Origin of the sequence: Streptomyces albireticuli (assembly GCF_002192455.1) — a bacterium.
Classification (GTDB): domain Bacteria; phylum Actinomycetota; class Actinomycetes; order Streptomycetales; family Streptomycetaceae; genus Streptomyces; species Streptomyces albireticuli_B.
Genome location: NZ_CP021744.1, coordinates 4,807,501 through 4,865,171, shown reverse-complemented (window position 1 = coordinate 4,865,171; position 57,671 = coordinate 4,807,501). Strand labels below are relative to the sequence as shown.

Below are 57,671 nucleotides of genomic sequence, written 5' to 3'. Positions count from 1 at the left end.
TGTTGCAGAGGTAGATCGAGACGTTGACCTTGTCGTACCAGAAGCCCTTCATCGTGCTGACCTGCTCGCGCATGAGCAGCGACCCGCCGAAGAGCGCGAGCGACAGAGCCACGGAGACGATCACCGCGAAGGTCATCGTGAGATTACGGCGGAGACCGACGCCGATCTCCGACAGGACGAACTGGGCGCGCATGGCGTCCTTTCAGTGCTGGTAGCCGTAGACGCCGCGCGACTGGTCGCGTACGAGACGGCCCTGTTCCAATTCGATGACGCGCTTGCGCATCTGGTCCACGATCTGCTGGTCGTGGGTCGCCATGATGACGGTGGTCCCGGTCCTGTTGATCCGGTCCAGCAGCTTCATGATGCCGACGGAGGTCTGCGGGTCGAGGTTGCCGGTCGGCTCGTCGGCGATCAGCAGCATCGGGCGGTTGACGAAGGCGCGGGCGATGGCCACGCGCTGCTGCTCACCGCCCGAGAGCTCGCCGGGCATCCGGCTCTCCTTGCCGCCGAGGCCCACCAGCTCCAGGACCTGCGGGACGGCCTTGCGGATCTCGCCGCGGGGCTTGCCGATGACCTCCAGGGCGAAGGCCACGTTCTCGCTGACGGTCTTGTTGGGCAGGAGGCGGAAGTCCTGGAAGACCGTGCCCAGCTGGCGGCGCATCTGGGGCACCTTCCAGTTGGAGAGCCGGGCGAGGTCCTTGCCGAGCACGTGGACCTGGCCCGCGCTGGCCCGCTCCTCGCGCAGGAGCAGTCTCAGGAAGGTGGATTTACCGGACCCCGAGGAACCGACCAGGAAGACGAACTCGCCTTTCTCGATCTCCAGCGAGACCTCGCGGAGCGCAGGGCGGTTCTGCTTGGGATAGGACTTGGAGACATTGTCGAATCGGATCACGAGTGCACCAAGCGTCGACCTGGATAGGGGGCACGGAACACCGCGCGACCGCGGCTCCCGTCGGTGTCCGTGACCATACGCGACCGACCGGTGCACGCGCAGTCGGCATCGGGTGATGGCGCGTTTGCGGGCACCGCCCCGGGGGACAAAATCAGGACAATGGGAACAGGCGCCCCGGCCGTGGCACCCCGCCTCCGCCGACCGGTCGCGCCGAACGGCGGGGAAGCTGGCACAGTGGTAAGGGGAACCGCTCGGCTCTCCCACACGTTGGACGTACCGGAGGAGGAGATCGCATGACATGCGACCGACTGGTGTGCGCCAACTGCGCGGCCCCCGTCAGTGAGGGCCGCTGCCCCGTGTGCCGGGCCAGCAGGGAGCGCCTTCAGCACCAGGAAGGCATCTTCGCCGGGCTGACCCCGGCCACGCTGCTCGCGCTGCTGGTGGCGCTGATAGCCGTGGCCCTGGTCGCGCACAACTTCGCCGCGTAGCCGCCCGCTCACGCGGCACGCCCCCTTGAGAGGGCGCATTCGAGCGTACGAAGGGCCCGGAGCGTGGGAACGCTCCGGGCCCTTCGTCATGTCCGCGGTGGTGCCGTGTGCCCCCGGCCGGGGCGGCCGGGGCGCGTGCGTCAGGCCGCGGCGGCGTTGCCGCGCGTCATCAGACGCGGCAGCAGGCGGAAGCCGACGCCGCCGGCGATCATCGTCGCGGCGCCGACGACCAGGAAGGTCGTCTGGCCGGCGCCGGTCTCGGCGAGCTGCTCCTTGGGCTTGGCCTGCTGCACGGGCTTGGTGCCCGAGCCGTCGGTGTCCGTGCCGGAGCCGCAGTTGCTGGCGGTGTCGACGGGGCAGGTGCGGCCTTCGTCGCCCTTGTCGCCCTGGTCGCCCTTGTCGGAGCCGCCGCCGGTGGTGGCACCGGTGTGGTCGTCGCCGGAGCCGCCGGTGGAGCCGGTGCCGCCGGTGCTGCCGGTGCTCCCGGTCGAGCCGGTGGAGCCGGTGGACCCCGTGGAGCCGGACGAGCCGGAGGAAGAGCCGCCGGAGCCCGTGGAGCCGGTGCTGCCGGTGCTGCCGGTGCTGCCGGTGCTGCCGGTGCTGCCGGTGCTGCCGGTGCTGCCGGTGCTGCCGGTGCTGCCGGTGCTGCCGGTGCTGCCGGTGCTGCCGGTCGAGCCGGTGCTGCCGGTGCTGCCGGTGCTGCCGGTGGAGCCCGTGGAGCCGGTCGAACCGGTGCCACCGGTCTCGTTGCCGCCCGTACCCGTACCGCCGGTCTCGTTACCACCGGTGCCCGTGCCGCCGGTCTCGTTACCGCCCGTGCCGGTACCGCCGGTACCCGTACCGCCGGTCTCGTTACCACCGGTGCCGGTGCCACCGGTCTCGTTGCCACCGGTGCCCGTACCGCCGGAGGACGGACCGCCGGTCTCGTTGCCGCCCGTGCCGGTGCCACCCGAGGACGGACCGCCGGTCTCGGAGCCGCCCGTCTCGTTGCCACCGGTGCCGGTGCCACCCGAGGAGGGACCGCCGGTCTCGGAGCCGCCGGTCTCGTTACCGCCGGTGCCGGTGCCGCCCGAGGACGGGCCACCGGTCTCGGTACCGCCCGTGTTCGTACCGCCGGTCTCGTTGCCACCCGTGGTCGGCGGCTGCGGGATCTCGTTCGGGTCGCCGTCGACGGCGACGGAGCGGACCTTGACGTCCGCCTTCACACCGACCCCGGCGACGTGGACGCCCGCGGCGGAGGCCGCGCCGGCCGCCGTCAGCGAAGCACCGGCGGCGACGACCGCGCCGGCGGCTATGCGCGCGACGCGCAGCCGCGTCTTCTTGGTCATATGCCTGCTACCCCCAGTAGCCGATCTCGTCATTGGAGCAGCTATGCACGGGGCGGTGGCGTCTCGGAGGCCGGAAGATCGGCGTAGCCGGCCGCATCGGCCGGCCGCTCGCCCCCCGCCACACACGCCCCAGTGATACGCGTGCCACGCGCCAGCCTTCCCAGTTTTTGATGCAGCGTCAAGGAAGTTACGGGCGGGACTGTCCGGCTGTGCGGGGGTTTGGGGTTACTTCTCCTGCTGCTTGCGCCAGCGGATGCCGGCCTCCAGGAAGCCGTCGATGTCGCCGTCGAGGACGGCGGTGGGGTTGCCGACCTCGAACTCCGTACGGAGGTCCTTGACCATCTGGTAGGGGTGCAGGACGTAGGAGCGCATCTGGTTGCCCCAGGAGCCGCTGCTGTCGCCCTTGAGCGCGTCCATCTTGGCCTGCTCCTCCTGGCGGCGGCGCTCGAGGAGCTTGGCCTGGAGGACGTTCATGGCGGTCGCCTTGTTCTGGATCTGCGAGCGCTCGTTCTGGCAGGAGACGACGATGCCGGTCGGGATGTGGGTCAGGCGCACCGCGGAGTCGGTGGTGTTGACGCCCTGGCCGCCGGGGCCGGAGGAGCGGTACACGTCGACGCGGAGCTCGGACTCGTCGATCTCGACATGGTCGGTCTGCTCGACGACGGGGAGCACCTCGACGCCCGCGAAGGACGTCTGGCGGCGGCCCTGGTTGTCGAAGGGCGAGATGCGGACGAGGCGGTGGGTGCCCTGCTCGACGGAGAGCGTGCCGTAGGCGTACGGGACCTGGACGGCGAAGGTGGTCGACTTGATGCCGGCCTCTTCGGCGTAGGAGGTTTCGTAGACCTCCGTCTTGTAGCCGTGGCGCTCGGCCCAGCGGAGGTACATGCGCTGGAGGCGCTCGGCGAAGTCGGAGGCGTCGACGCCGCCGGCCTCGGCGCGGATGTTGACCAGCGCCTCGCGGGAGTCGTACTCGCCGGAGAGGAGGGTGCGGACCTCCATCTCGTCCAGCGCCTTGCGGACGGCGGTGAGCTCGGCCTCGGCCTCGGCGAGCGCGTCGGCGTCGTCCTCGGCCTCGGCGAGCTCGAAGAGCACGGAGAGGTCGTCGATCCGGCCACGCAGGGACTCCGCCTTGCGGAGCTCCGCCTGGAGGTGCGACAGCTGGCTGGTGATCTTCTGTGCCGCCTCCGGGTCGTCCCAGAGGGAGGGGGCGGCCGCCTGCTCCTCGAGCACGGCGATGTCAGCCCTCATCTTGTCGAGGTCCAGGACGGCCTCGATCGACCCCATGGTCGAGGAGAGGGACTTCAGCTCTTCGGATACATCAACGACTGCCACGCACCCAGCCTAACGGCTGCGCCGGGCTGCCTGCCCCGAAGAGGGTTGCCGCGGGGCGGAAGCCGCCGCATTTCGGGCGGGCGGGGCGCCTGCGGCGGGCTTGTTCCCCAGCCCCGCCCCTTCCCGAACCGGGGCTCCGCCCCGGACCCCGGTCCTCAATCTCCCCCAGCTACCGCTGGGAGGTGCCCCCAGACGGGCTGAAATTCAGCCCGTCCGGCGATTGAGGACACCGCGCGGAGCGCGGAAAGGGGGCCCGGGGGCTTGCCCCCGGTTACGGGAAGGGGCGGGGTGGGGAACAAGCCCGCCGCAGGCGCCCCCACAACCCGGCCCCGCTACGGCACCCGCGCCCCCGGCACATCCGTCCGCTCCACCGTCGGCGACTTCCGCGGCGCGTCCTGCCCGGACTGCCCCGACGTCGCGAACCACGTGCCCACACCCGCCGCCGCGGCCAGCGCCACCGCCGCCGCGCCCAGCTTGATGCGCCGCCGCCGGGTCTCCGCCGGGGACCGGTGCCGCGCGGAGCCCGCCCGGCGCTGGCCGGGGGCGCGGGGCGCGCGGGCCGTGCCGTGCGCCCCGCCCGCCAGCTCGGCCGGGGTCGGCACCCGCATGCTCGTGTGTGTGTCCCGGTTGGAGTCGGAGACGGCCCCCGGCACGAGCGGCACCGCGCCGCGCGGCCGCCGCGCGGCGGCCGGCCCGGGCGGGACGGCGGCGCCGTCCAGGGAGGTGCGCTCGGTGGCGACGCCGTCCTGCGGCTCCGGCTCCTCCTCGGGTTCGTCGATGTCCAGCGGCGGTATCCCGGCGAGGCCGGGCAGCAGTTCGCGCAGCCGGGCCGCCAGCTCCGGGGCGCGCAGCCGCGAGGCGGGCCCCTTCGCGAGGCACTGGACGATCAGCTGCCACAGCTCGTCGGGGATGCCGGGCAGCGGCGCCACGGTCTCCGTGACGTGCCGCCGCAGCACCGCGCCGGGGTGGCCGCCGCCGAAGGGCGTGAAGCCGGCCAGCAGCTCGTAGAGCACGGTGGCGAGGGCGTAGACGTCGACGGAGGCGCGCGGCGGCAGGCCCTCGATGATCTCGGGGGCCAGGTAGTCGGGCGTGCCGATGACGCTGCGGGGGCCGGGCCCACGGCCCTGCGCGCCCTGGCCGGGCGCGGCGGCGGGCCGCTCGCGCGTGGGGCGCGGGCTGTCCACGAGGCGGGCGATGCCGAAGTCGGTGAGCAGCGCGGGGTGCGCGCCGCCGGGTCCGAGCTCGCCCTGCATGTCGAGGAGGACGTTCTCGGGCTTGACGTCGCGGTGCACGATCCCGGCCGCGTGCGCGGCGGCGAGGCCGTCGGCGACGTCGGCCACGATGGCGACGGCGGCCTCGGGCGCGAGGCGCCGCTCCCGGTCGAGCCGGGTGCGCAGGTCCGTGCCCCGGATGAGGTCCATGACGAGGGCGAGGTCGGCCCCGTCCACGACGAGGTCGCGGACGCCCACCACATGCGGGTGGTCCAGGCCGAGCAAGGCCGCGCGCTCCTGCACGAACCGGCCGACGAGCTCCTGGTCCGAGGCGAGGTCCTCGCGCAGGAGCTTGATGGCGACCGGGCCCTCCGGCCCCTCGCCGAGCCACACCGTGCCCGCACTGCCGCGCCCCAGCACCTGGTGGGCGGTGTACCGGCTGCCGATCTTCCGTGCCAAGGCTGTTCCGGTTCCTTTCAGTCCTCCGACATCCGACGGGGGCGCCGGCGACCAAGCTACGCGGCCGAGGAGGCGTCAGGGACACCGATCCCGGAGCAACCGCCACTTCCGCGGCGGAAAACACCCGTCAGGTGTCGACAAATCCACACCGCTACTGACCCTTGGACGACCCGAGGCCGGAGATCCAGTCCTTCACATCCTTGATCCAGCCCCAGGTGGCGTCCCAGAAGCTCTTGCCGTCGGCGACCCAGTCCTTCAGCGGGGTGAACTCCCAGACGAGCCAGGAACCGACGATCAACAGGACAATCATGAAAAGGCAGCCCTTGAGGCAGCCGAGACCCGGGATCCGCATGGGGTTCGCGCTGCGCTGCCGCGGCGGTCTGGGCTCCCGGCGCGGGGCCGGGGGCTCCGGGGCGTACCGCTGCGGCTGGGGCTCCTGGTAGCGCTGCTGCGGCTCGGCGCCACGGCGGCGGCGCTCCGGCGGACGCGGCGGGGCGTACGGCTGCGGCTGGGCCTGCTGCGGCTGCGGGGGCCTCGGCGCGTACTGCTGGGGCTGCTGCGCGTACGGCTGCGGGGGCTGCTGCCCGTACGCGCGCTGCGGTGGCCGCTGGGGCTGCTGCGGCTGCTGGGGCGGCTGCTGCGGGGCGCGCCGCTGGGGGCGGCGGCGCAGCGGGTCCTCGCTCGGGTCGAGGTACTGCACCTGGGTCTGGTCGTTGCGGTCGCGGGCCGCGCGCATCTGCGTCTGCCACGGGTGCTCGCCGTCGCCACCGGGCGGCCCCGGCGGTACGGGCGGCATGGCGCGCGTCGGGTCGGGGGCGCCGCCGGAGCCGGCCGGCATGACCCGGGTCGGGTCGGCGTCGCCGCCGGGCGCGGGCGGGGTCGTGGGCAGGAAGCTGGTCGCGGCGTCCGGGTCGGCCCAGGGGGCGGGCGCGCCGCCGGTCGAGGGCAGCACCTGCGTGGGGTCGGCGTCACCGCCGCCGGCGGCCGGTGCCGAGCCCTGCCCCGTGCCGGGGACCAGCGCGGGCTCCGGGTCGGGGGCGAGCAGCGCGGCGACGCCGAGCGCGGCCTCCGCCTGGGCCGGGGAGGCGTGCACGCCGACGCCGGCGGCGACGACGCGCAGCGCGCGGGCCAGGTTCTCCGCGCCGGGCCGCTCCTCCGGCCGCTTGCTCAGGCAGCGCTCGATGACCTTCCACAGGGGCTCGGGCACGGTGCTGGGGCGGCGCGGCTCGGCGCTGAGGTGCTGGTGCAGGACCTCCAGGGCGGTGGCCCCGGCGAACGGCGGGCGGCCGGTGACCAGCTCGTACAGCAGGATGCCGGCGCCGTAGATGTCGACGGCGGAGGTCTGCGGGCGGCCCTCGGCGGACTCGGGCGCGACGTAGGCGGGCGTGCCCACGAACTCGTGGGTGCGGGTCAGGCCCGGGGAGTCGGCGAGGCGCGCGATGCCGAAGTCGGTGAGCATCGGGTGCAGCGTCGGACCGCCGGTGCCGGCCAGCAGGACGTTGGCCGGCTTGAGGTCGCGGTGGACGACGCCGTCCGCGTGGCTGGCGGCGAGGGCGTCCGCGATCTGGGCGGTGAGCAGCGCGGCGGCCACCGGGGTGAAGGGGCCGTTCTCGCGCAGGTAGCGGTGCAGGTCCGGGCCGTCGACGAGGTCCATGACGAGGGCGAGGAGATCGCCCTCGACGACGAGGTCGCGGGTGCGGACGATGTTGGGGTGGGTGAGCCGCAGCAGGACGGAGCGCTCCCGCAGGAAGCGCATCACGACGTCCGCGTCGTTGGCCAGCTCCTCCTTGAGCACCTTGATCGCGAGGGCCTCGCCGGGCTGCCCGGCCACCGCGGCCTCGGCGCCGGCCGCCTCCCGCTGGCGGGCTCGCCAGACGGTGCCCGTCGCGCCGCGTCCGAGCACCTCCTCGAGCAGGTACTTGCTACCTACCGGCCGCACGTCATGCGCTCCCTGATCGTGGTCCTTGCTTGTGATGGCCTCTGTCGTGCCCGGCCTTGCGCCCACTGTAGTGCCGTCGTACGGACCACCGGCTTGACGAAATCCGGGGGGCTCGGGGTAAAGACGCGCGTTCCGGACACTTGGTTGCCACCAGTGGGTGGTGTGGCGGTGCGGGCGACCTTACGGGCCGCGGCGCGACGCGCAGGAGCGCGCGAAAGAGCGCACGTCCGGGCGTCCGCAAAAAGACGGCAAGAGACGTCAAGGGACATCACTAAACAGGCGTCCGGCGAACCGATCACGAGACGGCGCCGACCCCACTCGCTCACCAACGGCGTTTTTCGCACACTCCGATCGTCGTTCAAGATCACGAATTGGCTCTCGTCGGGCGCGTCGTCGGTGGCAGGTGCGAGGATGCTCGCAAGCACGGATGCGGTGGGGAGGGAGCGGACTGCCCCGCGCGAACGTGGTGACCTGTACGTGCCGACGCGCCCGTGCCGGTGGGGGAAGGCCGCGCCCGGCCCCTGTCGCGCACCCAGGGGCAGGAAGGGACCGTTGACGGCGATGCAGATCAGGCTGACCGTCCTCGGGCCGCTCAGCGGCCACACCACGCACACCACTCGGGCCTGCGATGTGCTCGTGACCGCCCCCGCGGGCACCGCCCTCGCCAGTGTGACCAGCGGGCTCGCCACCGCCGTCGCGGCCGCCGGCTGCGACCTCGGCAGCGGCACCGCCGTCGTCTACGCCGGGGCCGAGCGGCTCGACGCCCAGCGCCGCGCCCTGGGCGAGCCCCCGCTGATCGACGGCGCCGTCCTGTCCCTGAACGCCCCCGCCGACCCCGAGCGGCACCCGGGCGCCCCGCTGCTGTCGGGCGACCCGGAGGCCGCCGTGCGGCTGCACGTGGTCTCCGGGCCGGACGCGGGCGGGGTCCACCTGCTGCACGGCGGCGAGGTCCACGTCGGCCGCTCCACGTCGGCGGACGTCCCCCTCGACGACCCCGACGTCTCCCGGCTGCACTGCGCGGTCACCCTCGCCGAGGACGGCACGGTCACCGTGCGGGACCTCGGCTCCACCAACGGCACGGCCCTCGGAGGCGAGGAGGTCACCGGGGAGCCGGTCGTCTTCCCCTCCGGCGGGCTGCTGCGGGTGGGCGAGTCGGTGCTGAGCCTGCACGGCACGCGGGACGCGAACCCGCCGGTGCTGCCCGCCGTCCCGGACGGCGAGGGGCACCTGCGGGTGGGCCCCGTCGTCACCCCGCCGACGGGCCCGCTGGCTCCCCCGGCGCGCGGCCCCTGGCTGGGCGCCCCGCCGCAGGCGCGGGAGCCGGGCCGGACGAGCAGCGCGGTCGGCACGGCCGGCTTCCCGGCCCCGGACCCGCTGTACGGCGAGGACCCCGTGACCCACGGCGGGCGCGGGGTGCGGCTGAGCCCCGAGGCACCTCCCGCGCAGCCGCCGGCCGCCCCGGCCGGGCCCGCCGAGGAGCCGGCCCGGCGGCGCAACCGCGGCATAGGGGCGTGGGCGCGGCGGCTGACCGGCGGCCGCGGCACGGCCGCCAGGCCGGCGGCGCCCGGCGAGTGGCCCGAGGACGGCGCGCTCTCCGCCGAGACCGCCCGCACCGAGGCGGCGGCGCTGCGCGAGCGCTGGCCGGACCCGGCGGGCGTGCTGCTGACGGCGCTCGGGCCGGGCCCGCGTCTGTGGGAGCGCGGCCCGGACCACACGGACCTGCTGACCGTCCGGCTGGGCACCGCCGACCGCTACGCCCCGGACGGCTCGGCCCTGGCGGCCGTGCCCGTGACGGTAGGGCTGCGGCAGGCGGGCTCCCTGGGGCTCGCCGGGCCCCGGGCGCGGCTGTCCGGGCTGGCCCGCTCGGTGCTCGCGCAGCTGGCCGCCCTGCACTCCCCCGCCACCCTGGAATTCGTCCTGATCAGCGCGGACCGCGCGCGCACGGCGGAGGAGCGGCTGGCGGAGTGGTCCTGGCTGGGCTGGCTGCCCCAGCTGCGTCCGGTGCGCGGCCAGGACTGCCGGCTGCTGACCGCCTACGACCGTGAGCAGGCCGTGGCCCGCACCTCCGAGCTCGTCCGCCGCCTGGAGGAGGGGCCGCTGGGCCCGCACTGGGCGGCGGCCCCGGCGGCGGCCGTCGCGCACGCCGCCGAGCGCCACACCGGCCCGCGCACCGTCGTGATCGTCGACGGCGACCCCGGCTCGGCCGATCTGCGCGAGACGGTCGCCCGGCTGGCGGCGGGCGGCCCGGCGGCGGGCATCCATCTGCTCTGTCTGGCCGAGGCCCCCGCCACGACGCCCGCCTCGCCGGTCTCCGCCACACTGGCCACGGCCCGAGCCGCGTCCCCGGCGTTCCCGCACTGCGGCGCCGTGGCGCTGCTGAGCGGCGACGTGGCCACGGTGATCCAGGTCATCCACCGGGCGCCGGTGGCGGCGGCCGGAGGGCCCGCGGCCGACCCGGGGCAGGCGTACGAGCGGCCACGGCCGGCCGACGCGTACGGCCAGGACGGCACGCCCCCCGGCGCCCCCGGTACGGCCCTCGACACGCGGTACGCGCCGCCCCCCGATCCGTACGGCACGCCCGGCGCCGGCTTCCCGGACCCGTACGGCCTGACGCACCCGGGCCCCGCGGAGGCCGTCGCCGCGGCCGGGCCGGGCTACCCGGCCGCGACGCACCCGCCGGCCGACGGTGCCGACGGCACGGCCGTGGTCGCGGCCGTGGACGCCGTGTCGGCGGCGTGGGCCGAGCGCTTCGCGCGGGCGCTGGCGCCCCTGCGGATGTCGGACGCGGCGGCCGGCGGCCCCGCCTCCCGGGTGGCGGCGGCCCTGCCGCGCAGCGCCCGGCTGCTGGACGAACTGGGGCTCGCCCGTGCCACGCCCGCCTCGCTGACCGCCCGCTGGGCGGCGGCCACGGACCGGGGCGCCCGGCCCGGCGGCCGCGCCGTCGCGGTGCTCGGGGCCGGGCCGCACGGCCCGCTCGCCGTGGACCTCGCGGCGGACGGACCGCACCTGCTCGTCGAGGGCGGCACCGGCAGCGGCAAGTCCGAGCTGCTGCGCTCCCTCGCGGCCTCGCTCGCGGCGGCGGACCGGCCCGACCGGCTCTCGCTCGTGCTGGTCGACGGGGCCGGCGCCGAGCGGGGCGAGGGGCTGCGGCTGTGCACGGACCTGCCGCACGTCTCCACGTACCTCGCGGCCTCCGACCCGGTGCGGATGCGGGAGTTCGCGCAAGCGCTCAGCTCCGAGCTCAAGCGCCGCGCCGAGCTGCTCGGCCGGCTCGACTTCACGGCCTGGCACACCCAGCACGCCGCCGTCGCCGCCGCGCAGGTCGTGGCGCCCCGCCGCCCGATGGACGCCGCCGGTGACCTGGACAGCCTGCCGACGGGCACCCTGAAGCTGCGCACCCAGCGGGACGGGCCGTCGCTCACGGCGGAGACGGCGCTGCCCCGTCTCGTCGTCCTCGTCGACGACTTCGACGCGCTGGTCGCCCCGGCCCTGGGCAGTACGGGCCGGCCGGCGGCGGGCTCCGTCGTGCGCGCCCTGGAGGCCGTGGCCCGGGACGGCGAGCGGCTCGGGGTGCACCTGGTGGCGGCCTCCGGCCGCCCCGAGCGGACGGCCGACACGGCGGCCGTCGAGCGGGCCGGGCTGCGCGCGACGCTGGAGATCGCCCCGCCCTCGGCCGACGGCGGGGCGGCGGACGGCAGCGGCGCGGGCGAGCCCGCGCCGGGCCGCGGCCGGCTGATGCGCCCGGACGACGACGCGACGACGCCCTTCCAGGCCGGCCGGGTCACGGGCCGGATCCCCCGGACGGCGACGCTCCGCCCGACGGTGGTGGCGCTGGACTGGCAGCGGATGGGCGATCCGCCGACCCGCCGCCCGGTGCGCGAGCTCGGCAACGGCCCGACGGACCTGGCGCTGCTCGCCAGCGCCCTTCAGCGGGCCGCGCAGTCGGCCGGGGCGGAGGCCGCGCCGCCGCTGCTGTGACCGCGCCGTCGGCGGCGGGGGGGGCGCACGACCGTGGCGGGGGGCGCGGCGGACTGTGGAGGTGCCCGGCGGATCCGGTCACTCCCGCCCGGGCGTCCTCGCGCGCCGGGCGGGCCGGACGGCCTGTGGCGCGCGAGGACCGCGCTCCGGGGCGGGCCGCGGACCGGAGCCGGCGCGAAGGGGCCGGACCGGAAAGGGCCCGGCGCGCCCGCCACCGGCCCGGAGGCTCGCGTGACAGCGCATCACAGCCCGGTCACGATAAGCGAGTTGTCCCCGTTGACGGTATTGCGGCGGCTCGCGGGCGGGCGTAGGACTGTCGCACGGGGAGGCGGGCCGCACGCCGGGCCGGTGCGCGCTGCGGCCGCCCATCGGGGGCTCGTACGGGAGGGGCGGCAATGCGTACATCGCTTCGCACGGTGCGGGGGGCGCGCGGTGCCCTGGCACTCATCGCGGCGGGGGCCCTGGCCCTGACGGCCGCGGGATGCAGCGACGACGGCGGGAGAAGCCCGGTTCCGGCACCCGGCTCCTCGGACGTCGTCCCGCACACCGTCCGGCTCCCGAAGCTCAACGGCCAGAAGCTCAAGGTCACCGCGGTCTGGACGGGCGCCGAGCAGAAGGGCTTCACCAAGGTCCTGGACGAGTTCTCGCGGCGCACGGGCGCCGAGGTGGCCTTCGTGCCCAGCGGCGACGACATGTCGTCCTTCGTCGGCTCGAAGGTCGCGGGCGGGGACCCTCCCGACGTGGCGATGCTCCAACAGCCGGGCGTGCTCAGGGAATTCGCGCGGAAGGGATGGCTCAAACCGCTCGGCGACGAGGCGACGGCGGAGCTGGCGAAGAACTTCAGCAAGGGCTGGCAGGACCTCGGCTCGTACGAGGGGAAGCGCTACGGCGTCTACTTCAAGGTCAGCAACAAGTCGCTCGTCTGGTACAACACCAAGGTCTTCGACGGGGCGGGCGCCAAGGAGCCCCGGACGTGGCGGGACTTCCTGGACACCGCGCAGCTGATCGCCGACTACGGCATCCCGCCGGTGTCGGTGGCGGGGGCGGACGGCTGGACGCTCACCGACTGGTTCGAGAACGTCTACCTCTCGCAGGCGGGCCCGGAGAAGTACGACCTGCTGGCGCAGCACAGGATCCCGTGGACGGACCCGTCCGTGAAGGACGCCCTGACCGGCCTGGGGCAGCTCTTCGGCGGCAAGGGCCTGCTGGCGGACGGCAACGACGGCGCGATCCAGACCCAGTTCCCCACCTCCGTCACCCAGACCTTCAGCGGCGGCGAGGAGCCGAAGGCCGCCATGGTCTTCGAGGGCGACTTCGCGGCGGCCAACATCCTCGCCGCCAGGGCGGAGATCGGGAAGGACGCCAAGGTCTTCCCCTTCCCCTCGGTGGGCGCCAAACCCCCGGTGGTGACCGGCGGCGACGTGGGGGTGGCGCTGAAGGAGGGGCCGGCCGCCCAGGCGCTGCTGACGTTCCTCTCCTCGGCCGACGCCGCCCGGGTGTGGGCCGCGGAGGGCGGCTTCCTGTCCGCCAACAGGAACCTCGACCCGGCCGCCTACCCCAATGACGTGCTCCGTTCCATCGCCAAGGCCCTCGTCTCGGCCGGCGACGACTTCCGCTTCGACATGTCCGACCTGGCGCCCGCCTCCTTCGGCGGCAAGCCGGGCCAGGGCGAGTGGAAGCATCTCCAGGATTTCCTGAAGAACCCCGGCGACGTGGCGGGCACCCAGCGGAAGCTGGAGTCCGACGCGGCCAAGGCGTTCAAGAGCTGACAGGAGCCCCGCATCATGTCGACCGCCTCCGCGGGCGGCGCTGCGGCCTCCGGGCCGCCCGTCCCGCCCGCTGACACCCCTTCCTCCGGCCCTTCCGGCGCCGCCGGCCCGCCCGGCGCTTCCGGGAGGAAGCCCAGGAGCGCGCTGGGCACCCGGGCCTGGGTCGCCGCGCTGTTCCTGCTCCCGGCGCTGGCGCTGCTCGGCGCCCTCGTCGTCTATCCCATCGGCTATTCCGTCTACCGCAGCTTCCTCGACGCCTCCGGCGACGGCTTCGCGGGCGTCGACAACTACCGCGAGGTCTTCACCGACGAACGGATCCGCACGGCCCTCAAGAACAACGTCATCTGGGTGATCGTCGCGCCCTCCGTGGCCACGGCGCTGGGGCTGATCTTCGCGGTCCTCACCGAACGGGTGCGCTGGGGCACGGCATTCAAGATCGTCGTCTTTATGCCGATGGCGATCTCGATGCTCGCCGCGGGCATCATCTTCCGGCTGGTGTACGAGCAGAACCCCGACCGCGGCGTCGCGAACGCCGTGTGGGTGGGCGTCCACGACACCTTCAAGGCCCCCGCGCCGTTCCCCGGGGCGCACCCCAGGGACGACCGGCTGCTCACCGGGGCCGGCGGGGCGTTCACCACCCGGACGGTGGTGAAGGCGGGCACCCCGGCCGTCCTGCCCCTGGTGGGCGCGAAGCCCAAGGACCTCAAGGGCGCGCAGGCCGCGGCCCCGCCCCGGGAGGCGGCCGGGCGGGTCACCGGGACGGTGTGGCGGGACTTCACCCGGGGCGGCGGGGGGAAGCCGGGCGTGATCGACCCGGGCGAGAAGGCGCTGAAGGGCGTCACGGTGGAGGCGGTCAGGGACGGCCGGACCGTCGCCTCCGCGACCTCCGCCGCCGACGGCACCTTCACCCTGCCCGCGTCGGCGGACGGCGCGCTGCTGTCGCTGCCGGCCTCGAACTTCGCCGCGCCCTACAACGGCGTCGACTGGCTGGGCCCCTCGCTGGTCACCCCGGCGATCATCGGCGCGTACGTGTGGATGTGGGCGGGCTTCGCGATGGTCCTCATCGCGGCGGGCCTCGCGAGCGTGCCGCGCGAACTCCTGGAGGCCGCGCGGGTGGACGGCGCGAACGAGTGGCAGGTCTTCCGCCGGGTGACGGTGCCGCTGCTGGCGCCGGTCCTCGGGGTCGTCCTCGTCACGCTCATGATCAACGTGCTGAAGATCTTCGACCTCGTCTACATCATCGCGCCCGGCGCGAGCCTCGACAACGCCAATGTGCTGGCGCTCCAGCTGTACCAGTCCTCCTTCGGCACGGACGTCAACCAGGGTGTCGGCAGCGCCATCGCCGTCTTCCTGCTGGTGCTCGTACTGCCGGTGATGCTGGTGAACCTCAGGCGGATCCGGAAGGAGCGGCAGCGATGACCACCCTGGACACGGCCGTACGGGCCAAGCGGTCGCTGCCGGCGCGGATCGCCGGGCGGCTCGGCGGTGGCGTGATGCGCCTCTTCCTGGTCGTCGTCGGGCTGTTCTGGCTGACGCCGACCGTCGGGCTGCTGCTCTCCTCCTTCCGCGACAAGGGCGACATCGCGGCCTCGGGGTGGTGGAAGGTGCTGAGCCACCCGGCGCAGCTCACCACCGAGAGCTACAGCACCCTCTTCTCCAACGACACGGTGATGAAGTCCCTCCTCACCACGGCGCTGATCACCGTGCCGGCGACGGTGCTGGTGGTCTTCGTCGGCGCGCTGGCCGGCTACGCCTTCGCCTGGCTCGACTTCCCGGGCCGCGACTGGTGGTTCATGGCCGTCGTGGGCCTGCTGGTGGTGCCGGTGCAGGTCGCGCTGATCCCGGTCGCGAAGCTCTTCAACTCCCTGGGCATCTTCGAGTCGACCCCGGGCGTGGTGCTCTTCCACACCGCCTTCGGGCTGCCGTTCGCGGTCTTCCTGCTGCGGAACTTCTTCGCGGAGATCCCCCGCGAGCTGCTGGAGGCGGCCCGGCTGGACGGGGCGGGCGAGATCCGGCTGTTCCTGCGGGTGGTGCTGCCGCTGGGCGGCCCGGCGATCGCCTCGCTCGGCATCTTCCAGTTCCTGTGGGTGTGGAACGACATGCTGATCGCCCTGATCTTCGCCGACAGCGGGAACCCGCCGATCACGGTCGCGCTCCAGCAGCAGGTGCGGCAGTTCGGCGACAACATCGACATCCTCGCCTCGGGGGCCTTCCTCTCCATGGCCGTCCCCCTCGCGGTCTTCTTCGCCTTCCAGCGGCAGTTCGTCAGCGGGGTGATGGCGGGCGCGGTGAAGTGAGGCGGTGCGGTGGCGGTGGCCGTCGCGGGCGCGGGGCGCGGCTTCACCGGCGTATGCGGAGCGTGACCGCGCCCCCGCGCACGAAGACCGAGGCCCCTTCTTCGCACAGCCCGTCGAGCACGGTCGTCTTGGCGTACTCGGCGCGCTGGGCGCGGAACCACCGGGTGCCGACGGTCGCGGTGTCCTGCACGACCCAGACGCGGCTGCCCCGGGGGAGCCCGGCCAGGCGGTCGCGCAGCGCGCCGGCGGTGACCTCCTCGCCGAAGAGGGTGCCGGAGGCGGCGGGTGACCGGGCGAGGGTGAGGTCGCGCAGGCCGGTGAAGTCCCGGGGGTAGGCCAGGGCGACGCGGCGCTCGTGCAGGGGGAGGAAGAGCACCGCGTCACCGGGCCCGGCCAGCCGTCCGACGAGGGCGGCGACCGGGGCCAGCTCGTCCCCTCGGCTGACGGGCAGCCGCTCGCGCCGCTGCGCGGGGAGCTGGCACGCGAAGGCCGCCACGACGGCCAGCGCCCCGGCCACGGCCACGGCCCGCCGCCCCACCCGGGGCCCGGGCGGCCGCAGCGCCGGGACGGCGGGGAGGGCCCGGAAGGCGGGGAGGGCCTTGAGGGCTGCGAGGGCGGTGAGGACGCGGTCGGCCCCGGCGGCGGCGAGCAGCGGCACCCCGGCGAGGCAGAAGAGCAGATAGCGGTCGAGGAACAGCGGCTGGAACTGCGCGGCGCCGAAGAGGAGCACGGGCGGCACGACCGCGAGCGGCACCGCCACGGCGTTCAGCGACACGGGGACTCCGGCCCTCAGTGGCCGGACGAGCCGGGAAGCCGCCCGGGATCGTGCTCCGGACACGCGGAGGACCAGCTCGCCGACGGCGGAGGCCGACATCGAGCGGGCGCCGGCACCCGGCCCGTCCGGCGTCCGGGGGCGCGGCGCGGAGCGCGGCCCGGGGGTCCGGGGGATCGCCCCCGGCCGCGAGAAGGAGCGGGCAGCGGAGAGAACCCGCCTCCCCCGGCTCGCCACGGGTGCCAGCAGGGAGATCCCGGCCAGCACCAGCGTGACCGTCAGCACCGGCTCCCCCGGCCCCGCGAACGCGTACAGCAGCGCCTCCGCCTCCCGCCGCCCCGGCGTCCTGATCCACGACACCTGCGCGCTCTGCGCCCGCGAGACGATCACCAGCGGCAGCAGCGCGAGGCAGCAGCCGGCCGCCGCGCACCCCCAGGCCCGCCATGTGCGCCACGGCACCCGGGAGGCCAGCAGGGTCACGGCGTGCGCGGCCAGGAGCAGGACGGCGAACTCGTGGAGCAGCGCCGTCCCGGCGGCCACCGCGCCGTAGCCCGCCCAGCGCCCCGCCGAGCCGTGGTCGACGGCGCGGACCAGCAGCCAGGTGGCGAGCGCCGCCCCGGCGGCGACCAGGGCGTACGAGCGGGCCTCCTGCGCGTAGTGGCTGACGAAGGGCGTGGTGGCGTACAGCAGCCCGGCCCACAGGCCCACGCGCGGGCGGGCGAGGCGGCAGCCGAGCGCGCCGACGAGCCCGGCCGTGGCGGCGGAGGCGGCGACGGACGGCAGCCGCAGGGCGAGTTCGTCGTCCCGGACGGCGAGTACGGCGTGCATCAGCAGGTAGTAGAGGCCGTGGACGGCGTCGACGGTGCCGAGCGCGTGCCCGATCTCGGGCAGGGAGCGACGGGCGATCTGGAAGGTGGCGCTCTCGTCCCGCCACATCGTGCCCCGGTCCAGGCCCCAGAGCCCGAGGACGAGCATGACGGCGGCGGGGACGGCGACGGCGAGGACGGGCGGCCGTACCGGCAGCGGGCGACGGCGCGCGGGCGACGGCGCCGCCGTCCGGGCCGGGCCGGCGGGCACGGCCGCCGCTGCCCGCCGCCCGCCACGCTCAGCCACGGGCCGCATGACTGCCCCAGGCGTCTCGGATGTCTCGGATGTCTCGGACCGCTCGGGCGCCTCGGATGCCGCGGGCGCCGCGGATACCTCTGATGCCTCGGATGCTCCGAATGCCTGCGGGCACCTTACAAGTGTGCTTATTTAGGTAGAAATGTCTGTTATGGAGGCGTGTGACAGCGGCACCCCGGAGCCCGCACCGGGCGTGCCCCCCGGGCAGGTCAGCGTGGTCGTCATCGGCTTCGACGACGCCGCGCACATCGCCGACGCCGTACGCTCCGCCCTCGCCCAGGGGCCGGCCGTCGCCGAGGTCGTCGCCGTCGACGACGCCTCCACCGACCGCACCGGCCCGGTCCTGGACGAGCTGGCCGCCCGCGAACCCCGTCTGCGCGTGATCCACCGCACCGTCAACAGCGGGGGCTGCGGCGCGCCGCGCAACGACGGCCTGCGGGTCGCCACCGCGCCGTACGTGATGTTCCTGGACAGCGACGACACGCTTCCCGAGGGCGCGGCGGCGGCCCTCCTGCGCGCCGCCCTGCGGTACGACGCGCCTGTGGCGGCCGGCCTGTGCGTCCGCCGCGAGCTCCCGAGCGGCCGCGACACCCGCTGGCAGCCCGGCCTCTACCGGCGGGCCGCCGTCCACCGCTCCCCCGAGCACCGGCCGGCGCTCCTCCACGACACGCTCTGCGTCAACAAGTTGTACGCGCGCGCCTTCCTCGCCGAGCACGGCATCACCTTTCCCGAAGGGCCCTTCATCTACGAGGACTTCGTCTTCACGGCCCGGGTGCTGGCGGCCCTGCCACGCGTGGCGACCGTCCCGGACACGGTCTATCTCTGGCACGTGCGGCGCGACGCGGCCGCCCCCTCGATCTCCCTGGACCGCGAGCGCGTCGCCAACTGGCAGGCGCGCGTGCGGGCCCACCGGCGGAGCGTGGAGGTCTTCCGCGAGGCGGGCAGCGAGCCGCTCGCCCGCGCCGCCCGGGTGAAGTTCCTCGACCACGACCTGCGCATGTACGTCCGCGAACTGCCGGCGCGGGGGCCCGGCTACCGGGCGGAGTGGTGGCGGGTGACCCGCGACCACCTCGGCACGTACGAGGAGGCGGAACTGCGGGCCGCGCGGCCGCCGGCCCGCTGGATCGCCCGCGCCGTGCTGGCCGCCGACGCCCCGCGCGACCTGGACCGCCTGGCCCAGCTCGCCGCCCGCCCGCCGCGGCTGCTGCCGCCGTACGCGACGGCGGACGGCGCCCCGGTCTGGGCGCCGGACCTCCCCGGCGCCGCCTTGGACGGCCTCACCGGCCCGGCGGCCGTACCCACCGCCCATCTCCCGGTGGCCGTCGACGGGGAGCTGGGCGCGGCGGCGTTCCCCTGCCGCGGCCCCCGCGCCGAACTGCGGTTGCGCGTGCACGACCTCTACGGGCGGCTGACCGCCGACCCGCCGCGCACCGTCGACCTCACCCTCCGTCGCCGGGACGGCTCGGCCACGCTGCGGCGGAACATACCCCTGACCACCGAAAAGACTGCCGAAGAGACTACCGAAGAGATCCCTGAAGGGACCGCCGAAGGGGCCGCCGAAGAAACCCCGGAAGGGACCGCCGGGGAGGCCTCGTGGACGGCGAGGGCCGTCCTGGGCCTGGGCGCGCTCGCCGCGCTCGGCCGCCGTGACGGCTCCGGCGCCGACCCGCAGTCCTGGGACATCCGCGTCCAGGTGCGGTGCGCGTCCGGCGACTCCTTCCGCACCTCCGTACGCGCCACGGGCGCCCTGCGCCGCACCGCCGTGCCGAGCCCGCGCTTCGGCCTGCTGCTGGTCCGGCCGCACGCCACGGCGGCGGGCTCCCTCACCCTCCGCCTGGCGCCGGGCATGCGCTCCGCCGCCGGCATAGCCCTGCGCCGGCTGCGCCGGACGGTGAGGCGACCGGGCGGCGCGCCCCGGTAGCACGGCGGCGCCCCTGGGCACCGAGGCGCAGAGCGACGCGGCGAGGACCGCGGGGACGCGCGCGGCGATCCGTCCGCACAGGGCCCGTAGCGGCCACGCCCACGGCGGACAGCTACCACCGGCGGTCCGGGCGGCCCGGAACCGCTCCCGCGCCCCTGTCCGCCGCGCCGCTCGCGCTCCCGTTCCTGTTTCCGCTCCCACCCTGACGCCCCCTCGCATCCGCTCCCCCTGACCCCGGTCCCGCGACGGCCGCGCTACCGGTCGATCTCCTCGAACAGGGCCTCCCACCGGTCCAGCACCGCCGGCAGCCGCAGCGGCGCCACATGCTCACGCGCGGCCCGCCCGTAGCGCTCCCGCAGGGCGCCGTCCGTCATCAGCGCGCGCAGGGCCCCGGTGAACGCGGCCGTGTCGCCGGGCGGTACGAGCGTGCCCGTGCGGCCGTCCACGACGAGCTCCCGGACGCCGCCCGACAGGTCGAAGCTCACGCACGGCACACCCGAGGCGGAGGCCTCCGCGAGGGCCATGGGCCGGCCCTCGCGCTCGCTGGTGAGGGCGACGACGGACAGCTCCCGGTAGGCGGCGGCCATGTCCCGCACGCTGCCGCGGAAGCGGACCCGGCCGGCGACGCCGAGCCGCTCGGCCCGCGCCCGGAGCTCGGGCTCCAGCGGACCGTCACCGAAGAAGTGCAGCTCCCAGCCGTCGCCACCGGCCGGCCCCGGGGAACCACCGGACTCACCGCCCCCGGTCCCCCCGGTCCCCCCGGTCGCCCCGGTCGCCCCGGTCGCCCCGGCGAACGCTTCGAGAAGCCGGTCCAGGCGCTTGACCTCCTCCAGCCGGCCGACCGCGCCCACCCGCCGGGTGTCCAGCGGCGCGGGCTCACCGGGCGTGAACGGCAGCGGATTGGGCATCACCGTCGCGTTCGGCAGCCGCATGCGGCGGAACTCCGCCGCGTCGGGCTCGCTCAGGAACACCGACTTCTCCAGCTCCGGGTAGTGCCGGAGGATCAGCCGGAGGTTCTCCGAGCGGCACGCCTGGAGGAAGGACTCGTGGTACTGCCCGATGCCCCTGAGATGCGGCCGGTCCACCGCCTCCAGCCAGACCGCCGCCCAGGGCGAGCCGATGAGGACAAGGCCCTCCCGCGCGGCGGCGAACCGCCGGGCCAGCCGCTCACGGGCCAGGTCCCGCTCCCGCCGCTCGGAGCGCGCGGCCCGCACCCGGGCCGGGTTCAGCCGCTCGGCGAAGGACTCGGCCCGCCACGGCGGGGCCGGCGGCTCGGCATAGAGGGTGGTGTGCCGGTAGCCGGGGTCGGCGACGAACGTGTGGGGCTCGGGGCTGGGGCGGATGCCGATCAGATCGACGCGGTGGCCGCGCTCCGCGAAGCCCTGGGCGAGGGTGTGCAGCACGCGCTGCGAACCGCCCATGGAGTCCACGTCGATGCCGACGAGGAAGAGGTCGCGAGTGCCCACGTCAGCCCCTCCCCCCGGCGGACGGCCCGAGAAGTGGTCCGGAAGCCGGTCCGGCGGACGAGCCGACAGGTGTGGCCGCCCGCTCGTCGGCCGGCGGATCCGGGGTCGCTTCCTCGTCCACCGCCCCGCCCGGGGAGACGAGCTCCTCGAAGAACAGGTCGACCACGGCCCCGCTCGACCGCCCCGTCTCGTACGGGTTGAACCGCGCCTGGAACCTTCCGTACGCCCCCGCCCACTCCTCCCGCAGCGCGCCCAGGTCGGCCAGCCCCGCGGCCAGTTCGCCGACCGTGGTGAGCATGGGCCCGGGGGCGATCTCGGGCAGGTCGTAGTACAGGCCGCGGGCGGTGGAGCGGTAGTGGGCGTAGTCGTCGGCCCAGAGCAGGATGGGACGGCCGAGGTTGGCGTAGTCGAACATCACGGACGAGTAGTCCGTGAGCAGCGCGTCGGAGGCGAGCAGCAGGTCGTTGAGGTCGGGGAACTGGCGTCCGTCGCGCACGGCGTGGCCCAGCTCGCGGGGCACGGCGAACCGTTCGTAGTAGTGCGGGCGGACGACGACCGTCCACTCCTCGCCGGTGCGGCGCACCAGCTCCGCGAGGTCCACCCGGACGGACTCACCGGTGCCGCGGGCGCCGTCGCGGAACGTCGGGGCGTAGAGGAGCACCTTGCGGCCGTCGGGGACCTGGAGGCGCGCGCGGGCGGTGGCGGCGCGGTCGCGCTGCTCGGGGTCGTTCCAGCGGACGAGGGCGTCGTTGCGAGGCAGGCCGGTGCGCAGCAGCCTGCCGGTGTAGCCGTTGGCCCGGACGAAGGTGCGCTCGAACTCCTCGCTGGGGGCGATGAGGGCGTCCCAGCGGCCGACGGCCTCACGGTGCCGGCGCTGCCGCTCGGGGCCGGCGAGGCGGAGTTCGGGGACGTCGAAGCCCATGTGTTTGAGGGCCTGTCCGTGCCAGGTCTGGAGATAGCGGGTGCCGGGCCGTTTGCCGTAGAGCGTGGGGAAGCCGTGCGAGTCGATCCAGTAGCGGGCGCGGGCGAGCGTGCGGACGTACTCCCAGCTGCCGCGCCGGACGAGGGGCACGCCCTCCGGGTAGGAGGAGGTGGGGCCGGCGCAGGACCACACGGCGCGCAGCGGGAGGCCGCGCCGCAGGATCTCCTCGTGGAGGGCGCGGGGGCTGTCGGCGTAGCCGCGGCCTTCCAGGGCCTCGAAGACGACGAGGGTGTCGTCCACGGGAAGGCGCTGGAGCTCGTGGTACGTGAGGGCCTTGGCGCGGGGGCCGGTGACGCGGCGGGTGAGCCGCTGGACCCGGCGGCGGGCCGGGCGGAGGCGGGGGGCGGCGGTCTCGGCGCGGCCGAGGGCGCCGGTGCGCTCCCAGGTGAGTTCGAGCCGGCCGGCGCCGTGGCCCTCGCAGCCCATCCGCACGCTGTGGGCGCCGAGCGGGCCGTACTGCGGGAGGCGGGTGCGCAGCGGGGGAGGGTGGCGGGGGCGAGGAGGGGGTCGGTGCGGGTGAGGCCCATCCGTTCGAGCACGACGACGGGGTGGCGGCGGCCCCGGAAACCCGTGACGCCGAGGGGGATGCGGCGCGGGTCGAGGTCGATCTCGGCGGTGCGGGGGCCGGGGGTGCCGTCCGGGCCGAGGTGGGGCGGGTCGTAGCGGAAGGGGACGGTGAGGGGCTCGGCCGTGGTGGCGATGCGCAGTTCGGCGGTGACCGGCTCGGTGCCCGCGAGCAGCCGGGCGGGGTCGTAGGTGTGCAGCAGGACGCGCAGCAGGGGGCCCGCTGGGTCGATGCGGGCCACCTCGTGGCGCAACGGACCGGTGGTGAAGGGCTGTTCGTCCAGGCGCCAGTCGGTGACGTCGAGGCCGGCGGCGGCCTCGGGGCCCTCGGGGGGTGTCCGCCCCCAGTACACGCGCCCGCCTTCCCGGACGACGTGGCGGGGGGCGAGGTGCGGGCGGTCGAGGGTGCGGGCGCACTCGGCGGCCTCGGCGAACCGGCCCGCTTCCAGCAAGTACTGACAGACGCGCTGCTCGCGCGGCATCGCGGCGAGCGCCTCGGGGGCGAGGGTGCGCAGGTAGGGGGTGACGACGGCGGCGAACTCCGTGATCCACCACAGCTCGCGGAAGGGCAGGTCGCCGAGGTAGAGGCGGAGGTCGTGGCGGAGGAACTTCTCGTCCTTCGCGGGGCGGAGGTCGGCGTTGCCGCTCTCCTCCAGGAAGGCGTCGATGAGCCGGGCGGCGAGGACGCGGTCCATGGCGTTGCGGATGCGGTGCCGGCTGGAGGAGATGGACAGCCGGTCCGGGTCGGCGGCGAGCCACCAGGTGTAGACGGGCCAGGGGACGACCGCGAAGGTGCGGGCGAGGGTGAAGGCCTGGGCGGAGAACAGCTGGTCCTCGTAGTGGACGCCCTCGGGGAAGCGCAGCCGGTGACGGGCGAGGAAGTCGGCGCGGTAGAGCTTGTTGGTGGAGAGGTGGTCGAGGAAGTACTCGGGGGCGGCGCGGATGCCGTCGACGACCCGGACGTCGCCGAACAGCTCCGGGTACCACAGGCCGGTGGTGCCGGTCTCCTCGAAATTCCGGGTGACCTCGCCGGTGACGAGGTCGGCGCCGGTCTCCTCGGCGGCGAGCAGCAGCGACTTGCAGGCGTGGTACGGCAGTTCGTCGTCGCTGTCCAGGAACATCACATGGGGCGCGGCCGCGGCCTCGATGCCGGCGTTGCGCGGGGCGCCGCAGCCGCCGCTGTTGACGGGCAGGCGCAGACAGCGCACCCGGCGGTCGGACGCGGCCAGCCGGCGGGCGGTGGCGCGGGTGGCGTCGGTCGAGCAGTCGTCGACGATGATCACTTCGAGGTTGCGCAGCGACTGGCCGAGCACGGATCGCACGGCGCGCGGCAGCCGCTCCGCGTCGTTGTAGACGATCACGACCACGGTGACGTCCGGGCCGGGGACAGGGCGTGCGGTGGGCACAAGTCACCTCATTTCCGAGCGATCGGCGCGATTCGTCGAATCGCGGTCACTACGAAGAGAGTAGACGTGACCACTGACAGTCACCTCGTCGGCGGTCGCGGCGTCGGCCCTCTCCGCGGCCCCACCCGCGGTCCCGTCGACGGCCCCGGTGCCGCCCTCCCGGGCCGCCCGGCCGGATTCCTCGCCGACCCCGCCCGAGCCCTCGCCGACCCGGCCGGGCTCCTCGCCGGCCCGGTCCGGCCCCTCGTCGGCCACCTCTCCGGGAAGTCCGCCCCTCCCCCGCCACGTGTGCAGGCACAGCGCCCCGGCGACCCCGGTGATCATGACGATGTCCTTGAAGGCGTGCCGCCGCGAGCCCTCCAGGTACGGCCAGTGCACCCCGATGAACTGCGGCAGCAGCGCCAGCCAGAACCACACCGACCGCGCCGCGGCACCACGCACCACCACCGACGCCACCAGCGACGGCAGCACCACCAGCATGTAGTGGAGGAACGACGGCCGGGACACCAGGAACGCCGCCAGCATCAGCAGTGACGCGCACTCCACCAGCCGCAGCTCGGCGTTCCCCCCGGCCCGCCACCGGGCCCGGGCGAAGAGCAGCACCGCCCCCGCGGCCAGCACCGCCAGCCCGAAGGCCACGGGCTGCGGCACCCCGAGCCGGGGCAGCACGGCCGGCCACGAGGCGTCGAACGGGCGTGCGTAGGCGTCCTGACCGTGCAGCAGGAACGGCAGCGTCCGGGTGAAGAACAGCCCCGGCCGCGGCATGGCCAGGGCCGACAGCGTCGACACCACGGCGGGCACGCCCACGGCCACCGCCAGCGCCCGCCACCGCCGGGCGAGGACGAACAGCAGCAGGAGGGGCACGAGCATCGGCTTGAGCGCTATCGCCGCCCCGATCACGGCCGCCGCCGCGCACCAGCGCTCCCGCCGGGCCAGCAGCAGCGCGGCGGGGAAGGCGACGGCGGAGACGACCGTCCAGTTGCCGAGGTGGACGAGTCCGTGGAACGGCAGGAACACCCCGAGCCCGGCGATGACGGCCACCGCCAGCCGGCTGTCCGCGCGGACGTCGAAGATCCGCAGGGCCAGGGCCACGCCCACCAGGACGAGCAGCGCGGTGCCCACGGGGACGGCGTAGAAGAGCACCCGCTCGGCGACCGCCGTCTGGGGGACCGCCGCGAACACGGCGCCCGGCAGATAGAGGAACCGTTTGTCCGCGTACGGCGAGCCGCCGTCGAGAAGGGTCTCGGCCGCGCGCACCACGACGGCGTTGTCCATGCCCACGCGCGGGCTCTCCATCACCCGGGCCACGTCCAGCGCGCACACCACCAGCGCCGCCACCAGCACCGGCCACGGTGCCCGCCCGCGCAGCCAGCGGCCGACGGCGTCGGGCGCGCTCACCGGACACCCGCCGGGGCACGGTCGGCGGAGGCCGCGAGGACCTCGGAGGACCCGGAAGCCCAGGAGCCAACGGCAGCCCCGGAGGACCCGGAGGCCCGGAAGTCACCGGCAGCACCGGAGAACCCAGAGCCCCCGAAGCCACCAGCAGCACCGGAGAACCCCAAGGCCCCGACCGGCTCGGCACCCCCGGAACCCCTGACACCCCCCGTGCTCCCCGTGCTCCCGGCACGCGCCGCACCCCGGAAGACCGCCCCGACACCACCTCCCACAACACCAGCCCCCGCGGCCCCGAGGCCACCCTCCGCAGCACCGGATCGCCCGGCGCCAGCCCCGGACCGCCGTTCCTCTGCACCACCCACCGCACGCCGTACTCCTTGAGGATGCCGAGCCGTTCGGCCCGGGAGGTCGCCGCGGCGAAGTAGCGGTGGGTCGCCTCCCACCGGCGCCCTTCGTCGCGGAGGAAGACATCGGGGTAGGCGGGCGCGACGGTGTACGCGCCGTAGGCGGGCAGCATCCGCAGCGCGTAGTAGTCGTCGGTCAGCACCGTCTGCCCCTTGGGCACCTCGCGCGCCGCCCAGGCGAACGAAGGCCAGAGCGCGACCGCGCGCACCTGCCGCAGGACGGGCGGCACGGCGGCCGGTCGCAGCACGTACGTCAGCACCCCGGCCTGCGTCCACGCGCCGACGAGCAGGGCGGCGGCCGTCAGCGGGACGAGGGCGGCCCGCCGGGCCGTCTCCAGCGCAAGGGCCACCTGGGCGGGCACCAGGACGGCCGGCAGGATCCGTCCCCACGCCTGATGGCCGGTCACCCCGCCGGCCGCGAACACGACGAGCCCCAGCCCGAAGAACAGCACCAGCGGATCGCGGCGGTCCCGCGACGCACGCGCGGCGAGGGCGGCGGCCCCGAGCAGCACCAGGCAGAACCTCGCCGTGAGATGGGCGTAGAGCGGCCGGTGGATGGCGTCCAGACCACCCGTACCGAGCAGCGCGTAGAAGGAGTAGTACGGCCAGCAGGCGGGCACCACCAGGGCGACGGCCGCCCCGGCACCGGCCCGCAGCCACACCGCGCGGGCGGGCCACGGCCGGGCGCCCAGCAGCATCGCGACGGCGCCGAGCACGGCCACCGCGCCGGTGAACTGATGGGCCAGCAGCACCCAGGCCAGCAGCAGCCCCAGTCCCAGGAAGGCCGGCGTCCGCCAGGCACCGGCCACGGCCCGGCGCAGCAGTGCCCACAGGTGGAAGGCGAGCCCGAGGGCGAACGTGCTCGGGTAGGCGAGGGCCAGGCAGAGCGAGGTGAGCCCCGGGAACCCGCTCCACGCGAACAGCCGCACGCCGTACAGGCAGAGCAGGCACAGCAGCGCCAGCGGGACGGCCGCCCGCTCCCGAGTGAAGGTGCGCACGAACACCGCGACGCCGGAGACGAGCAGGACGAGGTCGACGAGCGCCGCCAGCCGCAGCACGGAGAACGTCCCCAGGCCGGTCGCCGAGGCGAGGAGCGCCAGCAGGACCATCCACGGCGAGTGGTACGGGCTCGGGGTGTCCTCGTCGACCAGCGGGTTGCCCGGGTGGAAGAGGTCGGCGCGCAGCCGCTCCAGGACCGCCGCGTGCATCCCCAGGTCGCCGGACCACGGCAGCCGGACGACCATCAGCAGGAGGAGGACGGCCGGCAGGAGGGCGGCGGCGGAGACGGCGGCACGCGGCGCGCGCGGGCCGGGCGGAGGGACCCCGGTGGCGGTCGGGGTCACGCGCTCAGCGGGCGCGGTGGCCGGAAGCACGGGCGGCCCTCGCGCGCAGCCGCCATGGCATGGCCACGGATTCGAGCTGGACGGCCAGGTTCATCTTCGACTCGCCGACGGTCCGGTCCTCGAAGTGGATCGGCACCTCCAGGACGCTCTGGCCCGCGCGCAGCGCGCGGTACTTCATCTCGACCTGGAAGCTGTAGCCCGCGCTGCCGACGGTGTGGAGGTCGATGGCGCGCAGCGCGTCCGCGCTCCAGAGGTTGAAGCCGCTGGTGATGTCACGGACGCGGGTGCCCAGGATCGTGCTGGCGTAGGCGTTGGCCCAGCGGGAGAGCAGTCTGCGGTGGGCGCTCCAGGCGTCGGACAGGGTGCCGCCGGGCACGTAGCGGCTGCCGACGACGACGTCCGCGCCGGTGGCGAGGGCGACGCCGAGCAACTCGGCGACCTTGCCCGCCGGGTGGCTGCCGTCGGCGTCCATCTGGAGGACGTACGCGGCGCCTTCGTCGACGGCGCGGGTCATCCCGGCGGCGTAGGCGCGGCCGAGGCCGTCCTTGGCGGTGCGGTGCAGGACGGCCACGCGGGTGCGGTCCGGGGTGTTGTACCGCTCGGCGAGGTCCTCGGCGATCTTGCCGGTGCCGTCCGGGCTGTTGTCGTCGACGACGAGCAGCCGCAGCCCCTCCAGCGGCAGGGACATGAGCGCCTCGGCCATCGCCGGGAGGTTGTCCGCCTCGTTGTACGTGGGCATGACCACGGTGGTCGCGGTGCGTCCCCACTCCTCCGGGAGCGGCGGGCCGGCGGGGCTGTGATGTGCGCTCATGTGCCTGTCCTTGTCGGTGTGGCCGGTGGGTTTCCCGGGATCGGGCGGTTCCGTACGGGGACGGTGCCGCGGGTGCGGTGGGGGCGTCACCCGTAAGGGCGGCCGTCGCCCTTACGGTCGTTCGTCAAGGTGAGCTGCGTTCGTCACGGTGAGCTGGTTCGTCAAGGTGAGCTGGTTCGTCAAGGTGAGCGTTGTCCGTAAGGCGGGCCGTTCGCCATGCCGGCCCGTCAGACGGCGGAGAAGCGGATGGCGGCGTCGGGGATGGTCGTGCCGCACCAGACGCGCGCGCCGTCGCGGAGTTCGTTGTCCGCGCCGACCCCGGCGTGGTCGCCGATCACCGCGCCGTCCAGCACGGTCCGCGGGCCCACCCTGGCCTGCCGGCCGACCATACTGGCGTGGATCCTTGCCCCCTCCCCGACCCGGGCGCCGTCCAGCACGACGGACCCGTCGATCTCTGCGCCCGCCGCGACATGGGCCCCGGCGCCGACGACCGTGCCGCCGCCGAGCCGCGCCCCGGCCTCCACACGGGCGCCGGGCAGCAGCAGGAACTCGCCCGGCTCGCCGGGGACCGCGGGCGACCGGACGACGCCCCGCACGAGGTCGGCCGAGGCCCGCACGAAGGAGGCGGGGCGGCCGAGGTCGAGCCAGTACGAGGTGTCGACGACGCCGTGCAGCAGGGCGCCGGCGGCCAGCAGCCCGGGGAAGGTCTCGCGCTCCAGGGAGACCGGGCGGCCCGTGGGGATGGTGTCCATGACCTCGCGCCGGAAGACGTAGACGCCCGCGTTGACCTGGTCGGTGACGAGCTCCTCGGGGCGCCGCGGCTTCTCGGTGAAGGCCAGCACCCGCCCGCCGGGCCCGGTGGGCACCAGGCCGAAGGCCCGGGGGTCCTCCGCCCTGGTGAGGTGCAGGGTGACGTCGGCCGCCGCCCGCTCGTGGCGGCCCAGCAGACCCCTGAGGTCGAGCCCTGTGAGGATGTCGCCGTTGAGGACGAGCACGGGGTCGGCCGGGCCGGAGGTGAGGGCGTCCGCCGCGGCGCGGACGGCGCCGCCGGTGCCGAGCGGTACGTCCTCGGTGACGTAGGTCAGGCGCAGGCCGTGGGCGGAGCCGTCGCCGAAGTAGGGCTCGAAGACCTCGGCGAGGTAGGAGGTGGCCAGCACGACGTGGCGGACGCCGGCGGCTCTGGCGCGGGCCAGCTGGTGGGCGAGGAAGGGCACCCCGGCGGCCGGGACCATCGGCTTCGGCGTGGTGAGGGTGAGCGGCTGGAGCCGGGTCCCCTTGCCGCCGACGAGCAGAACCGCCTCTGTCATGCCACTGTCCTCGCCGTTGTCGTCGCTGTCACCGCGGGCCCTGCCACCGGCACCGCGACCGGCGCTCCCACCGGCCCCGCCGTCGGCTTCTCCGAAGGCACCGCCACGGGTACCGTCACCATTACCGCTGTACCGTTTTGTCAGTTTTCGCGGCAATTTACACTACAATCTATTCTCTGCTGGAAAATGCCTGCTTTGCGTGGCGAACGTATCGGGAGAGGCCCTTGCGACCCCTGCGACCGAGGACACCCGGGACCCCCGAAGAGCCGGGGGACCCCGCGACACCGACAGCCCCGCCGACGCGGACGGCCCCGGACGGCCCACCCGCCTCCGGCCCGGCGCGGCTGCTGGCCCTCGGGAGGGAGTTCGCGAAGTTCGGCACCGTCGGCGGCCTGGGCATCTTCGTCAATCTCGCGGTCTTCAACATCTGCCGCACGGCCACGGACCTGCCGGTCGTCCGGTGCAGCGTGATCGCGACGCTGGTCGCCATCGCCTTCAACTACCTGGGACTGCGCCACTTCGCCTACCGGGACCGCGACAAGAGCCACCGCAGCCGGGAGATCGCGCTCTTCGCCGCCTTCAGCGCCGTCGGCCTGGTGATCGAGAACGGCGTCCTCTACATCGCCACCTACGGGTTCGGCTGGGACACCCCGTTCCAGAACAACCTGTTCAAGTTCCTGGGCATCGGGGCCGCCACGCTGTTCCGCTTCTGGTCCTACCGCGCCTGGGTGTTCAGAGCGCTGCCGCGGCACGCCCAGCCCGGTCCCGACGACCCCTCGCATCACGGCGACCCCTCGAACAACACGAGCAACCCCGCCGCGTACCACCCCGAGACCACCGCACCTCCACCGTAGAGACACACCCGCACCCCTAGCCGAGCACGCGCGAGCGGACGGGCCGCCAACAGCAGCGGAACCGGCAGGAACGGCAGCATGAAGCGTGGCTTGGAGAAGGGCGAGCCCGGCGTGCCGACCATCAGCAGCCACGCCCCCGCGAGCAGCACCACCAGTGGCCACGGCACGCTCCGGTCCAGCGCCAGGGCGAGCACCGCGACGGCCGTCAGCACCACCAGGCCGAGCACCACGGCGCCGCGCACGTCGGAGACCCGGCCGGCGCGGTCGTAGAGCAGGACGTCCCTCAGGAAGCGCGCCGTGCCCCGGCCGAAGTCGAACGACTGCCCCCAGGCGCGCTCGGCCTCGAACCAGCCGTCCACCCGGCCCACCTTGCCGCCCAGGAAGAGCCAGCTCCCCAGCAGCCCGAGCGGCGCCAGGGCCAGCGCGGCCCACGGCCGCCAGCCGTCCCGGCGCCGCACCACCGCCCAGCCGGCCGCCAGGACGACCGTGCCGATGAGCACCGAGGCTGTCGGCCGGACGGCGCCCGCCACCACGCACAGCGCGGCGGCGGCCAGCCAGCGCCGCGCCAGCAGGGCGACCATCGCCCACACCAGGGCGGCACTGAAGACCGCCTCCGAGTACGGCACCCACAGCGCGAAGGCGTACGGCGAGCAGGCCCACAGCGCCACGCACGCGTAGCCGGCGCCAGGGCGCCCGCCTATGGCGCGCACGAGCACGTACACGCCGGAGGCGGCCACCGCGGCGGCGCACCAGGAGACCACCACCCCGGCGTACGCCACCGGGAGCGTGGTGAGGAGGTGCACGCCCCTTATCAGCCCCGGTACGAGCGGGAAGAAGGCGAGCCTGCTGAAGGCCGGTGCGCCGTCGTCGCGGTAGACGATCTCGCGCGGATAGCCGTGCCCCGCGATGTGCAGGTAGTTGCCGCTGTCCCAGCGGTGCAGCAGTTCCCCCACCCCGCGCCCGAGGTGGTGGTTGACCAGCAGCAGCGTCGCGAAGCCGACGGAGGCGACCGCGAGGTAGAGGACGGCCGCGAGGGCCGCCTCCCGGCGCGTCGGGGCGGGGAACCAGGACCGGACGACCCGCCGGCGCACCGGGGCGGGTTCCGGTCGAGAGACGACCTTCATCCGTCTCTCTTAACACGATCCAACCAGACAAAAGGGGCGGCCCCGGGGATTTCGCCCCGGGGCCGCCCTCAGTTCACTCAGGCGTCAGCTGTGCGTACGCAGCAGCGTCCGCATCGTCCGCATGGCCACCGACAGGTTGGCCAGGTCGAAGGCGTCCGAGCCCCGGATCTCGTCCAGCGTGGTGCGCGCGCGGACCAGGATCGCGGCGTTCTTCTCCTCCCACGCACGGTAGCGCTCCTCCGGCGTCGAGGCGCCGTTCCCGACGGAGAGGATGTCGGACGTGAGCGCCGCGTGGGCCGCGTAGAGGTCCTCGCGGATGGAGGCACGGGCCATCGACTGCCAGCGGTCGGCGCGCGGCAGCTCGATGATCCGGTCCATCAGCTGGCTGATGTGCAGCCGGTCCCCGAGGTCGTAGTACACCTCGGCCACGTCCAGCGGCTCCTTGCCGGTGCGCTCCGAGACCGCGACGATGTCCAGCGCCGGGAAGGCGGAGGAGAAGCCCGCCACCCGCACGGCCAGGTCGTCCGGCACCCCGGCCGCCACCAGCTCGTCGTGGATGTCGCGCCACCACTCGCTGTCGGCGCCCTTGAGCAGCTTGGGCAGCTCGAACCAGACCGCGGCCACGCCGTCCCGGAAGAACTCGATGGTCTCGGCCAGCTGGAGCGGCTGCGGGCGGTTGTTGAGCAGCCAGCGCGTGCCGCGCTCGACCAGCCGGCGGCCGTGCAGCCGGATCCGGGTCTGGACGTCGGCGGCGACGGTGTTGTCCAGGGCCTCGACGGCGTCCCAGACCCGGCCCAGGCCGAAGATCTCCCGGGCCGCGGTCTGCGCCCGGACGATCTCCTCCAGCGACGCGCCCGTCTCCTCGCGCAGACGGTGCAGGAAGGTCGAACCACCGCTGTTGACCGTGTCGTTGACCAGGACGGTCGTGACGATCTCACGGCGCAGCGCGTGGGTGTCGATCTGCTCGCCGTAGGAGGTGCGCAGCGCCTCCGGGAAGTACGCGTAGAGCAGCCGCTCCAGGTACGGGTCGTCGGGGAGCTCGGTGCCCAGCAGCTCCTCGGCGGTGGTGATCTTGATGTAGGCGAGCAGGACGGCCAGCTCGGGCTGGGTCAGGCCGCGGCCGGTCGAGAGCCGCTCGCGGATCTGCCTGTCGTTGGGCAGGAACTCCAGGGCCCGGTCCAGGTGCCCGTCGCGGGTCAGCCTGCGCATGATCCGCTGGTGGGCGTGGAGCAGGCTGGGGGCCTGGGCGACGGCGTTGGCCAGGGCCGTGTTCTGCGCGTAGTTGTTGCGCAGGACCAGCTCGCCGACCTCGTCCGTCATCTCCGCGAGGAGCTTGTTGCGCTGCTTGACGGTCATGTCGCCGTCCATGACCAGGCTGTTCAGCAGGACCTTGATGTTCACCTCGTGGTCGGAGGTGTCCACGCCGGCGCTGTTGTCGATCGCGTCGGTGTTGACCCGGCCGCCGGTGGACTCCGGGCCGCCGGACAGCGCGAACTCGATCCGGCCGAGCTGGGTCAGACCGAGGTTGCCGCCCTCGCCGACGACCTTGACCCGGAGGTCCTGGCCGTCGACGCGGATCGCGTCGTTCGCCTTGTCGCCGACGTCCGCGTGCGACTCGGTGGACGCCTTCACGTACGTGCCGATGCCGCCGTTCCACAGCAGGTCGACCGGGGAGCTGAGGATCGCCTTCATCAGCTCGGCGGGGGTCATCTTGGTGACGCCCGCCTCGATGCCGAGGGCGGCCCGCACCTGGGCGTTGACCGGGATCGACTTGGCCGTGCGGGGGTGGATGCCACCGCCCTGGGAGAGCAGCGAGGTGTCGTAGTCGGCCCAGGAGGAGCGGGGCAGCTCGAACAGCCGGCGGCGCTCGGCGTAGGAGACGGCCGCGTCCGGCGTGGGGTCGAGGAAGATGTGCCGGTGGTCGAAGGCGGCCACGAGGCGGATGTGCTCGGAGAGCAGCATGCCGTTGCCGAAGACGTCACCGGACATGTCACCGACGCCGACGACCGTGAAGTCCTCGGTCTGGGTGTTGTGGCCCAGCTCCCGGAAGTGGCGCTTGACCGACTCCCAGGCGCCGCGGGCGGTGATGCCCATGCCCTTGTGGTCGTAGCCGGCCGAGCCGCCGGAGGCGAAGGCGTCGCCCAGCCAGAAGCCGTAGGACTCCGCGACCTCGTTGGCGATGTCGGAGAACGTGGCGGTGCCCTTGTCGGCGGCGACCACCAGGTAGGTGTCGTCCCCGTCGTGGCGCACGACGTCCTTCGGCGGCACGACCTCGCCGCCGACCATGTTGTCGGTGATGTCGAGCAGACCGGAGATGAAGGTCTTGTACGAGGCGATGCCCTCGGCCAGCCACGCGTCGCGGTCCAGGGACGGGTCCGGGAGCCGCTTGCCGACGAAGCCGCCCTTGGCGCCGACGGGCACGATGACGGTGTTCTTCACCATCTGCGCCTTGACCAGGCCGAGGACCTCGGTGCGGAAGTCCTCGCGCCGGTCGGACCAGCGCAGACCGCCGCGCGCGACCTTGCCGAAGCGCAGGTGCACACCCTCGACGCGCGGGGAGTAGACCCAGATCTCGTACGCGGGGCGCGGCGCCGGCAGGTCGGGGATGGCCTGCGGGTCGAGCTTGATCGACAGGTACGGGTGCGGCGTGCCCGCCGCCGTGCGCTGGAAGTGGTTGGTGCGCAGCGTGGCCTTGATGACCGTGAGGAAGGCCCGCAGGATGCGGTCCTCGTCCAGGCTCGCGACCTGGTCCAGGGCGCCGTCCAGCTCCTCCATCAGGCCGTCGATCAGCTCGCGGCCCGCCCGCTGGAGCGCGGGCGACATCCGGGCCTCGAACAGATTGACCAGCAGGCGCGTGGTGTGGACGTTGGTGCTGAGGGTGTCCTCCATGTACGCCTGGCTGAACGGCGAACCGGCCTGCCGCAAGTACTTGGCGTAGGCCCGCAGCACCATGGCCTGGCGCCAGTCCAGGCCGGCCTTCAGCACGAGCATGTTGAAGTTGTCGTTCTCCGCCTCGCCGGTCCAGACGGCCGCGAAGGCCTCCTGGAAGCGGCCGCGCGCGTCGTCGCCCTCGGTCCGGTCCGGCATCCGCAGACCGAAGTCGTAGATCCAGGCGGTCGTCCGGTCGGCGCAGCGCAGCTCGTACGGGCGCTCGTCGACGACCTCGACGCCGAGCCGGTGCAGGACCGGCAGGACGGCGGAGAGCGAGACGGGCTCACCGGTGCGGTAGATCTTGAAGCGGCGCTCGCCGGGGCCCGCGCCGACCGGCTCGTAGAGGCTCAGCTCGAAGTCGCGGTCGCCGCCGGCCGTGGTCAGCTTCTCCAGGTGACCGAGGTCGGAGACGGCGCCGCGGGGGCTGTGGTCCGCCTTGTAGCCCTCGGGGAAGGCCTGGCCGTAGCGGCGCAGCAGCTCGGCGGCGCGCTCCTCGCCGACCTCGGCGGTCAGCGTCTCGGCGAAGCCGTCCGCCCAGGAGCGCGCGGCCTCGACCAGGCGGGCCTCGATGCGCTCGACGTCGGCGTCCGTGAGGTCGGGCAGCGTGGCGCCGGGCTCGACGCGGACGACGAAGTGCAGCCGGGAGAGGACCGACTCGGTGTTCCAGGCGGTGAAGTCGACGCTGGTGCCGCCGAGCTCCTCCTTGAGGATGTCGATCAGCCGCAGCCGGACGCCCGTGGTGTAGCGGTCGCGCGGGAGGTAGACCAGGGCGGAGTAGTAGCGCCCGTAGGTCTCCTGGCGGAGGAAGAGCCGCAGCCGGCGGCGCTCCTGGAGGTAGAGCACGCTGGTGGCGACGGCCCGCAGCTGGTCGGCCGGGGTCTGGAACAGCTCGTCGCGCGGGTACGTCTCCAGGATCTGGAGCAGGTCGCGGCCGTCGTGGCTGTCCGGGGTGAAGCCGGCGTCGGCCAGGACCTGGGCGACCTTACGGCGGACGACGGGCACGCGGCGCACCGACTCGGTGTACGCGGCGGAGGAGAACAGGCCGAGGAAGCGGCGCTCGCCGGTGACGTTGCCGTCGGCGTCGAACTTCTTCACCCCGACGTAGTCGAGGTAGGAGGGCCGGTGCACGGTGGCGCGGCTGTTGGCCTTGGTGAGGACGAGCAGCTTGTGCTCGCGGGCCTTGGCGCGGGCGTCGGCGGGCAGCCGGTTGAACGAGGGGGACGCGGGGCCGGTGAGGTGGGCGTGGCCGGGGCCCGCGTGGTGGCCCTCGTCGTGGTGCGCGGGGTCGGAGCGCAGGATGCCGAGGCCGGTGCCGGGGACGGCGCTGAGCACGTCCTCCTCGCCGCTCTCGGTGGAGACCTTCGCCAGCTCGTACTCGCGGTAGCCGAGGAAGGTGAAGTGGTCGGCGGCGAGCCAGCGCAGCAGCTCGCGGGCCTCCTCGAGCTCCGAGGCGGGGACGTCGGCCGGGGTCGGCTCGGCGGGCAGGCCGTCGGCGATGCGCTGCGCGGCGTCGCGCATCTTCGCCCAGTCCTCGACGGCCTCGCGGACGTCGGAGAGGACCCGGAGCAGGTCCGCGGTGATCTGCTTGAGGTCGCCGCGGTCGGTCTCCCGGTCGATCTCGACGTGGATCCAGGACTCGGTGACGGCGTCGTGCGGCAGCTCGGCGTCCTTGCCGTTGCCGTGGGCGTCGCAGTTGGAGCCGATGATCTCCAGCAGGCGGCCGGTGACGTCACGGCGGACGATGACCTGCGGGTGGATCACGACGTGGATGCCGCGACCCTGCCGGGAGAGCTCGTTGGTGACGGAGTCGACCAGGAAGGGCATGTCGTCGGTGACGACCTCGACCACGGAGTGGCTGCACGTCCAGCCGTTCTCCTCGACGGTCGGGGTGTGCACCCGCACGTTCGCGGTGCCCTGCGGCCGGTTCTCGGCGAGCCGGTAGTGCGAGAGCGCGGCGCCGAAGACGTCGACCGGGTCCCGGCCGCTGAGGTCCTCGGGCGCGGTGTGCAGGTAGTAGCGCTGGAGGTACGCGGTCAGGGTCTCGGGGTCGAGGCCTCCCTCGCCCTTCGGCCCAGTCGGTTGTTGCCCCCCGGCAGGGCTGTTCTCAGCGACGCGAGCCGCCCGTTCGAGCAGCTCGGCCTTGGCTTCGTCCAGCTTGGTCTGCATGTCCTCTGGCTCCTGTCGCGCGCCGTTGCGTGACATAGGTGGTGGAGGCATCACGCCACGACACGGGGTCTCCGGTCGTCTTCGACGTTATGCCGGAATGAGAGGTGGCCGGGCCGTTCTCGACGAACTTCGTCAGACGTGCCGGGCTCGGGGAATCAGCGGTGGCCCGGGGGCGGTGGCACTCCGGGCGCAGGGCAGGAGCGCCGTCGCTCCCGCTGGATATCGCGCTGATCACCTGGTAAGGCTATCGCTCTTCCCCGGGGAGCCGTCATGAGCTGTTTGTGTACAAAACCCGGGCCGGAACTTTGACGGTCTGGACAGCGACGCGGCCGGGCCGCCCGTACTTTCTTCCGCACAACCGTCCGCACCTGCGCTTTCCCTCGGTTACAGGCCTTCGTCCCGGCTGCCCGCTCAGCTCGCGGACCGTCTCCGGCCGGCCAGCCGCGCGGCCTCCGCGACCGCCTCGGCGAGGCTGTCCACGACGGGCACCCCGGCGGCCGTGAGGCCGGCCCGGCTGTGCGATCCGCCGGTGTACAGCACGGCGTGGGCGCCCACGTGGGCGGCCGCGACCGCGTCGTCGAGGGCGTCGCCGATGACGACGGTGCGGTCGGCGGGTATGCCGTCGAGCCCGGCGAGATGGCGGGCCATGTGCTCGGCCTTGCTGCCGCCGGAGGGTCCGGTGCGGCCGTCGACACGGGTGAACCGGCGCTCGATGCCGAAGCCCCGCACCAGCGGCACGAGGTCCTCATGGCCGTACATGGACATGATCGACTGGGTGCCGCCGGAGGTCTGCCAGCTCTCCAGGAGTTCCTTGGCGCCGTCCGCGAGGCCGCAGCCGAGGCGGTGGTCCAGGTAGTGCCGGTGGAAGACCCCGTCCATGTGGTCCCACTCGGCCTCGGTGGGCAGCCGGCCGAGCAGCCGCTCGTAGAACTTCGGGATCGGGACGCAGTACAGCTCGCGGTACCGCTCCAGGGTGATCGGCTCCAGGCCGATCTCGGCGAAGGCGGCGTTGGTCGCCGCCATCACCGCGTCGATGTCGTGAAAGAGCGTGCCGTTCCAGTCCCAGACGATGTGTGCCACGTGCTTCCCCATGACCAAGACCGTACCGACCGGGTCCGACAGCGCCGTCCCGGGCCGTCCTGTGCCGCCCTGTCCCGTCCCGGGCCGCCGCCGGACGGTCGTGCCGTCAGACCAGGTTCGGGATCTCCTGGATGCCGAACCACATCAGCTCGTGGTCCTCGGCGCCGTCCACGGTGAACTGCGCGTCGTCGTCGCCCTGGTCCGCGGCGCCGAGGGCGGCCGCCGCGGCGGCGACGTCCGCCTCCGCGTCGCCGGAGTCGACGTGCACGGCCGCTGCCTTGGCCAGCGGCACCGCGGCGGCCAGCCGGACCTCGCCGATCGCGGCCTGGTCCAGGCCGCGGTCCGGGTCGGCCACGGCGGCGCCGTCGGGGACGTCGATCGCGACGACCACCCGGCGGCGGGCGGCGGCCGGGTCGGCGGCGAGGAGGCGCAGGGAGGCCGCGGCGGCGCGGCCGAGGGCCGCGTACTCCAGCTCCTCGACGTCGTCGGACAGATACCACTCGCGCAGGGCGGGGGTGACGGCGTAGGCGTCCAGCGGGGCCGGGCCCAGCTGTCCGGTCTTGTGCGCCTCGGCGAGACCGGGGAGGGTCAGGGGGACGTAGACGCGCATGACAGCCGCTTTCCTGAGGGTCCTGGGGGCGTGCGCCGAGGACGTGAACCGTGCTGCCAGCATACGGGCGCGAGTCCCCCATCGAAGTGCCGGGAGCCCCTGTCCGGGCGCGTCCCACGAGCCCGCCGGACCGCGCTCCGCCGCAGGTCGCGGGCCACGCGCCGGACCCGTGTCCCCCTGATAGGTGAAGGGCCGCGGATCCCCCGCCGCCACCCTCCCGATCTTGCCGCTCCCCGGTGGCGCCGATAGAAGATCACCGACGGAAGTTACCGCCCGGTATCAGCAGCCGGGCCCGGCACCACGGGGGCGATCCGCATGTACAGGTCCACCGGTTCCACCAGGCCCGCCGCACCGGGCGGCGGCCGGACCGCGCCGCCACGGCGCACCGACGGCAGGCGGCCCGACAGCAGGCGCCCGCACCCGGACGCCGCGGCCCGCCGCCGCGAGCGCGAGCGGCTGCCGCGCTACTGGTTCGCCGAGCGCCTCCTGCTCACCCTCAGCGGCCAGCGGCCCGTGCACTGGATGCTCGGCCACACCCTCGGCGCCGCCTACGACCAGCTCGCCGCGCTCGCGCCGCAGGCCCCGCTGCGGCCCGCGCCGCCGGGCCGTACGCCGGCCGTCCGGCGCTGCGACGAGTTCCGGCCCCGGCCCGGGGTGATCGAGGCCTTCGCCCGGATCGCCTCCGGGGACCGGCTGCACGCCCTCGCCTTCCGCCTGGAGCGCGGCGGGGACCTCAAGTGGCGGTGCTCGGCCGTCGAGCTGGCGGGCGCCCGCGCCTGAGCCCGCGGACGCCCACACGCGGGACGAGGGCGCCCCGGAAACGCGCGGGGCGGGGGCGGCACACCCGAAGGTGTCCCGCCCCCGCCCCGGCGAAGGTGACTACTTCTTGCGGCGGCGGCCACCGCTGTTCTTCTGGGCCTTACGGCGCTCGGCGCGGGTCAGACCGTCCGCCGGGGAGCGGGTCGGGCCGTCCTCGCTGGCGAAGTCGCCCTCGACGACACCGCCCTCGCCGTCCACCGTGGGGGCCGAGAAGTGCAGCCGGTCGGGCCGCTGCGGGGCGTCCAGGCCCTTGGCGCGGATCTCCGGGCGGGCACCGGCGGGCACGGCGTCCTGGACGCCCTTCTCCAGCGACGGACCGGCGTCCTGGACCGGGACCTCCTCCAGCTGCTGGTCGACCTGGACCTCCAGGTTGAACAGATAGCCGACGGACTCCTCCTTGATGCCCTCCATCATGGCGGTGAACATGTCGTAGCCCTCGCGCTGGTACTCCACCAGGGGGTCCTTCTGGGCCATGGCGCGCAGGCCGATGCCCTCCTGGAGGTAGTCCATCTCGTAGAGGTGCTCACGCCACTTGCGGTCCAGGACCGACAGCACGACGCGGCGCTCCAGCTCGCGCATGATGTCGGAGCCCAGCTGCTGCTCGCGGGCCGCGTACTGCTCGTGGATGTCGTCCTTGATGGACTCGGCGATGAACTCCGCGGTGATGCCCGCGCGGTCGCCCGCCGCCTCCTCCAGCTCCTCGACGGTGACCTTCACCGGGTAGAGCTGCTTGAAGGCGCTCCACAGCCGGTCCAGGTCCCACTCCTCGGCGAAGCCCTCGACGGTCTCCTGGCGGATGTAGTCGTCGATGGTGTCGTCCATGAAGTGCTTGACCTGCTCGTGCAGGTTCTCGCCCTCCAGGACGCGGCGGCGCTCGCCGTAGATGACCTCGCGCTGGCGGTTGAGCACCTCGTCGTACTTCAGGACGTTCTTACGCGTCTCGAAGTTCTGCTGCTCGACCTGGGACTGGGCGGAGGCGATGGCGCGGGTGACCATCTTGTTCTCGATCGGCACGTCGTCCGGGACATTGGCCATGGCCATGACGCGCTCGACCATCTGGGCCTTGAACAGGCGCATCAGGTCGTCGCCCAGCGAGAGGTAGAACCGGGACTCGCCCGGGTCGCCCTGACGGCCGGAGCGGCCGCGCAGCTGGTTGTCGATGCGGCGGGACTCGTGGCGCTCGGTGCCGAGGACGTAGAGGCCGCCGAGCGACTTGACCTCCTCGAACTCCGCCTTGACCGCGGCCTCGGCCCGCTCCAGGGCGGCGGGCAGCGCGGCCGCCCACTCCTCGACGTGCTCCACCGGGTCCAGGCCCATCTGGCGCAGCTCGGCCTCGGCCAGGTCGTCGGGGTTGCCGCCGAGCTTGATGTCCGTACCGCGGCCGGCCATGTTGGTGGCGACGGTGACGGCGCCCTTACGGCCGGCCTGGGCGACGATCGACGCCTCCCGGTCGTGCTGCTTGGCGTTGAGCACCTCGTGCTGGATGCCGCGCTTGGCGAGCTGCTGCGAGAGGTACTCGGACTTCTCGACCGAGGTGGTGCCGACGAGGATCGGCTGGCCCTTGTCGTGCTTCTCCGCGATGTCGTCGACGACCGCGTCGAACTTGGCGACCTCGGTGCGGTAGATGAGGTCGGACTGGTCCTTACGGACCATCGGGCGGTTGGTCGGGATGGGCACCACGCCGAGCTTGTAGATCTGGTGGAACTCGGCGGCCTCGGTCATCGCCGTACCGGTCATGCCGGAGAGCTTGCTGTAGAGGCGGAAGAAGTTCTGGAGGGTGATCGTGGCGAGGGTCTGGTTCTCGTCCTTGATGTCCACCCCTTCCTTCGCCTCGATCGCCTGGTGCATGCCCTCGTTGTAGCGGCGGCCGGCGAGGATACGGCCGGTGTGCTCGTCGACGATCATGACTTCGCCGTCCATGACGACGTAGTCCTTGTCCTTCTTGAACAGCTCCTTCGCCTTGATGGCGTTGTTCAGGTAGCCGACGAGAGGGGTGTTGACCGACTCGTAGAGGTTGTCGATGCCCAGCCAGTCCTCGACCTTGCCGACACCGGCCTCGTGGATGGCGACGGTGCGCTTCTTCTCGTCGACCTCGTAGTCGCCGGTCTCCTCGACACCCTTCTGGGGGTTCGCGGGCTCGCCCTTGGTGAGGCGGGTGACCAGCTTGGCGAAGTCGCCGTACCACTTGGTGGCCTGGTCGGCCGGGCCGGAGATGATCAGCGGCGTACGGGCCTCGTCGACCAGGATGGAGTCGACCTCGTCGACCACGGCGAAGTTGTGGCCGCGCTGCACGAGCTCGTCCTGCGACCACGCCATGTTGTCGCGGAGGTAGTCGAAGCCGAACTCGTTGTTGGTGCCGTACGTGATGTCGCGGTTGTACATGTCACGGCGCTGCGCCGGCGTCATGTTGGCGAGGATGCAGCCGACCGACAGGCCGAGGAACTTGTGCACCCGGCCCATCAGCTCGGAGTCGCGCTCCGCCAGGTAGTCATTGACCGTGATCAGGTGCACGCCCTTGCCCGACAGGGCGTTCAGATACGCGGGGAGGGTACCGACGAGGGTCTTGCCCTCACCGGTCTTCATCTCCGCGACGTAACCGAGGTGCAGGGCGGCGCCACCCATCAGCTGGACGTCGTAGTGGCGCTGGCCGAGGACGCGCTTGGCCGCCTCACGGACGGTCGCGAACGCCTCGGGCAGCAGATCGTCCAGGCTCTCGCCGTCGGCGTAACGCTGCTTGTACTCGTCGGTCAGGGCCCGCAGCTCGGCATCGGAGAGCGTGAGGAAGTCTTCCTCGATGGAATTGACCTGGTCCGCGATGCGGTGCAGCTTGCGCAGGATCTTGCCTTCTCCTGCACGCATGATCTTGCCGAAGACGGACACGTAGGCTGACTCCTTGCCGGTCGGGCCTGGCACTGGGCTCACCCCCGGCCGCGAGGCAGGGGAAGGGTGCGCGGGCACGACGGGACAGTCCCCGCCGCAACGGCCATCGTAAGCGAGGACCCCGCCGCGCCGGGAGGTCCGTCGGGGCCTGGGCCCGCTGTCACCCGCAAGGGGAACGAACGACGCCGCCCCAAGGTGCCGGGCGGGGGAAATTCAGAAGCTACCCGGCAAAGTCCTCCCTACACTCCGTCCATGGAGCCCATAACCCTCACCACGGGGCGTCTGGTGCTGCGCCCGTTCGTGCCGACGGACGCGCAGGCGGTGCACGCGGCGTGCCAGGACCCCGAGATCCCGCGCTGGACCGAGGTGCCCTCCCCCTACACCCCCGAGGACGCCCGGCAGTACATCGAGGAGATCTGCCCGAACGGCTGGCGCGACGATTCCTCGTACGGCTTCGGCGTCTTCACCCGGGACGACGGCCGCCTCGTCGGGTCGATCGGCCTGGTGCGCCTCGCGCTGCTGCGCGCGCCCGACCGCCAGGCCGAGCTCGGCTTCTGGACGGCGAAGGAGGCCCGCGGCCGCGGTTACACCGTGGAGGCGGGCCGGGCGGTGGCCCGCTGGGCCTTCGGCGACCTCGGCGTGGAGCGGCTGCTGTGGGTCGCGGAGGCGGGGAACGAGGGCTCCCGCGCCGTCGCCCGGAAGCTGGGCTTCACGATGGAGGGCACCCTGCGCGCGGTGATCGTCCGCGGGGGCACCCGCCGCGACGCCTGGGCCGGCGCACTGCTCCCCTCGGACCTCGGACTGCCGCAGGAGACCCCCTACCTGCCGTTCTCCGGGCGGGACCGGTCCGCGCGAGGCGCTGTCAGTGGTCACCCCTAAGGTGAGCGCATGGTCTCCCGTATGACAACTACCGCTCAGGCGAAGGGCCGTGCGCCCGAGGCCCGGCTCTCCGCGGACGAGGCGCGGCGCCTGGCGCTGCGGGCCCAGGGCCTGCTCGGCGCCCCGGACCGGCGGGGCGGGGCGCGCGGGGTGCTGCGGCGGCTGGGCGCGGTCCAGCTGGACACCATCTCGGTGCTCGCCCGCTCGCACGAGCTGGTGCCGTACGCCCGGCTGGGCGCCGTCGGCCGCGCCGAGGTCGAGGCCGCGTACTGGACGCCGCGCCCGGCCGGCGCGCCCACCCCCCACCCCCACGGCTTCGAGTACTGGTCGCACGCCGCGTGCGTCCTGCCGATCGAGGAGTGGCCGCACTTCGCCTTCCGGCGGCGGGCCTTCCAGGCCCGGGGCCACCGCTGGCATGTGATGGAGGACGCCGAGCGCTCCTGCGCGGCCGTCCGCGACCGGCTGAAGGCGGAGGGCCCGCTGACGGCCACCGAGTTGGGCGGCGCCAAGAACGGCGGCGAATGGTACGACTGGTCCGAGACGAAGATCGCGGTGGAGTGGCTGCTCGACACCGGCGAGGTCGTCTGCACCGAGCGGCGCGGCTGGAAGCGGGTGTACGACCTGGCGGAGCGCGCCGTGCCGGACGCCCTGTTCCACGACGACATCGACGACACGGAGTGCGTCCGGAGGCTGGTCGCGCAGGCGGGCGCGGCGATGGGGGTCGCCACCCGGGCGGACCTCGCGGACTACCACCGGCTCAAGGCCGAGCAGGTGGACGCGGTGATCGAGGGCACCGGTCTGGTGCCGGTGGAGGTCGAGGGCTGGTCCCGGCCCGCCTGGGCGGACCCGGCGGCGCTGGCCGCCCCGGCCCGGGGCCGGCACCGCACGACGCTGCTGTCGCCGTTCGACTCGCTGATCTGGGACCGGCCGCGCACGGAGCGGATCTTCGGTTTCACCCACCGCCTGGAGGCGTACACACCGAAGGCGAAGCGGGTGCACGGCTATTTCGCGATGCCGCTGCTCACGGGCGGGCGGCTGGCCGGCCGGGTGGACCCCGGCCGTGAGGGGCGGACGCTCGTGGCCCGCCAGGTCTCGCTGGACGGCGCCAAGGCCGTGGCGCCGATGGCCCAGGCGCTGCGGGAGGCGGCCGAGTGGGTGGGCTGCGACTCCGTCCGGATCGAGCGCTGCGACGACGCGCGGCTGGCCGCCGAGCTGATCGCCGCCCTGGACTGACGGTCCGGCGGCCGGCCGAAGAGGATCCGCCGGCCTGCCGCGGTCCTGCCGGCGGGGGTTGTGCCCGTCAGCGGATCTCCAGGATCTTCTCCCGCATCGCGTAGACCACCGCTTCCATCCTGGAGTGCAGCTGGAGCTTCTCCAGGATGTTGCGGACGTGGTTCTTGACGGTGTTCTCGGAGATGAACAACTCCTTGGCGATGTCGCGGTTGTTCATACCGGTGGCGACGAGCTTGAGGACCTCCAGCTCACGGTCGGTGAGCCTGGGCGCGGGCACCAGCCGGCGCTCGTCGGTGCGCTGGATCATCGACTTGAACTCGGTCAGCAGCTTGGACGCCATCGAGGGGCTGATCTGCGACTGGCCGTCGGCGACCGCCCGGATCGCGGTCGCGACCTCGTCGGTGGAGATCTCCTTGAGGAGGTAGCCCGTCGCCCCGGCCTTGATGGCGTCGTAGAGGTCGGCCTCCTCGTCGCTGATCGTCAGCATGATGATCTTCGCACTGGGGGCCACCTCCTTGATGGAGGTGCAGGCCTCGATGCCGCCCCGCCGGGGCATCCTGACGTCCATCAGGACGATGTCGGGCAGCAGGTCGGCGGCCTTGTCCACGGCCTCCGCGCCGTCCCCGGCCTCGCCCACGACCTGGATGTCCTCCTCCTGGGCGAGGACGATCTCCAGTCCCCGGCGGAAGAGCGCGTGGTCGTCCACGACCAGGACCCGGATGGGCTCCTCGCGTGCGCCGCCCCTGTCCTCACAGGGGCCCTCGTCGTCCTCGCCGGGCACGAGCACGGGCCCGAACCTGTCCGCCATTGTTCCTCCCCCTGGAGACCCCTGAAGGTCTGGAGCCCCTCGCGGTGGTTGCACAGTGTTACGTCCGCCCCAACCGGTTTCGGCGGACCGGTGGTTGGCCGCACGGCCATGATTTCACGGCGGACGCCCGAGCGGTGCTACCACGTCGCACGAGGGTGCCCCCGGGAGCGCCGGGGCGCTCCGAGGGCACCGTTCACGGAGGGGCGGGCCCGCTGCCGGGCCTGCCGGGTCAGCCGCCGAGCGCTCCGCCGGCACCGCCGGGTTCCGCCTCGAAGAGCGGGTCGGCGTTCAGCCGGATGACGCCGTAGTCGTAGGCGTGCCGGCGGTAGACGACGCTGGGCATCTTGCTCTCGGAGTCGACGAACAGATAGAAGTCGTGACCGACCAACTCCATCTCGTAGAGCGCCTGGTCGAGAGTGATCGGGGCGGCGGTGTGGGTCTTCTCGCGGACCACCAGGGGGCCTTCGCCCCGCACCTCCAGCGGCCCCATGTGGGTCACCGGAACGCCGTCCACCGCGTGCTCCGTGGCGAGTTCACCGGTGTCGGTGAGCTCCGCGGCACCGATCACGGTCGACGCGACGTCACTCGCGGGAATGCGTCCGTTGCCCCTGCGGGCGTGACGCTTGTCGTTCTGCTTGCGCAGCCGCGCTTCCAGCTTGCTGTGCGCCAGGTCCAGCGCGGCGTACGGATCGGCGGCCGCGGCTTCCGCCCGGATCACGGGTCCTCGGGACCGCACGGTGATCTCGACCCGGTCGGAGCGGTCGGCCTGCCTGGGGTTGGGCTCCTTGGACACCTCGACGTCGAGGCTGATCACCTTGCCGTCGAGCTTCTGGATCTTGTCCAGCTTCAGCTTCTCGGCCACGTGCTTGCGAAAGCGCTCGGGCACCTCGGTCTTGCGGCCTTTGACGACGATGTCCACGCAGAACTCCGTTCCCGGATCGCCCCGCCGAAGGTGCGGAGCGCATCCCTCTTGCATCAAGCTCCGGGGATACCCGGAGCCACCGACTTGGCGGTTTCACCTCCTCCTCCCCCATCGACAAGATCTACATCCCGTCGACTTCAAGCTTCCGCGAAAGCGCACGAAACGCGCCATTCGGAGATATGAGGCATAGCCCTTGCCATTCCTCACAACCGAACATATCTCGCCCGGACTCCTGTCGGTAGCCCCTACCGGGACGTACCTCCATTCAGGTGTTTTCCTGCGCTTTACCTGAGTAACGAGCGCCGTTGCCTCTCCGTTCCATGCCGTTCCGCTTCGCGCCCGGGGGCTCCCCGCCGAAGGCCCGCGCGGGAGCGGCCACCACGGCCGCGCCCAGCACCCTCCCGCCTGCCCAGGAGAGCGCGCGGGATGCCTCGGCCAGCGAGGCGCCGGTCGTCATCAGATCGTCCACCGGCACCACCGGTCCTTGCGCCGTCAACCACCGCTCCCCGCCCGGGACCACCTCCAGGGCCCCGGCCACATTGGCCCGGCGCTGCCGGGCGTCGAGCCGCGACTGGTCGGCGACGGCCCTGCGCTGCCGCAACAGCGGCGCGACCCGGGCGTCCGCGCCCGAGCGCCGCAGTGCCCGCGCGGCGGCCAGCGCGATCCGCCGCGCCGGGTCGTGCCCCCGCGCCACGACGGCCCGCCGGGCCGAGGGCACGGGCACGAGCAGCAGCGGCCCGGCGCCCGCGATCGCGGCGCGCGGACGGGCGCCGCGGAGAGGCACACACTCCGCGCGCACGCCGCCCGGCGCCGCCGTCTCCACGCGAAGGGCCCGGGTCGCCGACCGCACCGCCCCCGCGAGTGCGGACCCCAGCGGCCCCACGAGCCCCAGCGCGCCCCTTTCCTTGTGCGCGAGCAGCACCGCTCGCACCCTGCCGCCGTACACCGCCGCCGCGTGCACGGGTGGCAGGCCGGCGGGCTCCGGTTCCGGCCGTACGGGCCGCGCCGCGCGCCCGTCGAGGGCCTCGCGGCACACCTCGCACAGCGGGGACCGCCACCGGCCGCACCCCGCGCAGTCGACCGGTAGCACCAGTCCGGCGATCTCCTGCCACCACCCGCGCATAGACCTACTGTCGCGCCGGGCGACGTCCCCCGCCACCCCTGTGGAAAACTCCCGGCGCGCGCACCACCGGCAACAGAGATCTCAGAGGTCTCAGACGCACCGCATACAGCCCGTAAACAGCCGGTGCCGCCTCCGAGGACATCCGGAAAAGAGGACATCCGGAAAAGGGGCGGGGCCCCCGGGAACACCCGCCCCGCCGAGAAGCCGTCACCCCGGATAGACCGGCGCGGACCCCTCCTTGGCGACCAGCTTCCAGTTCGTGTCCGGCATCAGCCGCACGATCCCGCCGTCCCCCTCCGCCACCAGCGCCGACGACTTGGACGCCGTCTCCGAGGCGGCCACGCCCCGCACCCCGGTGATGCCCGGCAGCCCGGACGCGTTCGACAGCGAGCCGTCGGTCTCGACGTACTGGAGCTGCTGGAGCCCGCCCTGTTCCCGGCCCGCCACCAGCAGCCGGCTGCCACCCGCCCAGGACACCGCGTCCACCTGCTCCAACCGGGGCGCGACGGAGCGCAGTTCCTGCACCGAGAGGGTCGCCCGGCCGGCGCCGCCGCGCCGCTCGACCCGGCCCAGCTTCAGCGTCGTGCGGTCGTCCTTGGTCACCAGCAGGGCGATCCGCACCCCGTCGGCGGCCACCCGCAGCCCGGTGATCCGCCCGCCGTCGAGCCGGGGCACCTGGACCTCCTCCGGCGCGCCCGTACCACCCGCCAGCCTCAGCAGCCGCGGCCGCTCGGGGTCCTGGTCCGCGACCCACAGATCCCCGAGGCCGTCCCAACTGGGCGTGGTCAGCCCCGTCTTCGCGCCGCCCCGGGCGGTCACCCGGGCCTCGCCCAGCTGCGCCCCGGGCTCCAGCCCGGTCACGTACAGCCCCTGGCCGTTGGCCGTCACACCCGCCGCGCGCTGCTGCTTCCGGTCCACGGCCACGGCTCTCAGCTGCGCGCCGTTGTCGGCGCCGAACGGCCCCGGCACCCGGCGCGGCTCCTCGTCGCCGTCGACCAGGCTCACCATCCGGTGCTGCGCGTCGACGAAATACTGCTGGTCGGGGCGGCTCTCGCTCTGCACGGGCGCGTACGAGCGCGCCTGGTCCCGGCCCAGCACGCACAGCTGCGAGCCGTCACCGCGCAGCAGCGAGACCTGGCTGACCTTGGCCGACTGGTCCTGAACGGTGTACAGGAGCTGGGCGGCCATCCGCCGGCACTGCTCCTCGTTGGTCCCCGCCGCCCAGCCGTCGATGCGGACCTTCAGGGCGTTGGAGTCGTCGAGGGAGAGCCGCTGGTCGACGACGCGCGTCCCCGTCGGGAAGGCCGTCGTGGCCACCGGGTCGAGCCAGCTCGTGGGGCCGTCCAGCAGCGCCTTCACCGTGGACGTCACGGGGTCTATCCGCTTGCGCAGATAGACGGGGTCGGCGACGAGCATGTCCCGGCCCTTGCCCTTGCCGGCCGCGCCCAGCTCCGCGAAGTAGTACTTGTTGACCGACCGGTAAATACGCTGGAAATCGGCGGCACCCAGCACCAGCCCGGGCGGCGGCGCGTCGATGCGCCACTCACCGTCCTCCCGGACCAGATGGATCTGCTTCTGGAACGCGGCCTCCTCCGGCTTGTAGGCGTGCCGCGCGTCGATCCTGGCGACCTGCTTGCCGACAAGCGTGACCGTGTAGTCCTCCTCGCGGTCACCGCTGCGCTCCACGTGCACCTGCGGCGCCTCGGCGAGCACGACGGTCCCCAGCGCCGGGTTCCACTGCCGCTTCGCGCCCTTGGCCAGGTACATCCGGGCCGTCTCGTAGTCCGGGTCGTCGCTGGTCGTGGCCTCCAGGAAGCCGGTCACCAGCTCCTGCGGCTGCTCGTTCTTGTGCGGCGCGACCCCGTAGACCCGCACCTGCGAGTCCGCGTCGGCGCGCTGCGAGGAGTCGACCGGGGTCACCTCGCCACTGTCCGGCATCGAGGCGCACCCGGCCAGCAGCACACCGCTGAGCGCGAGCGCGCCGAGCCCCGCCGCGCCTCGGCGCGGTCTGCGTTCAGCGCCCACGCGCCTGCCCCTCACGTCCGGTCCGGGCATCGGCCCGCCCCTGCTCCCGGGCCTCGCTCCCGGCGGCTCCGGAGGCCTTCTCCGGCCGGTCCGTCCTGTCGAACGGCGTGCCACCCGGCCGCGGCACGACCCGCGCCCCGCTGCCCGGCAGCGCCGTGGGGTCCACGGTCGGCGTGGCCCGCGTCTGCGCCGGTACGGGCGAAGGGCCCGCCGGCGCGGCCGGCACCGCGGCGGCACCGCCCCGGCCCGACACGGCGAGCGGCACACCGGCCTCGTTCATCCCGCGGTTGCGCCGCGAGTCGTCCGGCTCCAGCGGGATCGGCGAGCCGCGCAGCGTGTCGCCGGCCGTGCGCGGCAGCGTCAGCCGGAACTGCGAACCGCCGCCGGGCTCGCCCCACGCCTGGAGCCAGCCGCCGTGCAGCCGGGCGTCCTCGACCGCGATCGAGAGGCCGAGGCCGGTGCCCCCGGTGGTCCGGGCGCGCGCCGGGTCGGCCCGCCAGAAGCGGTTGAACACACGCGTCGCCTCGCCGGGCTTCAGCCCGACGCCGTAGTCACGCACCGCGACCGCGACCGCGCCGCCGGCGGTCGCCAGCCGTACGACCACGTCCCGGCCCTCGCCGTGCTCCACGGCGTTGACCACGAGATTGCGCAGCACCCGCTCCACACGGCGGGCGTCCGCCTCCGCCACGACGGGCTGCTCGCCACCGCGCACCAGCAGCTTGGTGCCCTTGCGCTCGGCGAGCGGCAGCGCGCCGTCCACGACCCGGTGCACCACGTCGCGCAGGTCGACCGGCTCGGCCTCCAGCGCCGCCGCGCCCGCGTCGAACCGGCTGATCTCCAGCAGGTCCGCCAGCAGCGACTCGAAGCGGTCCACCTGCCCGTAGAGCAGCTCGGCGGAGCGCGCGGTCACGGGATCGAAGTCCTCCCGCGCCTCGTGGATGACCTCGGCGGCCATCCGTACGGTCGTCAGCGGGGTCCGCAGCTCGTGCGAGACGTCCGAGACGAAGCGGCGCTGCATCCGCGACAGCTGCTCCAGCTGCTGGATCTTGACCTGGAGGTTCTGTGCCATCTTGTTGAAGGCCTCACCCAGACGGGCGATGTCGTCCTCGCCGGTGACCTTCATCCGTTCCTGGAGCACGCCCGCCGCGAGCCGCTCGGAGATGCTGGCCGCCATCCTCACGGGCGTGACGATCTGCCGCACCACGAGCCAGGCGATGGCGCCCAGCAGCACCACCACGAACACCCCGGCGGTCAGCAGCGTGCCCTTGACCAGCTTGAGGGACTTCTCCTCCTGCGTGTACGGGAAGAGGTAGTAGAGCTGATAGGCCTTGCCGTCGGGCCCGTACATCCGCTTGCCCACGACCAGGGCGGGCTCGCCCTCGTCGGCGGCGCTGTGCTTGATCGACGCGGAGCGCTCCAGGGCCCCGGTCTTCAGGTCGAGCTGCTTGCGCAGGTCGACGGGGATGCTGTGCTCGGGATCGAGATCGCCGGAGGCACGCGGGCCGCGCGCGCCCACGGAGGAGAGGTCACCGCTGCCGGAGCTGAGCGCCACCACGTGGTAGACGCCCTGGCCACCGCTGGCGAGCTGCTGGACGAGCCCGGTCAGCCAGGCACCCGTGTCACGGCCGCCGGACTGCGAGCCGTCCTGGCCGCCACGGCCGTCGCTCACGGTGTCGGCGGCCTCCCGCGCGGCCTTGAACCCGCCCTCGGCCTGGCTCTGCGAGGCGTGCCGCTTGGCCTCGAGCAGGCCGTTGCGCACCTGCCCGATGACCACGACACCGAGCAGGAGCACCACACCGAGCGACATCAGCAGCGTGGTGGCGACCACCCGCAGCTGGATGTTGCGCCGCCACAGCCGCATCGCGGGCAGCAGCGGACGCCGCACCCACCGCACGTACAGCCGCAGGACCGGATGGACCGGCCCCGACGCCGCGCCGTCGGGCAGCTGCCTGGCGGCGCGCCACAGCCGCCGCAGGAGAGATATGCCGCCCGCCGTGTCGACGGGCCGCCCCACGCCCCGCTCCGGAGCGGCACCGTTGCCCGACATGTCAGCTCGGCCCGGCCTTGTAGCCCACACCGCGCACGGTCACGACGATCTCCGGCCGCTCGGGGTCCTTCTCGACCTTCGAGCGCAGCCGCTGCACATGCACATTGACCAGGCGGGTGTCCGCCGCGTGGCGGTAGCCCCACACCTGCTCCAGGAGCACCTCGCGGGTGAACACCTGCCACGGCTTGCGGGCGAGCGCGACCAGCAGGTCGAACTCCAGCGGGGTCAGCGCGATCGACTGCCCCTCACGCTTCACGGAGTGCCCGGCCACGTCGATGACCAGGTCACCGATGGTCAGCTGCTCCGGCGCCGGCTCCTCCGACCTGCGCAGACGGGCTCGGATACGGGCCACCAGCTCCTTCGGCTTGAACGGCTTGATGATGTAGTCGTCCGCACCGGACTCCAGCCCGACGACCACGTCGACCGTGTCGCTCTTGGCGGTCAGCATGACGATCGGCACGCCCGACTCCGCCCGGATGAGACGGCACACCTCGATGCCGTCCCTGCCGGGCAGCATCAGGTCGAGCAGCACAAGATCTGGTTTGGCCTCACGAAAAGCAGCAAGTGCCTTGTCGCCGTCCGCTACAAACGACGGCTCGAAACCCTCACCACGCAGCACAATGCCGAGCATCTCGGCCAGTGCGGTGTCGTCGTCGACGACAAGGACGCGTCCCTTCATATCGACATCATCCCATTTTCGCATCCGGCTCATAGAGCCGGGTGACCCACCTCACGTGTTGTGAGTGGCATACATCGGTGTGTCCCGTTGACCCGGAACACCTTCGGCACCTCGCGCCGGCTGCGGAAATCGCCCGGGAAATCAGCCGGATATCCCGCCAAGTCCCGTCCGGGACAGGGCACAGAGCTCCGCGAGCCCCGTACGCGTGACCGGGGACACCACCCCGCTCTCGGTGACGATCGCCGTCACCAGTTCCGGTGGTGTGACATCGAACGCAGGGTTGTACGCCTGGGTGCCCAGCGGCGCGACCGGAACCCCGGCGCCCGGCTGGGCCCCGGCCGCGGGCAGCACCGCGAACTCCGTCACCTCGTGCCCGGGCCGCTGCTCGACCTCGATCGCCGCCCCGTCGGGCGTGCCCAGGTCCACCGTTGTACGGGGCGCCACCACGATGAAGGGCACGTGGTGGTACCGCGCCAGCACCGCCAGCGGATAGCTGCCCACCTTGTTGGCCACCGAGCCGTCCGCCGCGATCCGGTCGGCCCCGATCAGCACCGCGTCGACCTCGCCGGCCGCGAAGAGCGAGCCCGCCGCGTTGTCGGTGAGCAGCGTGTACGCCATGCCCGACCGTGCCGCCTCGTACGCGGTCAGCCGGGCGCCCTGAAGCAGCGGACGCGTCTCGTCCACCCACAGCCGCCTCAGCTGCCCCACACCGTGCGCAGCGCCGGCCACCGCCAGCGCCGTGCCGTCGCCACCGGAGACCAGGGCGCCGGTGTTGCAGTGGGTCAGCAGCCGGTAGCCACCGCCGGGCAGCAGCTCCTCCAGCAGCGCCAGCCCGTGGGCGGCCATGCGGGCGCTGTCCTCGGCGTCCTCGCGGTGCAGGGCACGGGCCTCGGCGAGGGTGGCCGCCGCGGCGCGTCCGGTGTCGGCGCCCGCCTTGAGCGCGTCCTGGTACGCCCGCTGGGCGCGCCGCACCCCGTGGGCCAGGTTGACGGCTGTCGGGCGGGCGTGGGCGAGCAGGTCGGCGGCGTCGTCCACCTGGAAGCCCCGCGCGGCCGCGAGCGCGACCCCGTACGCCCCGGCGATGCCCAGCAGGGGCGCGCCGCGCACGGCGAGGGTGTGGATGGCGTCGACCAGGGCGGGCACGTCCGTGCACCGCAGCTCGACCTCCTCCGCGGGAAGCCGCCGCTGATCGAGGAGCACGAGCACGGGCCCTTCCGGCGGCTCCTCCCAGCGGAGCGCGGGCACGGCGGGGAGTCCGGCGGATTCCGTGGTTGCCACGTACTGATCAGCCATCCGTCCAGTCTGCCCGCCGCGCTCCCACTATTGAAGGTCGCCTCCGGGTTCCTCCCCCTTACGAGCCCGTCCGCGGGCTTCCGGGAGGGGCGGTACGGGCCCCTCCGGCGGCGTCCCGCACCGTGACACGATGGCTGGCGATCCGCCCGGTCGCCGCACCGGCGAGCGGGCCAGCGAGAAGGAGTCACCGACCATGAACGACACTCCGGGCCGGACCTCGCCCGGGACCTCCCCCTCCGACGAGCACGACCCGGCCGCTCCGGAGGAGCCCGCGCCGGCGGGCGGGACCCCCGGCACGGACGAGTCCGCGCGCTCCTCGCAGTGGGCCCGGCAGCAGCCGCCCGGGGGCCGGTGGTCCACACCGGCCGCGGGCCCGCCCCCGCCCCGCCGCCCTCCCAGACAGCGCGCCCGCAGCGGCCAGGGCGCCGGCGACCCGGGGCAGGGTGGCGGCTGGGGGGCGCGCGGCGGCTGGACGGCGCCGCCGAAGGCCCCGCAGCCCGGGGTGATCCCGCTGCGTCCGCTGGCCGTCGGCGAGCTCATCGAGGGCACGCTGCACACGGTCCGCCGCAACTGGCGCCCGGTCTTCGGGATCTCCCTGACGCTCGCGATCGGCACCCAGGCCGTGGCGACCGCGGTGGCGGGCCTGTGGTTCCGCGACGTGGCCTCGCTGGACCCCGCCGACGCGGAGGACGCCGAGGCGTTGCTGCGGAACATAGGCGAGAACCTGGGCGGTACGAGCGCCGCGTGGTTCCTCAGCCTTCTGGGTTCGATCGTCGCCACGGCCCTGCTGACGGTCATCGTCAGCCGCGCGGTCCTGGGCCGTACGACGACGGTGGGCGAGGCGTGGCGGAACGCGCGGCCCCGGCTGGCGCGGATGTGCGGTCTGATGGTGATGCTGCCGCTGCTGATCGCGGCGGTCTTCGCGGTGGGCACGGGCCCGGGCCTGCTGCTCGCGAACTCCGGTTCGCCGGACCTGGAGTCCTCGGGCGTGGCCCTCGCCGCGCTGGGCGGCCTGGCCGCGGCCGTGGCGGGTACGTGGCTGTGGATCCGCTACTGCCTGGCGGCACCGGCGCTGATGCTGGAGCAGCAGGGTGTGCTCGCGGCGATGCGGCGCTCGGCGAAGCTGGTGCGCGGCGCGTGGTGGCGGATCTTCGGCGTCCAGCTGCTGGCCCTGGTGCTGACCTTCACGATCTCGATGATCGCGCAGATTCCGGTGTCCATCGTCGAGGCCGTTCTCGGCGGCGACACGACGGCCGGCACTGTCGGCTGGACGGAGCTCATTGTCGCGGGCATCGGCGCGACCATCGGTTCGACCGTCACCTTCCCCCTTACGGCGAGCATGACGGCGCTGCTGTACATGGATCAGCGCATTCGACGTGAGTCGCTGGACCTGGAGCTCGCACGGGCGGCCGGCGAATAAAAGACTCGGGGCCGGTTCCCGCTTTCCTTCCTCGGTGGAGGAGAAAGCGGGAACCGGCCCCGAAAACTCGACAGGTTGTGAACGCAAAAATGCCTCAGGCCCCGAGTGAAAACTCGGGGCCTGAGGCTAAAAATTGTTCGGCGGCGTCCTACTCTCCCACACGGTCCCCCATGCAGTACCATCGGCGCTGAAAGGCTTAGCTTCCGGGTTCGGAATGTAACCGGGCGTTTCCCTAACGCTATGACCACCGAAACTCTATGAAATTAACGAAACCGGATATCGACACGGGTCGTTACTTCAGAACCTACACAGTGGACGCGAGCAACTGAGGACAAGCCCTCGGCCTATTAGTACCAGTCAGCTCCAACCGTTACCGGTCTTCCACACCTGGCCTATCAACCCAGTCGTCTACTGGGAGCCTTACCCTCTCAAAGGAGGAGGGAGTCCTCATCTCGAAGCAGGCTTCCCGCTTAGATGCTTTCAGCGGTTATCCTTTCCGAACGTAGCCAACCAGCCATGCCCTTGGCAGGACAACTGGCACACCAGAGGTTCGTCCGTCCCGGTCCTCTCGTACTAGGGACAGCCCTTCTCAAGACTCCTACGCGCACAGCGGATAGGGACCGAACTGTCTCACGACGTTCTAAACCCAGCTCGCGTACCGCTTTAATGGGCGAACAGCCCAACCCTTGGGACCGACTCCAGCCCCAGGATGCGACGAGCCGACATCGAGGTGCCAAACCATCCCGTCGATATGGACTCTTGGGGAAGATCAGCCTGTTATCCCCGGGGTACCTTTTATCCGTTGAGCGACGGCGCTTCCACAAGCCACCGCCGGATCACTAGTCCCGACTTTCGTCCCTGCTCGACCCGTCGGTCTCACAGTCAAGCTCCCTTGTGCACTTACACTCAACACCTGATTGCCAACCAGGCTGAGGGAACCTTTGGGCGCCTCCGTTACTCTTTAGGAGGCAACCGCCCCAGTTAAACTACCCACCAGACACTGTCCCTGATCCGGATCACGGACCCAGGTTAGACATCCAGCACGACCAGAGTGGTATTTCAACGACGACTCCACACACACTGGCGTGCATGCTTCACAGTCTCCCACCTATCCTACACAAGCCGAACCGAACACCAATATCAAGCTATAGTAAAGGTCCCGGGGTCTTTCCGTCCTGCTGCGCGAAACGAGCATCTTTACTCGTAGTGCAATTTCACCGGGCCTATGGTTGAGACAGTCGAGAAGTCGTTACGCCATTCGTGCAGGTCGGAACTTACCCGACAAGGAATTTCGCTACCTTAGGATGGTTATAGTTACCACCGCCGTTTACTGGCGCTTAAGTTCTCAGCTTCGCCTGGACGAATCCAAGCTAACCGGTCCCCTTAACGTTCCAGCACCGGGCAGGCGTCAGTCCGTATACATCGCCTTACGGCTTCGCACGGACCTGTGTTTTTAGTAAACAGTCGCTTCTCGCTGGTCTCTGCGGCCACACCCAGCTCAGGAAGTAAATTCCATCACCGGACATGGCCCCCCTTCTCCCGAAGTTACGGGGGCATTTTGCCGAGTTCCTTAACCATAGTTCACCCGAACGCCTCGGTATTCTCTACCTGACCACCTGAGTCGGTTTAGGGTACGGGCCGCCATGAAACTCGCTAGAGGCTTTTCTCGACAGCATAGGATCATCCACTTCACCACAATCGGCTCGGCATCAGGTCTCAGCCTTAACGTGTGACGGATTTGCCTACCACACGGCCTACACCCTTACCCCGGGACAACCACCGCCCGGGCTGGACTACCTTCCTGCGTCACCCCATCGCTTACCTACTACAAGTCTGGTTCGTCGGCTCCACCACTCCCCTCAACTCCGAAGAGATCGGGGCGGCTTCACGGACTTAGCATCGCCTGATTCGATATTGGGCGTTTCAAAGCGGGTACCGGAATATCAACCGGTTGTCCATCGACTACGCCTGTCGGCCTCGCCTTAGGTCCCGACTTACCCTGGGCAGATCAGCTTGACCCAGGAACCCTTAGTCAATCGGCGCACACGTTTCCCACGTGTGTATCGCTACTCATGCCTGCATTCTCACTCGTGAACCGTCCACAACTCGCTTCCGCGGCTGCTTCACCCGGCACACGACGCTCCCCTACCCATCCCAGCGGGCGTTGGCCCTCATGCTGGAATGACACGACTTCGGCGGTACGCTTGAGCCCCGCTACATTGTCGGCGCGGAATCACTTGACCAGTGAGCTATTACGCACTCTTTCAAGGGTGGCTGCTTCTAAGCCAACCTCCTGGTTGTCTCTGCGACTCCACATCCTTTCCCACTTAGCGTACGCTTAGGGGCCTTAGTCGATGCTCTGGGCTGTTTCCCTCTCGACCATGGAGCTTATCCCCCACAGTCTCACTGCCGCGCTCTCACTTACCGGCATTCGGAGTTTGGCTAAGGTCAGTAACCCGGTAGGGCCCATCGCCTATCCAGTGCTCTACCTCCGGCAAGAAACACACGACGCTGCACCTAAATGCATTTCGGGGAGAACCAGCTATCACGGAGTTTGATTGGCCTTTCACCCCTAACCACAGGTCATCCCCCAGGTTTTCAACCCTGGTGGGTTCGGTCCTCCACGAAGTCTTACCTCCGCTTCAACCTGCCCATGGCTAGATCACTCCGCTTCGGGTCTTGGGCGCGCTACTCAATCGCCCTATTCGGACTCGCTTTCGCTACGGCTTCCCCACACGGGTTAACCTCGCAACACACCGCAAACTCGCAGGCTCATTCTTCAAAAGGCACGCAGTCACGACGCACCGAGCAAGCTCGATGCGCGACGCTCCCACGGCTTGTAGGCACACGGTTTCAGGTACTATTTCACTCCGCTCCCGCGGTACTTTTCACCATTCCCTCACGGTACTATCCGCTATCGGTCACCAGGGAATATTTAGGCTTAACGGGTGGTCCCGCCAGATTCACACGGGATTTCTCGGGCCCCGTGCTACTTGGGTGTCTCTTAAACGAGCCGTTGATGTTTCAGCTACGGGGGTCTTACCCTCTACGCCGGACCTTTCGCATGTCCTTCGCCTACACCAACGGTTTCTGACTCGTCTCACAGCCGGCAGACTGTGAAAAAGAGATCCCACAACCCCGCATGCGCAACCCCTGCCGGGTATCACACACATACGGTTTGGCCTCATCCGGTTTCGCTCGCCACTACTCCCGGAATCACGGTTGTTTTCTCTTCCTGCGGGTACTGAGATGTTTCACTTCCCCGCGTTCCCTCCACACTGCCTATGTGTTCAGCAGCGGGTGACAGCCCATGACGACTGCCGGGTTTCCCCATTCGGACACCCCCGGATCAAAGCTTGGTTGACAGCTCCCCGGGGCCTATCGTGGCCTCCCACGTCCTTCATCGGTTCCTGGTGCCAAGGCATCCACCGTGCGCCCTTAAAAACTTGGCCACAGATGCTCGCGTCCACTGTGCAGTTCTCAAGCAACGACCAGCCACCCATCACCCCCACCTTGCAGTGGAGTTCACCGGGGCCGGCGTTAGAAGGTTCAGACCGAAGTCCGTACCCTCAGACACCCAACAGCGTGCCCG

Annotated in this window: 36 protein-coding genes, 2 rRNA genes and 1 pseudogene (1 of these 39 running past the window's edge); 12 read left to right on the top strand and 27 right to left on the bottom strand. The window is 72.8% G+C overall.

The window, feature by feature from the left end:
- Both ftsX and ftsE read right to left on the bottom strand, forming a co-directional pair.
- Positions 1-193, bottom strand: partial view of a permease-like cell division protein FtsX gene (gene ftsX / locus SMD11_RS20945; protein WP_087927903.1) — the start only. Its footprint begins 722 nt before the window's first position; only the first 193 of its 915 coding nucleotides appear in the window; its start codon is at positions 191-193; its stop codon lies beyond the left edge, outside the window.
- A gap of 9 nt (positions 194-202) precedes the next feature.
- Positions 203-892 (bottom strand): cell division ATP-binding protein FtsE, encoded by a 690-nt coding sequence (ftsE, locus tag SMD11_RS20940; protein ID WP_087927902.1) that lies wholly within the window; start codon positions 890-892, stop codon positions 203-205.
- Positions 893-1,185: 293 nt separating this feature from the next.
- Between ftsE and SMD11_RS20935 the strand changes: the two genes are divergently transcribed.
- Entirely contained in the window at positions 1,186-1,380 is a 195-nt protein-coding gene (locus tag SMD11_RS20935; RefSeq protein WP_087927901.1) for a hypothetical protein, read from the top strand.
- Positions 1,381-1,520: 140 nt separating this feature from the next.
- On the opposite strand, the gene SMD11_RS20930 is transcribed toward SMD11_RS20935, so the two are convergent.
- From SMD11_RS20930 to SMD11_RS20915, 4 genes are all read right to left on the bottom strand, one after another.
- Positions 1,521-2,708, bottom strand: a complete 1,188-nt coding sequence (locus SMD11_RS20930) for a hypothetical protein (RefSeq protein WP_087927900.1) — start codon at positions 2,706-2,708, stop codon at positions 1,521-1,523.
- Between the two features lie 225 nt (positions 2,709-2,933).
- A complete protein-coding gene (gene prfB / locus SMD11_RS20925) occupies positions 2,934-4,040 on the bottom strand; it encodes a peptide chain release factor 2 (protein ID WP_087927899.1) in 1,107 nt (368 codons plus the stop codon).
- Between the two features lie 332 nt (positions 4,041-4,372).
- Positions 4,373-5,710, bottom strand: coding sequence for a serine/threonine-protein kinase (locus SMD11_RS20920; RefSeq protein WP_087927898.1), 1,338 nt, complete (start codon positions 5,708-5,710; stop codon positions 4,373-4,375).
- A 151-nt stretch (positions 5,711-5,861) separates the two neighbouring features.
- A complete protein-coding gene (locus tag SMD11_RS20915; RefSeq protein WP_087927897.1) occupies positions 5,862-7,649 on the bottom strand; it encodes a serine/threonine-protein kinase in 1,788 nt (595 codons plus the stop codon).
- A gap of 561 nt (positions 7,650-8,210) precedes the next feature.
- On the opposite strand from SMD11_RS20915, the gene SMD11_RS20910 reads away from it, so the two are divergent.
- The 4 genes from SMD11_RS20910 (at position 8,211) to SMD11_RS20895 (ending at position 15,693) form a co-directional block, all read left to right on the top strand.
- Positions 8,211-11,627: an FtsK/SpoIIIE domain-containing protein gene (locus tag SMD11_RS20910; RefSeq protein WP_087927896.1), complete on the top strand. Its 3,417-nt coding sequence runs from the start codon at positions 8,211-8,213 to the stop codon at positions 11,625-11,627.
- A gap of 395 nt (positions 11,628-12,022) precedes the next feature.
- Positions 12,023-13,396, top strand: a complete 1,374-nt coding sequence (locus SMD11_RS20905; protein WP_087927895.1) for an ABC transporter substrate-binding protein — start codon at positions 12,023-12,025, stop codon at positions 13,394-13,396.
- 15 nt (positions 13,397-13,411) lie between these two features.
- Positions 13,412-14,815, top strand: coding sequence for a carbohydrate ABC transporter permease (locus tag SMD11_RS20900; protein ID WP_087927894.1), 1,404 nt, complete (start codon positions 13,412-13,414; stop codon positions 14,813-14,815).
- Positions 14,812-15,693 (top strand): carbohydrate ABC transporter permease, encoded by an 882-nt coding sequence (locus SMD11_RS20895; protein WP_087927893.1) that lies wholly within the window; start codon positions 14,812-14,814, stop codon positions 15,691-15,693. The genes SMD11_RS20900 and SMD11_RS20895 overlap by 4 nt, the downstream gene beginning before the upstream one ends.
- A 43-nt stretch (positions 15,694-15,736) precedes the next feature.
- Here the strand turns inward: SMD11_RS20895 and SMD11_RS20890 are convergent, their stop codons facing one another.
- Positions 15,737-17,578, bottom strand: coding sequence for a glycosyltransferase family 39 protein (locus SMD11_RS20890; RefSeq protein WP_324614759.1), 1,842 nt, complete (start codon positions 17,576-17,578; stop codon positions 15,737-15,739).
- 160 nt (positions 17,579-17,738) lie between these two features.
- Between SMD11_RS20890 and SMD11_RS20885 the strand changes: the two genes are divergently transcribed.
- Complete coding sequence (locus SMD11_RS20885; RefSeq protein ID WP_234366106.1) at positions 17,739-19,508, top strand: glycosyltransferase family 2 protein; 1,770 nt, start codon at positions 17,739-17,741, stop codon at positions 19,506-19,508.
- 254 nt (positions 19,509-19,762) lie between these two features.
- On the opposite strand, the gene SMD11_RS20880 is transcribed toward SMD11_RS20885, so the two are convergent.
- From SMD11_RS20880 to SMD11_RS20870, 4 genes and pseudogenes are all read right to left on the bottom strand, one after another.
- Positions 19,763-20,974: a glycosyltransferase gene (locus tag SMD11_RS20880; RefSeq protein WP_234366105.1), complete on the bottom strand. Its 1,212-nt coding sequence runs from the start codon at positions 20,972-20,974 to the stop codon at positions 19,763-19,765.
- 1 nt (position 20,975) lies between these two features.
- Positions 20,976-22,382 carry a CDP-glycerol glycerophosphotransferase family protein gene (locus SMD11_RS36480; protein WP_234366104.1) on the bottom strand — a complete coding sequence of 469 codons (1,407 nt, stop codon included), beginning with the start codon at positions 22,380-22,382 and terminating at the stop codon, positions 20,976-20,978.
- A gap of 989 nt (positions 22,383-23,371) precedes the next feature.
- A pseudogene (locus SMD11_RS36475) lies at positions 23,372-23,842 on the bottom strand (glycosyltransferase family 2 protein); the annotation flags it as partial.
- A gap of 87 nt (positions 23,843-23,929) precedes the next feature.
- Entirely contained in the window at positions 23,930-25,324 is a 1,395-nt protein-coding gene (locus SMD11_RS20870) for a glycosyltransferase family 87 protein (RefSeq protein ID WP_234366103.1), read from the bottom strand.
- A gap of 554 nt (positions 25,325-25,878) precedes the next feature.
- Between SMD11_RS20870 and SMD11_RS37085 the strand changes: the two genes are divergently transcribed.
- Positions 25,879-26,121 (top strand): hypothetical protein, encoded by a 243-nt coding sequence (locus tag SMD11_RS37085; protein ID WP_159395336.1) that lies wholly within the window; start codon positions 25,879-25,881, stop codon positions 26,119-26,121.
- A 951-nt stretch (positions 26,122-27,072) separates the two neighbouring features.
- Here SMD11_RS37085 and SMD11_RS20860 read toward each other — a convergent pair.
- Together SMD11_RS20860 and SMD11_RS20855 are read right to left on the bottom strand one after the other, a co-directional pair.
- A complete protein-coding gene (locus SMD11_RS20860) occupies positions 27,073-27,879 on the bottom strand; it encodes a polyprenol monophosphomannose synthase (protein WP_087927891.1) in 807 nt (268 codons plus the stop codon).
- A 227-nt stretch (positions 27,880-28,106) separates the two neighbouring features.
- Positions 28,107-29,186 carry a sugar phosphate nucleotidyltransferase gene (locus tag SMD11_RS20855; protein ID WP_087927890.1) on the bottom strand — a complete coding sequence of 360 codons (1,080 nt, stop codon included), beginning with the start codon at positions 29,184-29,186 and terminating at the stop codon, positions 28,107-28,109.
- A gap of 347 nt (positions 29,187-29,533) precedes the next feature.
- Between SMD11_RS20855 and SMD11_RS20850 the strand changes: the two genes are divergently transcribed.
- A complete protein-coding gene (locus SMD11_RS20850; RefSeq protein ID WP_087930634.1) occupies positions 29,534-30,040 on the top strand; it encodes a GtrA family protein in 507 nt (168 codons plus the stop codon).
- On the opposite strand, the gene SMD11_RS20845 is transcribed toward SMD11_RS20850, so the two are convergent.
- The 4 genes from SMD11_RS20845 to SMD11_RS20830 form a co-directional block, all read right to left on the bottom strand.
- Positions 29,968-31,164, bottom strand: coding sequence for a hypothetical protein (locus SMD11_RS20845; protein WP_159395335.1), 1,197 nt, complete (start codon positions 31,162-31,164; stop codon positions 29,968-29,970). The two genes, SMD11_RS20850 and SMD11_RS20845, sit on opposite strands and share 73 nt — an antisense overlap.
- Positions 31,165-31,248: 84 nt before the next feature.
- Positions 31,249-36,261, bottom strand: coding sequence for an NAD-glutamate dehydrogenase (locus SMD11_RS20840; RefSeq protein ID WP_087927888.1), 5,013 nt, complete (start codon positions 36,259-36,261; stop codon positions 31,249-31,251).
- A 411-nt stretch (positions 36,262-36,672) separates the two neighbouring features.
- Entirely contained in the window at positions 36,673-37,353 is a 681-nt protein-coding gene (locus SMD11_RS20835; RefSeq protein WP_087927887.1) for an HAD family hydrolase, read from the bottom strand.
- Positions 37,354-37,447: 94 nt separating this feature from the next.
- A complete protein-coding gene (locus SMD11_RS20830; RefSeq protein WP_087927886.1) occupies positions 37,448-37,951 on the bottom strand; it encodes a DUF6912 family protein in 504 nt (167 codons plus the stop codon).
- 315 nt (positions 37,952-38,266) lie between these two features.
- Here SMD11_RS20830 and SMD11_RS20825 point away from each other — a divergent pair, with 315 nt between their 5' ends.
- Positions 38,267-38,731: an Rv3235 family protein gene (locus SMD11_RS20825; protein WP_199843920.1), complete on the top strand. Its 465-nt coding sequence runs from the start codon at positions 38,267-38,269 to the stop codon at positions 38,729-38,731.
- Positions 38,732-38,830: 99 nt separating this feature from the next.
- On the opposite strand, the gene secA is transcribed toward SMD11_RS20825, so the two are convergent.
- Entirely contained in the window at positions 38,831-41,650 is a 2,820-nt protein-coding gene (gene secA, locus SMD11_RS20820) for a preprotein translocase subunit SecA (protein ID WP_087927885.1), read from the bottom strand.
- A 252-nt stretch (positions 41,651-41,902) separates the two neighbouring features.
- On the opposite strand from secA, the gene SMD11_RS20815 reads away from it, so the two are divergent.
- Together SMD11_RS20815 and SMD11_RS20810 are read left to right on the top strand one after the other, a co-directional pair.
- The gene (locus tag SMD11_RS20815; protein WP_087927884.1) at positions 41,903-42,529 is read left to right on the top strand and encodes a GNAT family N-acetyltransferase; all 627 of its coding nucleotides are present in this window, start codon (positions 41,903-41,905) and stop codon (positions 42,527-42,529) included.
- Positions 42,530-42,550: 21 nt separating this feature from the next.
- The gene (locus SMD11_RS20810; RefSeq protein ID WP_087930632.1) at positions 42,551-43,762 is read left to right on the top strand and encodes a winged helix-turn-helix domain-containing protein; all 1,212 of its coding nucleotides are present in this window, start codon (positions 42,551-42,553) and stop codon (positions 43,760-43,762) included.
- Between the two features lie 67 nt (positions 43,763-43,829).
- On the opposite strand, the gene SMD11_RS20805 is transcribed toward SMD11_RS20810, so the two are convergent.
- From SMD11_RS20805 to mtnA, 7 genes are all read right to left on the bottom strand, one after another.
- On the bottom strand, positions 43,830-44,570 hold the full coding sequence (locus SMD11_RS20805; protein WP_087927883.1) for a response regulator: 741 nt from the start codon (positions 44,568-44,570) through the stop codon (positions 43,830-43,832).
- Positions 44,571-44,799: 229 nt separating this feature from the next.
- Entirely contained in the window at positions 44,800-45,489 is a 690-nt protein-coding gene (gene hpf, locus SMD11_RS20800) for a ribosome hibernation-promoting factor, HPF/YfiA family (protein WP_418952460.1), read from the bottom strand.
- A 268-nt stretch (positions 45,490-45,757) separates the two neighbouring features.
- Positions 45,758-46,615, bottom strand: coding sequence for a ComF family protein (locus SMD11_RS20795; protein WP_234366102.1), 858 nt, complete (start codon positions 46,613-46,615; stop codon positions 45,758-45,760).
- A gap of 207 nt (positions 46,616-46,822) precedes the next feature.
- The gene (locus SMD11_RS20790) at positions 46,823-48,640 is read right to left on the bottom strand and encodes an LpqB family beta-propeller domain-containing protein (protein ID WP_234366101.1); all 1,818 of its coding nucleotides are present in this window, start codon (positions 48,638-48,640) and stop codon (positions 46,823-46,825) included.
- Positions 48,630-50,687, bottom strand: coding sequence for an MtrAB system histidine kinase MtrB (gene mtrB / locus SMD11_RS20785; protein WP_087927881.1), 2,058 nt, complete (start codon positions 50,685-50,687; stop codon positions 48,630-48,632). Before mtrB ends, SMD11_RS20790 begins: the two co-directional genes overlap by 11 nt.
- Position 50,688: 1 nt before the next feature.
- A complete protein-coding gene (gene mtrA, locus SMD11_RS20780; RefSeq protein ID WP_087927880.1) occupies positions 50,689-51,366 on the bottom strand; it encodes a two-component system response regulator MtrA in 678 nt (225 codons plus the stop codon).
- A gap of 141 nt (positions 51,367-51,507) precedes the next feature.
- Complete coding sequence (gene mtnA / locus SMD11_RS20775; protein WP_087927879.1) at positions 51,508-52,659, bottom strand: S-methyl-5-thioribose-1-phosphate isomerase; 1,152 nt, start codon at positions 52,657-52,659, stop codon at positions 51,508-51,510.
- 193 nt (positions 52,660-52,852) lie between these two features.
- Between mtnA and SMD11_RS20770 the strand changes: the two genes are divergently transcribed.
- On the top strand, positions 52,853-54,079 hold the full coding sequence (locus tag SMD11_RS20770) for a glycerophosphoryl diester phosphodiesterase membrane domain-containing protein (RefSeq protein WP_087927878.1): 1,227 nt from the start codon (positions 52,853-52,855) through the stop codon (positions 54,077-54,079).
- Positions 54,080-54,214: 135 nt separating this feature from the next.
- On the opposite strand, the gene rrf is transcribed toward SMD11_RS20770, so the two are convergent.
- Together rrf and SMD11_RS20760 are read right to left on the bottom strand one after the other, a co-directional pair.
- Positions 54,215-54,331: ribosomal RNA gene (gene rrf / locus SMD11_RS20765) — 5S ribosomal RNA — on the bottom strand.
- Between the two features lie 75 nt (positions 54,332-54,406).
- Positions 54,407-57,531 (bottom strand): 23S ribosomal RNA (locus tag SMD11_RS20760).
- Positions 57,532-57,671: the final 140 nt, after the last annotated feature.

Excerpts from the sequence above, each read along its gene's own strand:
- SMD11_RS20935 (WP_087927901.1), top strand. The coding sequence starts at position 1,186 with ATGACATGCGACCGACTGGTGTGCGCCAACTGCGCGGCCCCCGTCAGT.
- SMD11_RS20930 (WP_087927900.1), bottom strand. The coding sequence starts at position 2,708 with ATGACCAAGAAGACGCGGCTGCGCGTCGCGCGCATAGCCGCCGGCGCG.
- SMD11_RS20910 (WP_087927896.1), top strand. The coding sequence starts at position 8,211 with ATGCAGATCAGGCTGACCGTCCTCGGGCCGCTCAGCGGCCACACCACG.
- SMD11_RS20905 (WP_087927895.1), top strand. The coding sequence starts at position 12,023 with ATGCGTACATCGCTTCGCACGGTGCGGGGGGCGCGCGGTGCCCTGGCA.
- SMD11_RS20900 (WP_087927894.1), top strand. The coding sequence starts at position 13,412 with ATGTCGACCGCCTCCGCGGGCGGCGCTGCGGCCTCCGGGCCGCCCGTC.
- SMD11_RS20895 (WP_087927893.1), top strand. The coding sequence starts at position 14,812 with ATGACCACCCTGGACACGGCCGTACGGGCCAAGCGGTCGCTGCCGGCG.
- SMD11_RS20885 (WP_234366106.1), top strand. The coding sequence starts at position 17,739 with ATGGAGGCGTGTGACAGCGGCACCCCGGAGCCCGCACCGGGCGTGCCC.
- SMD11_RS36480 (WP_234366104.1), bottom strand. The coding sequence starts at position 22,382 with ATGGGCTGCGAGGGCCACGGCGCCGGCCGGCTCGAACTCACCTGGGAG.
- SMD11_RS20860 (WP_087927891.1), bottom strand. The coding sequence starts at position 27,879 with ATGAGCGCACATCACAGCCCCGCCGGCCCGCCGCTCCCGGAGGAGTGG.
- SMD11_RS20855 (WP_087927890.1), bottom strand. The coding sequence starts at position 29,186 with ATGACAGAGGCGGTTCTGCTCGTCGGCGGCAAGGGGACCCGGCTCCAG.
- SMD11_RS20845 (WP_159395335.1), bottom strand. The coding sequence starts at position 31,164 with ATGAAGGTCGTCTCTCGACCGGAACCCGCCCCGGTGCGCCGGCGGGTC.
- SMD11_RS20840 (WP_087927888.1), bottom strand. The coding sequence starts at position 36,261 with ATGCAGACCAAGCTGGACGAAGCCAAGGCCGAGCTGCTCGAACGGGCG.
- SMD11_RS20835 (WP_087927887.1), bottom strand. The coding sequence starts at position 37,353 with ATGGGGAAGCACGTGGCACACATCGTCTGGGACTGGAACGGCACGCTC.
- SMD11_RS20830 (WP_087927886.1), bottom strand. The coding sequence starts at position 37,951 with ATGCGCGTCTACGTCCCCCTGACCCTCCCCGGTCTCGCCGAGGCGCAC.
- SMD11_RS20825 (WP_199843920.1), top strand. The coding sequence starts at position 38,267 with ATGTACAGGTCCACCGGTTCCACCAGGCCCGCCGCACCGGGCGGCGGC.
- SMD11_RS20815 (WP_087927884.1), top strand. The coding sequence starts at position 41,903 with ATGGAGCCCATAACCCTCACCACGGGGCGTCTGGTGCTGCGCCCGTTC.
- SMD11_RS20810 (WP_087930632.1), top strand. The coding sequence starts at position 42,551 with ATGACAACTACCGCTCAGGCGAAGGGCCGTGCGCCCGAGGCCCGGCTC.
- SMD11_RS20805 (WP_087927883.1), bottom strand. The coding sequence starts at position 44,570 with ATGGCGGACAGGTTCGGGCCCGTGCTCGTGCCCGGCGAGGACGACGAG.
- SMD11_RS20795 (WP_234366102.1), bottom strand. The coding sequence starts at position 46,615 with ATGCGCGGGTGGTGGCAGGAGATCGCCGGACTGGTGCTACCGGTCGAC.
- mtrB (WP_087927881.1), bottom strand. The coding sequence starts at position 50,687 with ATGTCGGGCAACGGTGCCGCTCCGGAGCGGGGCGTGGGGCGGCCCGTC.
- mtrA (WP_087927880.1), bottom strand. The coding sequence starts at position 51,366 with ATGAAGGGACGCGTCCTTGTCGTCGACGACGACACCGCACTGGCCGAG.
- mtnA (WP_087927879.1), bottom strand. The coding sequence starts at position 52,659 with ATGGCTGATCAGTACGTGGCAACCACGGAATCCGCCGGACTCCCCGCC.
- SMD11_RS20770 (WP_087927878.1), top strand. The coding sequence starts at position 52,853 with ATGAACGACACTCCGGGCCGGACCTCGCCCGGGACCTCCCCCTCCGAC.